55 protein-coding genes, 1 tRNA gene and 1 pseudogene (1 of these 57 only partly in view) are annotated in these 56,064 nt (G+C 71.9%); 37 read left to right on the top strand and 20 right to left on the bottom strand.

Annotation, left to right across the window (positions count from 1 at the left end; genetic code table 11):
* Positions 1 to 343: the beginning of a DUF8426 domain-containing protein gene (locus PV410_RS17020; protein ID WP_500325569.1), read on the bottom strand. 1,226 nt of this gene lie to the left of the window's left edge; 343 of the gene's 1,569 nt are visible here — the first part of the coding sequence; it begins with the start codon at positions 341 to 343; its stop codon lies beyond the left edge, outside the window.
* Positions 344 to 682: 339 nt separating this feature from the next.
* Positions 683 to 754, bottom strand: a tRNA-Arg gene (locus PV410_RS17015).
* A 237-nt stretch (positions 755 to 991) separates the two neighbouring features.
* Here PV410_RS17015 and PV410_RS17010 point away from each other — a divergent pair.
* The 25 genes from PV410_RS17010 (at position 992) to PV410_RS16890 (ending at position 26,506) form a co-directional block, all read left to right on the top strand.
* Positions 992 to 1,423, top strand: a complete 432-nt coding sequence (locus tag PV410_RS17010; RefSeq protein ID WP_500325568.1) for a response regulator — start codon at positions 992 to 994, stop codon at positions 1,421 to 1,423.
* Between the two features lie 76 nt (positions 1,424 to 1,499).
* Positions 1,500 to 2,477, top strand: a complete 978-nt coding sequence (gene nrtL / locus PV410_RS17005) for an ArgS-related anticodon-binding protein NrtL (protein ID WP_500325370.1) — start codon at positions 1,500 to 1,502, stop codon at positions 2,475 to 2,477.
* Positions 2,478 to 2,496: 19 nt separating this feature from the next.
* Positions 2,497 to 3,888 (top strand): diaminopimelate decarboxylase, encoded by a 1,392-nt coding sequence (lysA, locus tag PV410_RS17000; protein WP_500325368.1) that lies wholly within the window; start codon positions 2,497 to 2,499, stop codon positions 3,886 to 3,888.
* Between the two features lie 126 nt (positions 3,889 to 4,014).
* Positions 4,015 to 5,364: a homoserine dehydrogenase gene (locus PV410_RS16995; RefSeq protein WP_500325366.1), complete on the top strand. Its 1,350-nt coding sequence runs from the start codon at positions 4,015 to 4,017 to the stop codon at positions 5,362 to 5,364.
* A 7-nt stretch (positions 5,365 to 5,371) separates the two neighbouring features.
* Complete coding sequence (gene thrC / locus PV410_RS16990) at positions 5,372 to 6,460, top strand: threonine synthase (protein WP_500325364.1); 1,089 nt, start codon at positions 5,372 to 5,374, stop codon at positions 6,458 to 6,460.
* Positions 6,461 to 6,720: 260 nt separating this feature from the next.
* The gene (gene thrB, locus PV410_RS16985; RefSeq protein WP_500325362.1) at positions 6,721 to 7,644 is read left to right on the top strand and encodes a homoserine kinase; all 924 of its coding nucleotides are present in this window, start codon (positions 6,721 to 6,723) and stop codon (positions 7,642 to 7,644) included.
* Positions 7,645 to 8,042: 398 nt separating this feature from the next.
* The gene (gene rho / locus PV410_RS16980) at positions 8,043 to 9,974 is read left to right on the top strand and encodes a transcription termination factor Rho (protein ID WP_500325360.1); all 1,932 of its coding nucleotides are present in this window, start codon (positions 8,043 to 8,045) and stop codon (positions 9,972 to 9,974) included.
* Between the two features lie 270 nt (positions 9,975 to 10,244).
* Complete coding sequence (locus tag PV410_RS16975; protein ID WP_500325359.1) at positions 10,245 to 11,369, top strand: LCP family protein; 1,125 nt, start codon at positions 10,245 to 10,247, stop codon at positions 11,367 to 11,369.
* 123 nt (positions 11,370 to 11,492) lie between these two features.
* The gene (rpmE, locus tag PV410_RS16970) at positions 11,493 to 11,717 is read left to right on the top strand and encodes a 50S ribosomal protein L31 (RefSeq protein WP_431965655.1); all 225 of its coding nucleotides are present in this window, start codon (positions 11,493 to 11,495) and stop codon (positions 11,715 to 11,717) included.
* Between the two features lie 114 nt (positions 11,718 to 11,831).
* Positions 11,832 to 12,920 (top strand): peptide chain release factor 1, encoded by a 1,089-nt coding sequence (gene prfA / locus PV410_RS16965; RefSeq protein WP_499514030.1) that lies wholly within the window; start codon positions 11,832 to 11,834, stop codon positions 12,918 to 12,920.
* A gap of 16 nt (positions 12,921 to 12,936) precedes the next feature.
* Positions 12,937 to 13,782, top strand: a complete 846-nt coding sequence (prmC, locus tag PV410_RS16960; RefSeq protein ID WP_499514031.1) for a N5-glutamine methyltransferase family protein — start codon at positions 12,937 to 12,939, stop codon at positions 13,780 to 13,782.
* Between the two features lie 31 nt (positions 13,783 to 13,813).
* Complete coding sequence (locus PV410_RS16955; RefSeq protein ID WP_500325356.1) at positions 13,814 to 14,461, top strand: L-threonylcarbamoyladenylate synthase; 648 nt, start codon at positions 13,814 to 13,816, stop codon at positions 14,459 to 14,461.
* Complete coding sequence (locus PV410_RS16950; protein WP_499514033.1) at positions 14,458 to 15,090, top strand: arsenate reductase/protein-tyrosine-phosphatase family protein; 633 nt, start codon at positions 14,458 to 14,460, stop codon at positions 15,088 to 15,090. The genes PV410_RS16955 and PV410_RS16950 overlap by 4 nt, the downstream gene beginning before the upstream one ends.
* A 180-nt stretch (positions 15,091 to 15,270) precedes the next feature.
* The gene (glyA, locus tag PV410_RS16945; protein WP_500325354.1) at positions 15,271 to 16,572 is read left to right on the top strand and encodes a serine hydroxymethyltransferase; all 1,302 of its coding nucleotides are present in this window, start codon (positions 15,271 to 15,273) and stop codon (positions 16,570 to 16,572) included.
* Positions 16,573 to 16,690: 118 nt separating this feature from the next.
* Positions 16,691 to 17,998: an MraY family glycosyltransferase gene (locus PV410_RS16940; protein WP_500325352.1), complete on the top strand. Its 1,308-nt coding sequence runs from the start codon at positions 16,691 to 16,693 to the stop codon at positions 17,996 to 17,998.
* A gap of 254 nt (positions 17,999 to 18,252) precedes the next feature.
* Positions 18,253 to 18,666, top strand: a complete 414-nt coding sequence (locus tag PV410_RS16935) for a Cg1360 family ATP-synthase-associated protein (protein WP_499514036.1) — start codon at positions 18,253 to 18,255, stop codon at positions 18,664 to 18,666.
* A gap of 210 nt (positions 18,667 to 18,876) precedes the next feature.
* Positions 18,877 to 19,707, top strand: coding sequence for a F0F1 ATP synthase subunit A (atpB, locus tag PV410_RS16930; protein WP_431965728.1), 831 nt, complete (start codon positions 18,877 to 18,879; stop codon positions 19,705 to 19,707).
* A gap of 78 nt (positions 19,708 to 19,785) precedes the next feature.
* Positions 19,786 to 20,028, top strand: a complete 243-nt coding sequence (gene atpE / locus PV410_RS16925; protein ID WP_018563527.1) for an ATP synthase F0 subunit C — start codon at positions 19,786 to 19,788, stop codon at positions 20,026 to 20,028.
* A gap of 44 nt (positions 20,029 to 20,072) precedes the next feature.
* The gene (locus tag PV410_RS16920) at positions 20,073 to 20,618 is read left to right on the top strand and encodes a F0F1 ATP synthase subunit B (RefSeq protein WP_018563526.1); all 546 of its coding nucleotides are present in this window, start codon (positions 20,073 to 20,075) and stop codon (positions 20,616 to 20,618) included.
* Entirely contained in the window at positions 20,615 to 21,430 is an 816-nt protein-coding gene (locus tag PV410_RS16915; protein WP_500325350.1) for a F0F1 ATP synthase subunit delta, read from the top strand. Before PV410_RS16920 ends, PV410_RS16915 begins: the two co-directional genes overlap by 4 nt.
* A gap of 89 nt (positions 21,431 to 21,519) precedes the next feature.
* Complete coding sequence (atpA, locus tag PV410_RS16910) at positions 21,520 to 23,091, top strand: F0F1 ATP synthase subunit alpha (RefSeq protein WP_500325348.1); 1,572 nt, start codon at positions 21,520 to 21,522, stop codon at positions 23,089 to 23,091.
* Between the two features lie 2 nt (positions 23,092 to 23,093).
* Complete coding sequence (locus tag PV410_RS16905; protein WP_500325346.1) at positions 23,094 to 24,011, top strand: F0F1 ATP synthase subunit gamma; 918 nt, start codon at positions 23,094 to 23,096, stop codon at positions 24,009 to 24,011.
* A 2-nt stretch (positions 24,012 to 24,013) separates the two neighbouring features.
* Positions 24,014 to 25,456, top strand: a complete 1,443-nt coding sequence (gene atpD, locus PV410_RS16900) for a F0F1 ATP synthase subunit beta (RefSeq protein ID WP_499514040.1) — start codon at positions 24,014 to 24,016, stop codon at positions 25,454 to 25,456.
* 123 nt (positions 25,457 to 25,579) lie between these two features.
* Positions 25,580 to 25,960 (top strand): F0F1 ATP synthase subunit epsilon, encoded by a 381-nt coding sequence (locus PV410_RS16895; protein ID WP_499516949.1) that lies wholly within the window; start codon positions 25,580 to 25,582, stop codon positions 25,958 to 25,960.
* A 99-nt stretch (positions 25,961 to 26,059) separates the two neighbouring features.
* Positions 26,060 to 26,506 (top strand): DUF2550 domain-containing protein, encoded by a 447-nt coding sequence (locus PV410_RS16890; RefSeq protein WP_499514041.1) that lies wholly within the window; start codon positions 26,060 to 26,062, stop codon positions 26,504 to 26,506.
* 97 nt (positions 26,507 to 26,603) lie between these two features.
* On the opposite strand, the gene PV410_RS16885 is transcribed toward PV410_RS16890, so the two are convergent.
* A complete protein-coding gene (locus tag PV410_RS16885; RefSeq protein WP_500325344.1) occupies positions 26,604 to 27,254 on the bottom strand; it encodes a response regulator in 651 nt (216 codons plus the stop codon).
* A complete protein-coding gene (locus PV410_RS16880; RefSeq protein ID WP_500325342.1) occupies positions 27,251 to 28,453 on the bottom strand; it encodes a sensor histidine kinase in 1,203 nt (400 codons plus the stop codon). Before PV410_RS16880 ends, PV410_RS16885 begins: the two co-directional genes overlap by 4 nt.
* 135 nt (positions 28,454 to 28,588) lie before the next feature.
* On the opposite strand from PV410_RS16880, the gene PV410_RS16875 reads away from it, so the two are divergent.
* Entirely contained in the window at positions 28,589 to 29,140 is a 552-nt protein-coding gene (locus PV410_RS16875) for a hypothetical protein (protein ID WP_500325340.1), read from the top strand.
* 10 nt (positions 29,141 to 29,150) lie between these two features.
* On the opposite strand, the gene PV410_RS16870 is transcribed toward PV410_RS16875, so the two are convergent.
* On the bottom strand, positions 29,151 to 29,723 hold the full coding sequence (locus PV410_RS16870; protein ID WP_500325338.1) for a cob(I)yrinic acid a,c-diamide adenosyltransferase: 573 nt from the start codon (positions 29,721 to 29,723) through the stop codon (positions 29,151 to 29,153).
* 241 nt (positions 29,724 to 29,964) lie between these two features.
* Here PV410_RS16870 and PV410_RS16865 point away from each other — a divergent pair, with 241 nt between their 5' ends.
* The 3 genes from PV410_RS16865 to PV410_RS16855 all read left to right on the top strand — a co-directional run bounded on the left by PV410_RS16865 (position 29,965) and on the right by PV410_RS16855 (position 34,060).
* Positions 29,965 to 30,813, top strand: a complete 849-nt coding sequence (locus tag PV410_RS16865) for a 3-hydroxyacyl-CoA dehydrogenase family protein (RefSeq protein ID WP_500325336.1) — start codon at positions 29,965 to 29,967, stop codon at positions 30,811 to 30,813.
* Positions 30,814 to 31,002: 189 nt separating this feature from the next.
* Positions 31,003 to 31,326, top strand: coding sequence for an STAS domain-containing protein (locus PV410_RS16860; RefSeq protein WP_018563514.1), 324 nt, complete (start codon positions 31,003 to 31,005; stop codon positions 31,324 to 31,326).
* Between the two features lie 223 nt (positions 31,327 to 31,549).
* Positions 31,550 to 34,060 (top strand): ATP-binding protein, encoded by a 2,511-nt coding sequence (locus PV410_RS16855; protein ID WP_500325334.1) that lies wholly within the window; start codon positions 31,550 to 31,552, stop codon positions 34,058 to 34,060.
* A gap of 88 nt (positions 34,061 to 34,148) precedes the next feature.
* Here the strand turns inward: PV410_RS16855 and nucS are convergent, their stop codons facing one another.
* The gene (gene nucS, locus PV410_RS16850; RefSeq protein ID WP_500325332.1) at positions 34,149 to 34,811 is read right to left on the bottom strand and encodes an endonuclease NucS; all 663 of its coding nucleotides are present in this window, start codon (positions 34,809 to 34,811) and stop codon (positions 34,149 to 34,151) included.
* A gap of 186 nt (positions 34,812 to 34,997) precedes the next feature.
* On the opposite strand from nucS, the gene PV410_RS16845 reads away from it, so the two are divergent.
* Complete coding sequence (locus PV410_RS16845; RefSeq protein ID WP_018563511.1) at positions 34,998 to 35,390, top strand: SCO5389 family protein; 393 nt, start codon at positions 34,998 to 35,000, stop codon at positions 35,388 to 35,390.
* 53 nt (positions 35,391 to 35,443) lie between these two features.
* Here the strand turns inward: PV410_RS16845 and PV410_RS16840 are convergent, their stop codons facing one another.
* A complete protein-coding gene (locus PV410_RS16840; protein WP_500325330.1) occupies positions 35,444 to 36,469 on the bottom strand; it encodes an LLM class flavin-dependent oxidoreductase in 1,026 nt (341 codons plus the stop codon).
* A gap of 214 nt (positions 36,470 to 36,683) precedes the next feature.
* Between PV410_RS16840 and PV410_RS16835 the strand changes: the two genes are divergently transcribed.
* Positions 36,684 to 37,007 carry an Rv1322 family protein gene (locus PV410_RS16835; protein ID WP_500325329.1) on the top strand — a complete coding sequence of 108 codons (324 nt, stop codon included), beginning with the start codon at positions 36,684 to 36,686 and terminating at the stop codon, positions 37,005 to 37,007.
* 28 nt (positions 37,008 to 37,035) lie between these two features.
* Here PV410_RS16835 and PV410_RS16830 read toward each other — a convergent pair whose 3' ends face one another.
* The 7 genes from PV410_RS16830 to mce all read right to left on the bottom strand — a co-directional run bounded on the left by PV410_RS16830 (position 37,036) and on the right by mce (position 46,686).
* Positions 37,036 to 37,902, bottom strand: coding sequence for an ABC transporter permease (locus PV410_RS16830; RefSeq protein WP_500325328.1), 867 nt, complete (start codon positions 37,900 to 37,902; stop codon positions 37,036 to 37,038).
* The gene (locus PV410_RS16825) at positions 37,899 to 39,137 is read right to left on the bottom strand and encodes an ABC transporter ATP-binding protein (protein ID WP_500325327.1); all 1,239 of its coding nucleotides are present in this window, start codon (positions 39,135 to 39,137) and stop codon (positions 37,899 to 37,901) included. The genes PV410_RS16830 and PV410_RS16825 overlap by 4 nt, the downstream gene beginning before the upstream one ends.
* 113 nt (positions 39,138 to 39,250) lie before the next feature.
* The gene (locus PV410_RS16820; protein WP_500325325.1) at positions 39,251 to 40,027 is read right to left on the bottom strand and encodes an ABC transporter permease; all 777 of its coding nucleotides are present in this window, start codon (positions 40,025 to 40,027) and stop codon (positions 39,251 to 39,253) included.
* A 1-nt stretch (position 40,028) separates the two neighbouring features.
* A complete protein-coding gene (locus PV410_RS16815; protein WP_500325323.1) occupies positions 40,029 to 41,015 on the bottom strand; it encodes an ABC transporter ATP-binding protein in 987 nt (328 codons plus the stop codon).
* 131 nt (positions 41,016 to 41,146) lie between these two features.
* Positions 41,147 to 42,079: a coiled-coil domain-containing protein gene (locus tag PV410_RS16810; protein ID WP_018563504.1), complete on the bottom strand. Its 933-nt coding sequence runs from the start codon at positions 42,077 to 42,079 to the stop codon at positions 41,147 to 41,149.
* A 103-nt stretch (positions 42,080 to 42,182) separates the two neighbouring features.
* Positions 42,183 to 46,079: a polarized growth protein Scy gene (gene scy, locus PV410_RS16805; RefSeq protein WP_500325321.1), complete on the bottom strand. Its 3,897-nt coding sequence runs from the start codon at positions 46,077 to 46,079 to the stop codon at positions 42,183 to 42,185.
* A 178-nt stretch (positions 46,080 to 46,257) separates the two neighbouring features.
* Positions 46,258 to 46,686, bottom strand: a complete 429-nt coding sequence (mce, locus tag PV410_RS16800; RefSeq protein ID WP_361800906.1) for a methylmalonyl-CoA epimerase — start codon at positions 46,684 to 46,686, stop codon at positions 46,258 to 46,260.
* A gap of 172 nt (positions 46,687 to 46,858) precedes the next feature.
* On the opposite strand from mce, the gene PV410_RS16795 reads away from it, so the two are divergent.
* Positions 46,859 to 48,034 carry an acetyl-CoA C-acetyltransferase gene (locus tag PV410_RS16795; protein ID WP_500325565.1) on the top strand — a complete coding sequence of 392 codons (1,176 nt, stop codon included), beginning with the start codon at positions 46,859 to 46,861 and terminating at the stop codon, positions 48,032 to 48,034.
* Positions 48,035 to 48,191: 157 nt separating this feature from the next.
* Positions 48,192 to 49,148 carry a methylmalonyl Co-A mutase-associated GTPase MeaB gene (gene meaB / locus PV410_RS16790; RefSeq protein WP_499514056.1) on the top strand — a complete coding sequence of 319 codons (957 nt, stop codon included), beginning with the start codon at positions 48,192 to 48,194 and terminating at the stop codon, positions 49,146 to 49,148.
* 42 nt (positions 49,149 to 49,190) lie between these two features.
* Here meaB and PV410_RS16785 read toward each other — a convergent pair whose 3' ends face one another.
* From PV410_RS16785 to PV410_RS16765, 5 genes are all read right to left on the bottom strand, one after another.
* Positions 49,191 to 49,667: a MarR family winged helix-turn-helix transcriptional regulator gene (locus PV410_RS16785; protein WP_500325319.1), complete on the bottom strand. Its 477-nt coding sequence runs from the start codon at positions 49,665 to 49,667 to the stop codon at positions 49,191 to 49,193.
* Between the two features lie 64 nt (positions 49,668 to 49,731).
* Complete coding sequence (locus tag PV410_RS16780; protein ID WP_500325318.1) at positions 49,732 to 50,508, bottom strand: AIM24 family protein; 777 nt, start codon at positions 50,506 to 50,508, stop codon at positions 49,732 to 49,734.
* Positions 50,505 to 51,155, bottom strand: coding sequence for an AIM24 family protein (locus PV410_RS16775; protein ID WP_500325316.1), 651 nt, complete (start codon positions 51,153 to 51,155; stop codon positions 50,505 to 50,507). The genes PV410_RS16780 and PV410_RS16775 overlap by 4 nt, the downstream gene beginning before the upstream one ends.
* A complete protein-coding gene (locus PV410_RS16770; protein WP_500325314.1) occupies positions 51,155 to 51,793 on the bottom strand; it encodes an AIM24 family protein in 639 nt (212 codons plus the stop codon). The genes PV410_RS16775 and PV410_RS16770 overlap by 1 nt, the downstream gene beginning before the upstream one ends.
* Before the next feature lie 3 nt (positions 51,794 to 51,796).
* Positions 51,797 to 52,624, bottom strand: a complete 828-nt coding sequence (locus PV410_RS16765) for a DUF2127 domain-containing protein (RefSeq protein ID WP_500325313.1) — start codon at positions 52,622 to 52,624, stop codon at positions 51,797 to 51,799.
* A 210-nt stretch (positions 52,625 to 52,834) separates the two neighbouring features.
* On the opposite strand from PV410_RS16765, the gene PV410_RS16760 reads away from it, so the two are divergent.
* Positions 52,835 to 53,188, top strand: a complete 354-nt coding sequence (locus tag PV410_RS16760) for a DUF3817 domain-containing protein (protein WP_500325311.1) — start codon at positions 52,835 to 52,837, stop codon at positions 53,186 to 53,188.
* Complete coding sequence (locus tag PV410_RS16755; protein ID WP_500325309.1) at positions 53,185 to 53,478, top strand: MTH1187 family thiamine-binding protein; 294 nt, start codon at positions 53,185 to 53,187, stop codon at positions 53,476 to 53,478. The genes PV410_RS16760 and PV410_RS16755 overlap by 4 nt, the downstream gene beginning before the upstream one ends.
* 36 nt (positions 53,479 to 53,514) lie before the next feature.
* On the opposite strand, the gene PV410_RS16750 is transcribed toward PV410_RS16755, so the two are convergent.
* Positions 53,515 to 54,489 (bottom strand): ArsR/SmtB family transcription factor, encoded by a 975-nt coding sequence (locus PV410_RS16750; RefSeq protein WP_500325307.1) that lies wholly within the window; start codon positions 54,487 to 54,489, stop codon positions 53,515 to 53,517.
* Between the two features lie 78 nt (positions 54,490 to 54,567).
* Here PV410_RS16750 and PV410_RS16745 point away from each other — a divergent pair, with 78 nt between their 5' ends.
* Both PV410_RS16745 and PV410_RS16740 read left to right on the top strand, forming a co-directional pair.
* Positions 54,568 to 55,791: an MFS transporter gene (locus tag PV410_RS16745; RefSeq protein WP_500325305.1), complete on the top strand. Its 1,224-nt coding sequence runs from the start codon at positions 54,568 to 54,570 to the stop codon at positions 55,789 to 55,791.
* A gap of 72 nt (positions 55,792 to 55,863) precedes the next feature.
* Positions 55,864 to 56,064: pseudogene (locus tag PV410_RS16740) on the top strand (MFS transporter); the annotation flags it as partial.

Raw genomic sequence — 56,064 nt, 5'->3', positions numbered from 1 at the left:
GGATCCGCCGAACGTGCCGCAAGGCTGGGTTTGCATCCGGGCGGTACTGATAGGGACTCGCCACTCGACCCGCGGCGAGCCGGCGGCCTCCCACAGGGGTGATGACGAGGTCGCCAAGGGCTATCTCCTCGCGAAACCTCCAGAGTTGCCCCGTCCAGTTACCGATGACCTGGGCGCTGAGTTCCGGGTAAGTCTCCGCGACCACCCTGCGCATCTGGTCCCGGTTCGGCACTTGGCTAAGGTCACCGACTTCGCTCCAGCCGGCGATGGCGAGTCCTTCGCGAAGCGCTGCGTCTGCCCGCTCGCCGCCCCGTCCTGCTCGAACTACCCAAGCCTGCACCATGTTCACTCCCCCAGAGATTCGGCGGGGGCTACCGTACTGGCAGAGCGCCCGGCGATGTCGGAGTGGTTCGGCTATTCCCCGGGTTTGTATAGGTGCCAGCTGGCGCCGAGGGCCTTCCCACGGGTTGCGCTCCACTGATCTGCGAGAGCCTCATGTGATCCAACTCGCTGGGGCCTCCTCGGCAGGGGTGTCACCTAATGACGCCCCAAGATCCCGTCCACGGATAGTCCACAGACCCTGTCTTACAGCCACCTTCGGCGGCACACGCCTGCGCCTACGCAAAGACCCCGCACTCAGCGTCTTGGCTGGTGGCGGGGTCTTTTGGCACCTCGTGCGAGGTGCCCCCGGCAGGATTCGAACCTGCGCACACGGCTCCGGAGGCCGTTGCTCTATCCCCTGAGCTACGGGGGCGTGTCGGCCGCTGTGGCGGCGACGGGTGAAACCTTACCAGCCTGGAAGGGGTGTCCGTGTACAGGGTTTCCGGGGAGGCGGGTTGCTGGTGGGGAGGGGGTGGCGGGCGTGCCCCGCGCCGCGTGCCGGTGGCATAGCCCATGGCGGCGGCGCGTGTCCGGCGCACCGGTGCGGGGTCCCCCGGTCGGGGAAGGAATGGGGAAAACGCGGACGCATCCGATCCGGCGCGCCTAGGCTCTGAATGTGCCGGGCGAGTCCGGCCGGGTGCTTGTCGTCGACGACAACAAGGTCATCCGGCAGCTGATCAGGGTCAACCTCGAGCTGGAGGGCTTCGAGGTCGTGACCGCGGCCGATGGTGCCGAATGCCTGGACGTGGTGCAGCAGGTGCGCCCCGATGTGGTGACCCTGGACGTCGTCATGCCGCGGCTGGACGGGATACGGACGGCGGCCCGCCTCCGCTCGGACCCCCGCACCCGTGACGTGCGGATCGTCGTGGTCAGCGCCTGCACCCAGGCCGAGGTGGAGCGCGGCGTCGCCGCCGGGGTGGACGCCTTCCTCAGCAAGCCCTTCGAGCCCGGCGAGCTGCTCAGCGTGGTGCGCGGGCTCGTCGACAAGGACGTCGACGCACCCCAGCAAGGCGCGTCGGCGGGCACCCCGGGCACTGCCTGACGGCGGGTGACCAGGGATGACCAAAGGGTGAAACCCGTTCGCGTCGGTACCCCCCTCCTCGCCTACGCTTGCGTCTGTGACCCCCGCTGAGCTCTCCCGCACCGTGCTCGCCACGGTCCGTCGTGCCGTGGAGGCCGACGAGCTCAGCCTCGCGGGCCCGGTGCCCGAGCGGGTCGTCGTGCGCAGGCCGCCGCGGCCCGGGTGCGGGGACTACGCCACGAACGTGGCCCTGCAGCTGGCCCCCCTGACCGGCGTCGCGCCGCTCGCCGTCGCGGACGTCATCGGCCGCCGGCTCGCCGCCGCCCCCGGCATCGCCCGGGTGGACGTCGCCGCACCGGGGTTCCTCAACATCACCCTCCAGGGGGAGTCCCACGAGGCCCTCGTCGATCTCGTACGCGAGCAGGGCCACCGCTACGGGGTGGGGGAGCACGAGGCCGCGGCCCTCCCCGCACCCAGCGGCGAGGGCCGTGCCGACGCCTACGCCGCCGCCCTCCGCCGGCTCCACGCGGCCACCGGCATCGAGCCGCCCGCGCGGCGGCCGTACCCCGTACGGGAGACGCCGGACGAGCTGGCCGGCAGCCTCGGCGCCGACGCCACCGCCTGGGCGCTGCTGCGCCCGCCCGCCGAGGACGCCCCCCGCACCGACCCCGCGGCGCACCTGGCGCAGCGCGAGGACAACCCCCTGTTCCGGGTCCGGTACGCTCACGCCCGAAGCCGGGCCCTGTTGCGCAATGCCCACGACCTGGGCCTGGAACCCGGCGCCGAATCCGGCCGCCGGGATCCCGCGGAGACCGAACTGCTCGGCCTGATCGCCGACTTCCCCCGCACCGTGGAGGCCGCTGCCCGGCACGGCGCACCCGACCGGGTGGCGCGGTTGCTGGAGCGCACGGCCGATGCCTTCCTCCGTTTCCACGACGAGTGCCCGGCGCTGCCGAAGGGCGAGGAGAAACCCTCGGCCGTTCACGGGGCCCGCCTGGCGCTCGCCGACGCCGCCGGGACCGTGCTCGCCAACGGCCTGACCCTGCTCGGCATCAGCGCCCCCCGACACCTGTGAGAGCAGAGAGCACGAGACGATGAGCCGTTCCGCACACCCCGCCGGGCCCCGTTACGCCGACGTCCTCCCCGAGGGTCACTACGCGGCGCCGCCCGCCGACCTGAACACCCTGGACCCCCGGGTCTGGGCCCGTACCGTCACCCGCGACGCCGAGGGCGTCGCCACCGTCGGCGGACTGGACGTCCGCGGCCTCGCGGAGGAGTTCGGCACCCCCGCCTACATCCTGGACGAGGCCGACTTCCGGGCCCGCTGCCGTGCCTGGCGCGAGGCCTTCGGCGCGGACGCCGACGTCTTCTACGCGGGCAAGGCGTTCCTGTCCCGCGCCGTGGTGCGCTGGCTGAACGAGGAGGGGCTCAACCTCGACGTGTGCTCCGGCGGGGAACTGGCCGTGGCGCTGTCCGCGGGGATGCCGGCCGACCGGATCGCGCTGCACGGCAACAACAAGACCACCGAGGAGATCCGCCAGGCCGTCGAGGCCGGGGTGGGGCGGATCGTGGTGGACTCGTTCCAGGAGATCGTCCGGGTGGCGGACGCCGCGCAGAAGCTGGGCAGGCGGCAGCGGGTGCAGGTCCGCGTCACGGTCGGCGTCGAGGCGCACACCCACGAGTTCATCGCCACCGCGCACGAGGACCAGAAGTTCGGTTTCTCCCTGGGCGGCGGGGACGCGGCCGAGGCGGTGCGCCGGGTGCTGCGCCTGGACTCGCTCGAACTGGTCGGCATCCACTCGCACATCGGCTCGCAGATCTTCGACACCTCCGGCTTCGAGGTGGCGGCGCACCGGGTGATCGGCCTGCTGCGGCAGATCCGCGACGAGCACGGGGTGGAGCTGCCCGAGATCGACCTCGGCGGCGGCCTCGGCATCGCGTACACCCCGGACGACGACCCGCGCGAGCCGCACGAGATCGCCAAGTCGCTGGGGGAGATCGTCTCCCGCGAGTGCCGGGGCGCGGAGCTCGCCGTCCCGCGGCTGTCGGTCGAGCCGGGCCGGGCGATCGTGGGCCCGACGGCGTTCACCCTGTACGAGGTGGGGACGATCAAGCCGCTGGAGGGCCTGCGGACGTACGTGAGCGTGGACGGCGGCATGTCGGACAACATCCGCACCGCGCTGTACGACGCCGAGTACAGCGTCGCGCTGGTGTCGCGGTCGAGCGACGCCGAGCCGATGCTGAGCCGGGTCGTCGGCAAGCACTGCGAGTCGGGCGACATCGTGGTGCGCGACGCCTTCCTCCCCGCCGACCTGGCGCCCGGCGACCTGCTGGCGGTGCCGGCGACGGGTGCGTACTGCCGCTCGATGGCCAGCAACTACAACCACGCCCTGCGCCCCCCGGTGGTCGCCGTCAAGGACGGCGAGGCCCGGGTGATCGTCCGGCGCGAGACGGAAGAAGATCTCCTGCGTCTCGACGTCGGCTGACGTGAAATCTCACATAGAAGGAGACCGGTCTCGCGATCCGGACAGCACGTGGAAACTTCCGTCCGGTGCGTGAGACTGGGACCGTCCAAGAGGCTTGAAAAGCCGTAAACCGCGAAGCGAGGTCGGATGATGCGTACGCGTCCGCTGAAGGTGGCGCTGCTGGGCTGTGGTGTTGTCGGCTCAGAGGTGGCGCGCATCATGACGACGCACGCGGACGACCTCGCCGCGCGGATCGGCGCACCGGTGGAGCTCGCCGGCATCGCGGTACGGCGGCCCAACCGGGTGCGCGCGGGCGTGCCCGCCGAGCTGCTCACCACCGACGCGACCGCCCTGGTCAAACGCGGGGACATCGACGTGGTCGTCGAGGTGATCGGCGGCATCGAGCCCGCCCGCTCCCTGATCACCACCTCCTTCGAGCACGGCGCCAGCGTGGTGTCCGCCAACAAGGCGCTGCTGGCCGCCGACGGCGCCGCGCTGCACGCCGCGGCCGTCGAGCACGGGGTGGACCTCTACTACGAGGCCGCGGTCGCCGGCGCCATCCCGCTGATCCGCCCGCTGCGCGAGTCGCTGGCCGGCGACAAGGTCAACCGGGTGCTGGGCATCGTCAACGGCACGACCAACTTCATCCTCGACAAGATGGACACCACCGGCGCCGGCTACTCCGAGGCGCTGGACGAGGCCACCGCGCTGGGCTACGCCGAGGCCGACCCGACCGCCGACGTGGAGGGCTTCGACGCCGCCGCCAAGGCCGCGATCCTAGCGGGCATCGCCTTCCACACCCGGGTGACCATCGACGACGTGCACCGCGAGGGGATCACCGAGGTCACCGCGTCCGACATCGCCTCGGCCAAGAAGATGGGCTGCACGGTGAAGCTGCTGGCGATCTGCGAGCGCAGCGCCGACGGCCGTTCGGTCACCGCCCGCGTCCACCCGGCGATGATCCCGCTGACGCACCCGCTGGCCAGCGTGCGCGAGGCGTACAACGCGGTCTTCGTGGAGGCCGCGGCCGCCGGCCAGCTGATGTTCTACGGCCCCGGGGCGGGCGGCTCGCCGACGGCCTCCGCGGTGCTGGGCGACCTGGTGGCGACCTGCCGCAACAAGCTGGCCGCCACCACCGGGCCGGGGGAGTCGGCGTACGCGCAGCTCACCGTCAGCCCGATGGGTGACGTGGTGACGCGGTACCACATCAGCCTGGACGTGGCGGACAAACCGGGTGTCCTGGCCCAGGTGGCCACGGTCTTCGCCGAGCACCAGGTGTCGATCGACACCGTTCGTCAGCAGGGAAGGAATCCGGGCGGCGGCGACGGAGTCGTCGTCGAGCAGGGTGGTGGCGGGCGACGGGAGGGCGGGGAGGCGTCGCTCGTCGTCGTCACCCACCGGGCGCCGGACGCGGCGCTCGCGGCGACCGTCGAGGCGCTGCGCAAGCTCGACACCGTCCGGGGCGTCGCCAGCATCATGCGTGTGGAAGGGGAGTAATCCAGCGATGAACGCAGTGTCTGCCGGCCGCGTGCCGGCCACCCACCAGTGGCGCGGCCTCATCGAGGAGTACCGGGAGCGGCTCCCGGTCGGCGCGGCGACCCCCGTGGTCACGTTGCTGGAGGGCGGGACCCCGCTGGTCCCCGCCCAGGTGCTGTCCGAGCGCACGGGCTGCGACGTGTACCTGAAGGTGGAGGGCGCCAACCCCACCGGCTCCTTCAAGGACCGCGGCATGACCATGGCGATCTCCAAGGCGAAGGAGGAGGGCGCGCAGGCGGTCATCTGCGCCTCCACCGGCAACACCTCCGCCTCGGCCGCCGCGTACGCGGTGCGGGCCGGGATGGTGTGCGCCGTCCTGGTGCCGCAGGGCAAGATCGCGCTGGGCAAGATGGGCCAGGCGCTGGTGCACGGGGCGCGCATCCTTCAGGTGGACGGCAACTTCGACGACTGCCTGGACCTGGCCCGCGGCCTGTCCGACAAGTACCCGGTGGCGCTGGTCAATTCGGTGAACCCGGCCCGTATCGAGGGCCAGAAGACCGCCGCCTTCGAGATCGTGGACGCGCTCGGCGACGCGCCGGACATCCATGTGCTGCCGGTCGGCAACGCCGGGAACATCACCGCCTACTGGAAGGGCTACCGCGAATACCGCGCGGACGGCGTGTCGACGCGCAATCCGCGCATGTGGGGCTTCCAGGCCGCCGGCGCCGCGCCGATCGTGCTGGGCCACCCGGTGCGCCAGCCGCAGACGATCGCCACCGCGATCCGGATCGGCAACCCGGCGTCGTGGCAGTTCGCCGAGGAGGCGCGGGACGAATCCGGGGGCCTGATCGACTCGGTGACGGATCGTCAGATCCTGTCGGCGTACCGGCTGCTCGCCGCGCAGGAGGGCGTCTTCGTCGAGCCGGCCTCCGCCGCGAGCGTCGCCGGGCTGCTGAAGGCCGCCGAGCAGGGCGCGGTCGACCCTGGCCAGCGGATCGTCTGCACCGTCACCGGCAACGGCCTGAAGGACCCCGACTGGGCGGTCGCCGGCGCGCCGCAGCCCATCACGGTCCCGGTGGACGCCGACACCGCCGCGGACCGGCTCGGGCTGCTCTGACCCCACGGGACGACAGGGGCGCACGGAACCGCACGCGACACGCATCACGCGCTGTCCGTGCGCCCTATGTCGCAGGAGAACCTTCCTTCGATAGGCTTGCCCCACACCGGCGCCGCCGCACGCCGTTCTGGCCCATGCCATTGGCATCCTCCTCGCGGGATCCCCTTGGTACGGTCCCCCAAGTCCTCGCCGCCGTACGGCAACGATGCCGCGGCATCGCGAGGCAGAAACGCCCTGGAAACAAGGAGAGTCATCGAACGATGGCCGGACCAGCCTTCCGCGCCGCCGCCGTCCGAGTGCGGGTCCCCGCGACCAGCGCCAACCTCGGACCGGGCTTCGACGCCTTCGGCCTGGCGCTCGGACTCTACGACGACGTCGTGGTCCGGGTGGCCGACTCCGGTCTGCACGTCGACATTGCCGGCGAAGGCGCCGACTCGCTCTCCCGCGACGAGAACCACCTGGTCGTACGGTCCCTGCGCACCGCCTTCGACCTGCTCGGCGGTCAGCCGCGCGGCCTGGAGGTCGTGTGCGCCAACCGCATCCCGCACGGCCGCGGCCTCGGTTCCTCCTCCGCCGCCATCTGCGCGGGCATCATGGCCGCCCGCGCGGTGACGATAGGCGGGCAGGAGAAGCTCGACGACGCCGCGCTGCTGGAACTGGCCAACGAGATCGAGGGCCACCCGGACAACGTCGCCGCCTGTCTGCTCGGCGGCTTCACACTGGCCTGGACCGAGGGCGGGGCCGCCCACGCGGTCCGTATGGACCCCTGCGAGTCGGTCGTTCCGGTGGTCTTCGTGCCGGGCAGGCCGGTGCTGACCGAGACCGCCCGGGGGTTGCTGCCGCGCACCGTCCCGCACGTGGACGCCGCGGTCAACGCGGGACGCGCCGCACTCCTGGTCGAGGCCCTCACCCGGCGCCCCGACCTGCTGCTCCCCGCCACCGAGGACCGGCTGCACCAGGAGTACCGGGCGCCCGCGATGCCGGAGAGCACGGCACTGGTGAACCGGCTGCGCGCCGAGGGCGTCCCCGCTGTCATCTCGGGTGCGGGACCCACGGTGCTGGCGCTGGCGGACGAGGACACCGCCGACAAGGTCTCCCGGCTGGCGGCCGAGGGGTGGGCGGCGAACCGCCTGGCCCTCGACGCGGCGGGGGCGAGTGTGCTGCCGCTCGCTGTGGGGCAGTGACACGATTGCCGGTCGTAGAGAGGGGGAATGTTTGTTGGATCCGGTAGTGTTAATCTCATTGCTGCACCCGTGGACTCAGGCGCCCGCCTGCTGGACCTGTTGTCCCGGTGCCTTGTGTCCCGCATCGGGACCGCCCATTCTTCCGGGAGCCTCCCACACCGCATAGGCAGCCTGCCTGGGCAGTGCCGAGCACGCTCCGGAGACGGCGCGGGTGACGTTTCACCCGAGAGTGGACTCTCACCTCGCCGGTAACTGTGTTTTTTTGTTCCACATCATTTCCTCCGCCATCAGGCGGACCACCGCCCCGGGTCCGGCGTAAGTGATAAGGACCGGATCCGGACAGCACGACCGGTCGCCGAGCCAGACAGGCCGACGTCCGCTCCAGGGAAGGACCCTTCGTGAGCGACACCACCGATCTGATGGGCGTACGCGCAGACAGCCCTGTCGCCGCGTCCGATGCTGCCGCGCCTGCCACCGGTGCTGCCACTGCCCCCGCCGCGCGGCGCCGCCGCGCCGGTACCGGTCTTGACGGCATGGTCCTGGCCGAGCTGCAGCAGCTCGCCTCCGGTCTCGGCATCAAGGGCACCGCGCGGATGCGCAAGAGCCAGCTCATCGAGACCATCAAGGCCGCGCAGTCCGGCAGCGGCGCCAAGGCCACCGCCTCCGAGGGCGCGCCCGCCGCCGAGAAGCCGAAGCGCCGGGCGACCTCGCGCACCCGTACGGGTGAATCCGCCGAGGCCGGGAACCAGGGCGCCGAGCAGCAGCCGAAGCAGATCGAGATCCCCGGCCAGCCGGCCGGCGAGAAGACCGCACCCGCGGCCAAGGCCAAGGCGGAGTCCGCCAAGGCCGAGCAGTCCGCCGAGGGCCGTGCCGAGGCCGCCGTGGACAGCGCCGAGGGCAGGTCCGGCGACGCCAAGGGCGGCGACGAGCGCCGCGAGAGCCGCCGCGACCGTCAGCGGGACCGTCAGCGCGACCGCCGCAAGGGCGGCGAGGACGGCGGCCAGCAGCGTCAGCAGCAGGGCGGCGGCCCCCAGGGCCAGCAGCAGGGCGGCGGTCCGCAGGGCGGCGGCCACCAGGACGACGACGAGTTCGACGGCAGCGGCCGCCGGCGCCGGGGCCGTTACCGCGACCGCCGCGGGCGGGGCGGCAACCGCCGCGACGACTTCGCGGGTGAGCCGCAGGTCGCCGACGACGACGTCCTGATCCCGGTCGCGGGCATCCTCGACATCCTCGACAACTACGCGTTCATCCGGACCTCGGGCTACCTGCCCGGCCCGAACGACGTGTACGTCTCGCTCGCCCAGGTCCGCAAGAACGGCCTGCGCAAGGGTGACCACGTCACCGGTGCCGTCCGGCAGCCGAAGGACGGCGAGCGCCGCGAGAAGTTCAACGCCCTGGTGCGCCTGGACTCCGTCAACGGCATGGCGCCGGAGAGCGGCCGCGGCCGTCCGGAGTTCGGCAAGCTCACCCCGCTGTACCCGCAGGAGCGGCTGCGGCTGGAGAACGAGCCCGGCCAGCTGATCACCCGGATCATCGACCTGGTCGCCCCGATCGGAAAGGGCCAGCGCGGCCTGATCGTGGCCCCGCCGAAGACCGGTAAGACGATCATCATGCAGGCCATCGCCAACGCGATCACCCGCAACAACCCCGAGTGCCACCTGATGGTCGTCCTCGTCGACGAGCGTCCGGAAGAGGTCACCGACATGCAGCGGTCGGTGAAGGGCGAGGTCATCTCCTCGACCTTCGACCGTCCCGCCGAGGACCACACCACCGTCGCCGAGCTCGCCATCGAGCGCGCCAAGCGGCTGGTGGAGCTGGGCCACGACGTCGTCGTCCTGCTGGACTCCATCACCCGTCTGGGCCGCGCGTACAACCTCGCGGCGCCCGCCTCCGGCCGCATCCTGTCCGGTGGTGTCGACTCGACCGCGCTGTACCCGCCGAAGCGCTTCTTCGGTGCCGCGCGCAACATCGAGGACGGCGGCTCGCTGACCATCCTGGCCACCGCGCTGGTCGAGACCGGCTCGCGCATGGACGAGGTGATCTTCGAGGAGTTCAAGGGCACCGGCAACATGGAGCTCAAGCTCGACCGGAAGCTCGCCGACAAGCGGATCTTCCCCGCGGTGGACGTCGACCCGTCCGGCACCCGCAAGGAGGAGATCCTGCTGGCTCCGGACGAGCTGAACATCGTCTGGAAGCTGCGCCGGGTGCTGCATGCGCTCGACTCGCAGCAGGCGATCGAGCTGCTGCTGGACAAGATGAAGCAGACCAAGTCCAACGCCGAGTTCCTGATGCAGATCGCCAAGACCACCCCGGGCGGCAACAACGACTGACGCCCCGGCGTCGGCACGGCCCAGGAGGCCGGTCCCGTCACTTCGGTGACGGGACCGGCCTTCCGTCGTCCCCGGCCGCTCGTGCGCGGCCGCTCGTGCCCGCCCGCGGCACCGACCGGATGGCTCTCACCTGCGGCGGATCCGGCGCGTCCCGAGGCGGGGCGCTCCCGGACCCGCTGTCATTGCCCTGTGCGGGCACCTCTCCCGTGCCTGATCGGGCACGGGAACGGGTACCCCAACCATGAGGAGCCGATCAGGACAGAGGAGCCGATGGCCGATCACGCGGACGACGGACGAGCCGCCCGGCGACGCCGGCGCAGCCCCCGCCGACGGGCCCTGCGGATCACCGCCTGGGTCGTGGCGACGTTCCTCCTGCTGGCCACCACCGCCGTCGGCTGCCTCTACCTCAAGCTCAACGGCAACATCAGGGGCATCGACATCAACGCCCTCCTCGGACGCGACCGGCCGGCCGACGTCGACAACGGCTCGATGGACATCCTCGTCCTCGGCTCCGACTCCCGCTCCGGCAGCAACCAGAAGGCCGGCGGCGGCCAGGACGACGGCACCGCCCGCTCCGACACCGCGATGATCGTCCACGTCTACCAGGGGCACCACCGGGCGAGCGTGGTGAGCATCCCCCGCGACACCCTCGTCGACCGCCCGGCGTGTGCCGAGCCCGGCGGCGGCACGGCCCCGCCCCGCCGGGGCGAGATGTTCAACGAGGCGTACTCGATCGGCGGCCCGGCCTGCGCGGTCAAGACGGCCGAGACGATGACCGGCATCCGCATGGACCACTACATCGAGGTCGACTTCTCCGGCTTCCAGCACCTCATCGACGCCCTCGGCGGCGTCACCGTCACCACCAGCCAGGCCATCAGCGACAACCGGAGCCATCTGCACCTGCCGGCCGGCACGCACCACCTCGACGGCAAGCAGGCCCTCGGCCTGGTCCGCACCCGTCACGGGGTGGGGGACGGCAGCGACCTGGGCCGGATAAGGCTGCAGCAGGCCTTCCTCAGCGCCCTGGTGGACCGGGTGAACAGCATCGGGCTGCTGAGCTCGCCGACCCGGCTCTACGAGATCGCCGACACCGCCACCGGCGCCATCACCACCGACTCGGAGCTGGCGTCGGTGAAGAAGCTGGTCGGCCTCGGGGAGAGCCTGAAGGACCTGGGCTCCAAGGACATCAACATGGTCACCATGCCGGTGCGCTACGACCCCGCCGACCCCAACCGCGTCCTGCCGATCCCCGACCAGGCCGAGCAGGTCTGGGCCGCGCTACGGGCCGACAAGCCGATCCCCAGGTCCGCCACGAAGGGCTCGGCGGGTGATGACGTCGACACGAACGGTGTGGTCAGGAGCTCCTCGCAGCCGTCCGCGACGGGATCGGAATAGATCGCCGCGGACCCCGGTTTGGGCAGATGCGGCCAGTGCTGGCAGACTGGTACGTCGGCCCCGGTTCACGTGACGCAAGCCCGCAGCACGACCCGGGACCCTCCCGAACACTAGGAGAATCCCTTGAAGCGCGACATCCACCCGGAGTACGTGGAGACGCAGGTCAGCTGCACCTGCGGCAACTCGTTCACCACCCGCAGCACCGTCACCGAGGGCGTCATCCGCGCCGACGTGTGCTCCGCGTGCCACCCGTTCTACACGGGCAAGCAGAAGATCCTCGACACCGGTGGCCGCGTGGCCCGCTTCGAGGCCCGCTTCGGCAAGGCGGCCGGGTCCGCCAAGAAGTAGCGACCCGAAAGCGCCGGTCCACGGCTGCCCGGATATCCTCCGGCGGCCGGACCGGCGCTTTGTCGTCCCAGGCTGGTACACCGGCGTTCACCCCTTCCAGAAGCAGGGATCCTGATGTTCGAGGCGGTCGAGGAACTGATCGGCGAGTACGCCGACCTCGAGAAGAAGCTTGCCGACCCGGCGGTCTTCGCCGACCAGGCCAACGCGCGCAAGCTCAACAAGCGCTACGCGGAGCTGACCCCCATCATCGGCACCTACCGCGGCTGGAAGCAGACCGGCGAGGACATCGGCACCGCGCGCGAACTGGCCGCGGACGACCCCGACTTCGCCGCCGAGGTGAAGGAGCTGGAGAAGCAGCGCGAGGAGCTCACCGAGCGCCTGCGGCTGCTGCTCGTCCCGCGTGACCCCAGCGACGACAAGGACGTGATCCTGGAGGTCAAGGCGGGCGAGGGCGGCGAGGAGTCCGCGCTGTTCGCCGGCGACCTCCTGCGCATGTACCTGCGCTACGCCGAGCGCCAGGGCTGGAAGACCGAGATCATCGACGCCAACGCCTCCGACCTCGGCGGCTACAAGGACGTCCAGGTCGCGGTGAAGACCAAGGGCGGCAACGGTGCCACCGAGCCCGGCCAGGGCGTCTGGGCCCGGCTGAAGTACGAGGGGGGCGTGCACCGCGTCCAGCGCGTGCCGGCCACCGAGTCGCAGGGCCGGATCCACACCTCCGCCGCCGGTGTGCTGGTGACCCCCGAGGCCGACGAGGTCGAGGTCGAGGTCAACGCCAACGACCTGCGGATCGACGTCTACCGCTCCTCGGGCCCCGGCGGCCAGTCGGTCAACACCACCGACTCCGCGGTGCGCATCACCCACCTGCCCTCCGGGCTGGTCGTCTCCTGCCAGAACGAGAAGAGCCAGCTGCAGAACAAGGAGTCGGCGATGCGCATCCTGCGCTCCCGGTTGCTGGCCGCCGCGCAGGAGGAGGCCGAGCGCGAGGCCTCCGACGCCCGCCGCAGCCAGGTGCGGACGGTGGACCGCAGCGAGCGCATCCGCACCTACAACTTCCCGGAGAACCGCATCTCCGACCACCGCGTCGGCTTCAAGGCGTACAACTTGGACCAGGTCCTCGACGGGGAACTGGACGCGGTGATCCAGGCCTGCGTCGACGCCGACTCGGCCGCCAAGCTGGCTGCCGCGGGCGACGGAAGCTGAACCGGAGGCGGAGAACGTGAACCTGCTGCTCGCCGAGGTCGCCCAGGCGACCCAGCGGCTGGCCGACGCCGGCGTTCCCTCGCCGCGGTTCGACGCCGAGGAGCTCGCGGCGTACGTGCACGGGGTGAAGCGCGGCGCGCTGCACACCGTCGCGGACGCCGACTTCGACGCGCGCTACTGGGAGGCCGTGGCCCGCCGTGAGGCCCGCGAGCCGCTGCAGCACATCACGGGCCGCGCGTTCTTCCGGTACCTGGAGCTCCAGGTGGGCCCCGGGGTCTTCGTGCCCCGCCCGGAGACCGAGTCGGTCGTCGGGTGGGCCATAGACGCCGTGCGCGCCATGGACGTCGCCGAGCCGCTCATCGTCGACCTGTGCACCGGTTCGGGCGCCATCGCGCTCGCCCTGGCGCAGGAGGTGCCGCGCAGCCGGGTGCACGCGGTGGAGCTGTCCGACGAGGCGCTGGTGTGGGCCCGCAAGAACGTCGAGGGCAGCAAGGTCGACCTGCGGCAGGGCAACGCCCTGGAGGCCTTCCAGGACCTCAACGGCCAGGTGGACCTGGTGATCTCCAACCCGCCGTACATCCCGCTCACCGAGTGGGAGCACGTGGCGCCGGAGGCCCGCGACCACGACCCCGAGATGGCGTTGTTCTCCGGTGAGGACGGCCTGGACACCATCCGCGGCATCGAGCGCACCGCGCACCGGCTGCTGCGGCCGGGCGGGGTCGTCGTCATCGAGCACGCCGACACCCAGGGCGGCCAGGTGCCCTGGATCTTCACCGAGGAGGCCGGCTGGGCGGACGCCGCCGACCACCCCGACCTCAACAACCGTCCCCGGTTCACCACTGCCCGCAAGGCGACGCCGTGACCACGGCGCCACACGTCATGGAGGTCTGCTGATGGCACGGCGTTACGACTGCTCGGACGCGACGGACCGGGTTGCCGGACTGCGCGAGGCCGCGTCCGCCGTACGCCGCGGCGAGCTCGTGGTGCTGCCCACCGACACCGTCTACGGGATCGGCGCGGACGCGTTCAACACCGAGGCCGTCGGCGACCTGCTGGAGGCCAAGGGCCGGGGCCGCAACATGCCCTCGCCCGTCCTGGTCGGCTCCCCGAACACCCTGCACGGCCTGGTCACCGACTTCAGCGAGCAGGCCTGGGAGCTGGTCGACGCCTTCTGGCCGGGCGCCCTCACCCTCGTCGCCCGTCACCAGCCGTCGCTCCAGTGGGACCTGGGGGACACCCGCGGCACCGTGGCCGTCCGCATGCCGCTGCACCCGGTCGCCATCGAACTGCTGACCGAGACCGGCCCGATGGCCGTCTCCAGCGCCAACCTGACCGGTCACCCCTCCCCGCAGGACTGCGACGCGGCGCAGGAGATGCTCGGCGACTCCGTCGCGATCTACCTCGACGGCGGCCCGACGCCCGCGGCCGTACCGTCCTCGATCGTGGACGTCACCGGCAAGGTGCCCGTCCTGCTGCGGGCGGGCGCGATCAGCGCGGAGCAGCTCCGTGAGGTCGTCCCCGACCTGGAGGTCGGCAATTGACACCGCCCATACCCGGGCAGTGGGATCACGGCGAGCGCCCGTTCCGCATCCTCCACGTCTGCACCGGCAACGTCTGCCGCTCGCCCATGGCCGAGCGGCTGACCCGGCACGAGCTGACGCTGCGGCTCGGTGACGGCGCCGCGGGGATCGTCGTGGAGAGCGCCGGCACCTGGGGGCACGAGGGCTCGCCGATGGAGGCGCACGCCGCCACGGTGCTCGCGGAGTACGCCGCCGACCCCACGGGGTTCCTCGGCCGCGAACTCCTCGACGACCACGTGATCGACGCCGACCTCGTTCTGACCGCGACCCGCGACCACCGCGCCCAGGTGATCTCCATGGGGCACGCGGCGGGGCTGCGCACCTTCACGCTCAAGGAGTTCACCCGGCTGGTGAAGGCGATAGACCCGGCGACGCTGCCGGAGGGCAGCGTGACCGAGCGCGCGCGGTCCCTGGTGCGCGCCGCGGCGGCCCTGCGCGGGTGGCTGCTGGCGCCCACCCCCGACGCGGACGAGGTGTACGACCCGTACGGCGCCCCGCTGACGTTCTTCCGCAGCATCGGCGAGGAGATCCACGACGCGCTGGACCCCGTCCTGACCGCGCTCACCGGGATGCCGGCGCCCACCGCCTGACCGCCCCGGGCGGAAGGTTTCAGCACGACGCACGTGGCCCTCGGGGCGGCTGCCGCGGCACGGCGGCGCGGCCCCTGGCGGAAACCCGGCCCCCGGTGGAGCACAACGCGGCGCGAAATGTCCGGAAGGGTGCAACAGTGGCAGGTGAGAACCTTCCCAGCCGCCCCCGGGAGCGCCGCCATGCCCACCGCGGAAGCGTCTTCACCCCACATAGTCACCCCCACGCTCCCGGCCTGGGGCCGCGGCTTCGACGAGCTGCGCGCCCATGACCCCGAGCTGGCCGACATCCTCCTCGGGGAGGCCCAGCGGCAGGCCTCGTGCCTGCAGTTGATCGCCGGCGAGAACTTCACCTCCCCGGCCGTCCTGACGGCGCTCGGCTCGCCGCTCGCCAACAAGTACGCCGAGGGCTACCCCGGTCACCGCCACCACGCCGGGTGCGAGCTGGTGGACCTGGCCGAGCGGCTGGCCGTCGAAAGGGCCACACGGTTGTTCGGAGCCGCGCACGCGAACGTGCAGCCCTACTCCGGCTCCTCGGCCGTGCTGGCCGCCTACGCGGCCCTCCTGGTCCCCGGTGACACCGTCCTGGCGATGTCGCTGGCCCACGGCGGCCACCTCACCCACGGATCCGAGTCGAACTTCTCCGGCCGCTGGTTCCGCTTCGCCGGCTACGGGGTGACGCGGGGCGAAACCTTCGAGGAGGGCGGCCTGATCGACTACGAGCAGTTGCGGGTCCTGGCCCACCGCCACCGCCCGAAGGCGATCGTCTGCGGCGGCATCGCCTACCCCCGGCACATCGACTACGCCGTCTTCCGGGAGATCGCGGACGACGTCGGCGCGTACCTGATAGTGGACGCCGCGCACACGCTCGGCCTGGTCGCCGGCGGGGCCGCCCCCAACCCGGTGCCGTACGCGGACGTGGTGTGCGCCACCACGCACAAGACGCTCCGCGGCCCGCGCGGCGGGCTGGTCCTGTGCGGCGCGGACCTGGCCCGGCGCATCGACCGGGCGGTCTTCCCGTTCTCGCAGGGCGGCCCCCACATGCACGCCGTCGCGGCGAAGGCGGTGGCCCTCGCGGAGGCGGCGCGGCCGGAGTTCGCGCTCTACGCGCACCAGGTCGTCGCCAACGCCCGCACGCTCGCCGGGGCGCTCGCCGCGCGCGGCCTGCGCATCGCCACCGGCGGCACGGACACGCACCTGATCGCCGCCGACGTCTCGGCCCTGGGGGTCACCGGGATGCGCGCCCGCGGGCTGTGCGCGGCCGCCGGGATCGTGCTGGACAAGTACACGCTGCCGTACGACACGGAGCCCTGCGCGGCCGGTTCCGGCATCCGTCTGGGCACCGCGTCGGTGACCACCCAGGGGATGGGCGAGGAGCAGATGCCGCAGGTCGCGGACCTGATCGTGCGGGCGCTGCGGGAGGAGCGGGGACTGGCGGGCGAGGTCGCGGAACTGGTCGAGGGCTTCCCTCCGTACCCCGGCTGAGACGCGCTTCACAGGGGGCGCGGGCCGACCCCGGGAGTGGTGTGTGCAACCCTGGGTACCCGCTGTGAGTCTTCGTCTGTGTTTACAGTCGCCACCCGGACGCGAATAGGGTGTGGCCGTGCGCGAGTACCTCTTGACCCTCTGCGTGGCAGCCGCCGTGACCTACCTCCTCACGGGGCCGGTGCGGAAGTTCGCCATCGCGGCGGGCGCCATGCCCGAGATCCGTGATCGTGACGTCCACCGCGAACCCACGCCACGCCTCGGCGGCATCGCCATGTTCGGCGGTCTGTGCGCGGGCCTGCTGGTGGCGGCCCACCTGACCAACCTCAAGAGCGTCTTCGAGCTCTCCAACGAGCCACGGGCACTGCTCTCCGGCGCCGGGCTGATCTGGCTGCTGGGCGTGCTGGACGACAAGTGGGGCGTGGACGCGCTGATCAAGCTGGGCGCGCAGATGATCGCGGCCGGCGTGATGGTGCTGCAGGGTCTGACCGTGCTGTGGCTGCCGATCCCGGGCAAGGGCATCGTCGCGCTCACACCGGTGCAGTCGACCCTGCTGACCGTGGCCCTGGTCGTGATCACGATCAACGCGGTGAACTTCGTCGACGGACTCGACGGACTCGCGTCCGGAATGGTGTGCATCGCCGCGATCGCGTTCTTCATGTACGCCTACCGCATCTGGTACGGATACGGCATCGAGGCCGCCGCCCCGGCGACGCTGTTCAGCGCGATCCTCATCGGGATGTGCCTGGGCTTCCTGCCGCACAACTTCCACCCCGCGCGGATCTTCATGGGTGACTCGGGCTCGATGCTGATCGGCCTGGTGCTGGCCTCCGGCGCGATCTCCATCACCGGCCAGACCGACCCCGACGCCATCACCAACCTCACCGGCTCGACCCGGGACACCACGCACTTCATGGTGCCGGTCTACATGCCGCTGCTGCTGCCGCTGACGCTCATCGCGATCCCGGCGGCCGACCTGGTGCTGGCCATCGTGCGCCGCACCTGGAACGGGCAGTCGCCGTTCGCCGCCGACCGCGGCCACCTCCACCACCGGCTGCTGGACATCGGCCACTCGCACAGCCGGGCCGTGTGGATCATGTACTTCTGGTCCGCGCTGATCTCCTTCGGCGCGGTCGCCTTCTCGGTCAACTCCTCCAGCCTGTGGATCGTCCTGGGCATCGTGATGCTGAGCGCCATGGGACTGATCGCCCTGCTCATGCCGCGCTTCCGGCCCCGGGCCCCGCGCTGGGCCGAGGCGTTCGTCCCGCCGCGCTACCGCCGTACCCGGGTGGAGGCGGCGCAGGCGGCGCACGCCGCCGCGGCGGCCACGATCGCCGCGGGGGAGGCCCCCGGCGTCAACGGCGCGACCGCGCTCAGCGCACGGTCCCTGGTGGACGCCGGACGGGGTGCGGGCACCCGTCCGTAGGCCGGCCGCGCGATAGCACAGCCGTGGTGCGGCGTCAGGTAGGCGCCACGACGGTTACTCCTTCCGTGTGACAGGTCACACACGAACCGGGTAAAGACCTCATCAAATAGTTTGTGATACCGTTCACGAGAACCCGGAATCAAGCCGAAAGACCCTAGTGCGATGGTCTTCCGGCGTGAGGCATGTCCTCGCAGCCGGGCTACCCTCGTCCTCGACGACCCCTGTACCCCAACCTCGCCGGAGGAGCTGCCGCCATGCAGTCCAACGACGTCCGAACGCTCCTGAACTGCGCCGTGCCCGCCGCTGCCGCGGGGGTGATCGCGGTGGCTGTGTCAGGCATGCTCGCGGGCGGCAAGGGCGCGATCGGCGCGGGCTTCGGCGCGGTGGTGGTGATCGTGTTCATGGGAATCGGTCTGACGGTGCTTCAGCGCACCGCCCGTTCCTACCCCACGCTGTTCCAGGCGATGGGCCTGATGCTCTACACCGTGCAGCTGCTGCTCCTGGCCATCGTGCTGGCCGTGTTCAAGCACACGACGCTGTTCGACACCCAGGTGTTCGCCTTCACCCTGCTCGGTACGACCCTGGTGTGGATCGCCGCCCAGGCCCGTGCTCATATGAAGACCAAGATGCTGTACGTGGAGCCCGGATCCGCCGGAACTCCGTCGTGAACAGCAGGGCCGGTGCGGGCGAACTTCCGCTCGTTTGCTATCGTCCGGTCTCAACTGCGGCAGAGCTGGCGCGGGTGGCAGTCATGCCTTCGCAACAGCCCTTCGGCTCAGCGCCCACCCGCCGCCCCCACATCCGTAAGACCAGTCCAGTGCCGTTCCGTGGCCACGTGCCGCGCCGACACGTAGAGGTTGCCGTACCTATGCGTCACGCTGAAGGAGCTCTCGGTGAGTGATGTAACGACGCTCGCCTTCGAGACGAACTGCCACATCTTCGACGGGTGCGGCTTCCCGGCCCCCGGCCTGCACTCCTTCCTCTTCAAGCCGTTGATCGGCGACGCGGACAGCAGCGCCTACTTCAACAAGACGATGCTGCTGGCGCTGCTGGGCAGCATCGTGATCGTCGGCTTCTTCTGGGCTGCCTTCGCCAAGCCGAAGATCGTCCCCGGCAAGCTGCAGATGGTCGCCGAGGCCGGCTACGACTTCGTGCGCCGCGGGATCGTCTACGAGACGATCGGCAAGCGTGACGGCGAGAAGTACGTGCCCTTCATGGTGGCGCTGTTCTTCTTCGTCTGGATCATGAACCTGTGGTCGATCGTGCCGATCGCCCAGTTCCCCGTCACGGCGATCATCAGCTACCCGGCCGCGCTGGCCGCGATCGTCTACGTCACGTGGATGTCGCTGACCTTCAAGAAGCACGGCTTCGTCGGCGGCTGGAAGAACATCACCGGCTACGACAAGAACCTCGGCGCGGTGCTGCCGATGGTCGTCGGCCTGGAGTTCCTCTCCAACGTGATCGTCCGGCCGTTCACGCACGCGGTGCGACTGTTCGCCAACATGTTCGCGGGTCACGTCCTGCTGCTGCTGTTCACCATCGCCAGCTGGTACCTGCTCAACGGGATCGGCATCGCCTACGCCGGTGTCTCGTTCGTGATGGTCATCGTGATGACCGCCTTCGAGCTCTTCATCCAGGCCGTCCAGGCGTACGTCTTCGTGCTGCTGGCCTGCTCCTACGTCCAGGGCGCGCTCGCCGAGCACCACTGAGCACCCGCGCGACGCACAGCCCCCCGATTGTCCGGTGGCCAACCCCCACCGGTCCGTGAAAGAGAAGGAAGAAACAGCATGTCCGCTGTGAACCTCGCCGCCACCCAGATCCTCGGCAACCTGGGCTCCATCGGCTACGGCCTCGCGGCCATCGGCCCCGGCGTCGGCATCGGCATCATCTTCGGCAACGGTACGCAGGCCCTCGCCCGCCAGCCCGAGGCCGCCGGCCTGATCCGCGCCAACCAGATCCTCGGCTTCGCCTTCTGTGAGGCGCTCGCGCTGATCGGTCTGGTCATGCCGTTCGTCTACCCGACCTCCTGAGTCCGGGCTGACGAGACCAACCCCTTTCGACGGAAGGCACTGATGTGAACGCCCTGGCACAGCTGGCGGCCGAGGAGGCGGAGAACCCCCTCATCCCGCCGATCCCAGAGCTCGTCATCGGTCTCATCGCCTTCGCCATCGTCTTCTTCTTCCTCGCCAAGAAGCTCCTCCCGAACATCAACAAGGTTCTGGACGAGCGGCGCGAGGCCATCGAGGGCGGCATGGAGAAGGCCGAGGCCGCACAGGCCGAGGCTCAGCGGACCCTCGAGGAGTACAAGCAGTCGCTCTCCGAGGCCCGCCACGAGGCCGCGCGTCTGCGCCAGGAGGCGCAGGAGCAGGGCGCCGCGCTCATCGCCGAGATGCGCGCGGAAGGCCAGCGGCAGCGTGAGGAGATCATCGCCGCCGGTCACGCCCAGATCGAGGCCGACCGCCGGTCCGCCGCGCACGCCCTGCGCCAGGACGTCGGCAAGCTCGCCACCGACCTGGCCGGCAAGATCGTCGGTGAGTCCCTCGAGGACACCGCCCGCCAGAGCCGCGTGATCGACCGCTTCCTCGACGAGCTCGAGGAGAAGGCCGAGGCCGCGCGATGAACGGAGCGAGCCGCGAGGCACTGGCCACCGCGCGCGAGCGCCTCGACGCGCTGGCGGACAACACGTCCGTCGACGCGGCGAAGCTCGCCGAGGAGCTGGCCGCCGTCACGGGGCTGCTCGACCGCGAGGGTTCGCTGCGCCGCGCCTTGACCGACCCCGCGCAGCCGGGAGAGGCCAAGGCGGGCCTGGCGCAGGCGGTCCTCGGCGGGCAGATCGGCGGCGAGACGTCCGATTTGGTCGCGGGCATGGTCCGCAGCCGCTGGTCGCAGTCGCGTGATCTGACCGACGCGCTGGAGGAGCTGTCCTACGGCGCCGACCTGATCGCCGCGGAGCGTGCGGGCGTCCTCGACGACGTCGAGGACGAGCTGTTCCGCTTCGGCCGCATCGTCTCCGGCAGCAGCGAGCTGCGGGCGGCGCTGACCGACCGTGCCGCGGGGACCCAGGCGAAGGCGGCCCTGCTGCACTCGCTGCTGGGCGGCCGCGCCAACCCGGTCACCGAGCGGATCGTGGTCCGTCTCGTGACCCACCCGCGAGGCCGTAGCCTGGAGGCAGGGATCGACGCCCTGTCCAAGCTGGCGGCGGCGCGCCGTAACCGCACGGTTGCGGTCGTGGTCTCGGCGGTTCCGCTGAGCGACCGGCAGAAGCAGCGCCTCGGCGCCGCGCTGGCCACGATCTACGGCCGGCAGGTGCACCTGAACCTCGACGTGGACCCCGCGGTCCGCGGCGGCATCTCGGTTCGGGTCGGCGACGAGGTCATCGACGGGACCATCGCGGACCGCCTCGAAGAGGCGAGTCGGCGGATGGCCGGCTGAACCAGCCACCAACTCAAAGAGCAGTACCAGCGGCCCGAGTTGGGCCGTAGCGAATACTTCGGGCCCAACAAGGAGAGCAGGGAACCCAGATGGCGGAGCTCACGATCCGGCCGGAGGAGATCCGGGACGCGCTGGAGAACTTCGTCCAGTCGTACAAGCCGGACGCGGCCTCGCGCGAGGAGGTCGGAACGGTCAGCCTGGCCGGCGACGGTATCGCCAAGGTCGAGGGTCTGCCCTCGGTCATGGCGAACGAGCTGCTGAAGTTCGAGGACGGCACCCTCGGTCTCGCCCTCAACCTCGAGGAGCGCGAGATCGGTGCGATCGTCCTCGGCGAGTTCAGCGGCATCGAGGAGGGCCAGCCGGTGCAGCGCACCGGTGAGGTGCTCTCCGTCGCGGTCGGCGAGGGATACCTGGGTCGCGTCGTCGACCCGCTCGGCAACCCGATCGACGGCCTCGGCGAGATCGAGACCGACGGCCGCCGCGCCCTGGAGCTCCAGGCTCCCGGCGTCATGGCCCGTAAGTCCGTGCACGAGCCGATGCAGACCGGCCTCAAGGCCGTCGACGCGATGACCCCGATCGGCCGCGGTCAGCGTCAGCTGATCATCGGCGACCGCCAGACCGGCAAGACCGCCCTGGCGATCGACACGATCATCAACCAGCGTGACAACTGGCGTTCCGGCGACCCCAAGAAGCAGGTCCGCTGCATCTACGTCGCCATCGGCCAGAAGGGCTCCACCATCGCCGGCGTGCGCGCCGCGCTGGAGGAGGCCGGCGCCCTGGAGTACACCACGATCGTGGCGGCCCCGGCGTCCGACCCGGCCGGCTTCAAGTACCTCGCCCCGTACACCGGCTCGGCCATCGGCCAGCACTGGATGTACGACGGCAAGCACGTCCTGATCGTCTTCGACGACCTGTCCAAGCAGGCCGACGCCTACCGCGCCGTCTCCCTGCTGCTGCGCCGCCCGCCGGGCCGTGAGGCCTACCCGGGTGACGTCTTCTACCTGCACTCCCGCCTGCTGGAGCGCTGCGCCAAGCTCTCCGACGAGCTGGGCGCCGGCTCGATGACCGGTCTGCCGGTCGTCGAGACCAAGGCCAACGACGTCTCGGCGTTCATCCCGACCAACGTCATCTCGATCACCGACGGCCAGTGCTTCCTGGAGTCCGACCTGTTCAACGCGGGCCAGCGCCCGGCGCTGAACGTCGGTATCTCGGTCTCCCGAGTCGGTGGCTCGGCGCAGATCAAGGCCATGAAGTCGGTCGCCGGCCGACTGCGCGTGGACCTCGCCCAGTACCGCGAGCTGGAGGCGTTCGCCGCCTTCGGTTCCGACCTGGACGCGGCCTCCAAGGCGCAGCTGGAGCGCGGCAAGCGCATGGTCGAGCTGCTGAAGCAGGGCCAGTACGCCCCGTTCCCGATCGAGGACCAGGTCGTCTCCATCTGGGCCGGCACCACCGGCAAGCTGGACGACGTGCCCGTCGAGGACATCCGCCGCTTCGAGCGCGAGCTGCTGGACCACCTCCGCCGCGAGAAGAAGGACCTCCTGCTGAGCATCGCCGAGACCGGCAAGCTCGGCGACGACACGGTCGAGGCCCTGACCGACGCGGTCGCGGAGTTCAAGAAGCAGTTCGAGACCTCGGACGGCAAGCTGCTGGGTGAGGGCTGAGCATGGGCGCCCAGCTTCGGGTATACAAGCGCCGCATCAAGTCCGTCACCGCGACCAAGAAGATCACGAAGGCGATGGAGATGATCTCCGCGTCCCGGATCGTCAAGGCCCAGCGCCAGGTCCACGCCTCGTCCCCGTACGCCGACGAACTCACCCGCGCGGTGGCCGCGGTCGCGACCGGTTCGAACACGAACCACCCGCTGACCACGGAGACCGAGAACCCGACGCGCGCCGCGGTGCTGCTCATCACGAGCGACCGCGGTCTGGCCGGCGGCTACTCGTCCAACGCGATCAAGGCCGCCGACCGGCTCACCGAGCAGCTGCGCTCGGAGGGCAAGGAGGTCGTCCACTACATCGTCGGCCGCAAGGGCGTGGCGTACTACGGCTTCCGTGAGCGCGCGATCGAGGACTCGTGGACCGGGTTCACCGACAAGCCGACGTACGCGGACGCCAAGTCGGTCGCCGACCCGCTGATCGAGGTGGTCCTCAAGGACACCGCCGAGGGCGGCGTGGACGAGCTGCACATTATCTTCACGGAGTTCGTGTCGATGCTGACGCAGGCGCCGGTGGAGAAGCGGCTGCTGCCGCTCTCGCTCGCCGACGCCACCGGTGGCGAGGCCCGCAAGGAGGGGGAGATCCTCCCCCTGTACGACTTCGAGCCGTCGGCTGAGGGCGTCCTGGACGCACTGCTGCCGCGGTACGTCGAGAGCCGGATCTACAACGCGCTGCTGCAGGGTGCCGCTTCCGAGCACGCCGCCCGCCGCCGCGCGATGAAGTCGGCGACCGACAACGCCGAGGAGCTCATCAAGACGCTCACGCGGCTTGCCAACCAGGCCCGCCAGGCCGAAATCACCCAGGAAATCAGCGAGATCGTCGGTGGCTCCAGCGCCCTGGCCGACGCGTCTGCGGGGAGTGACTAATCATGACCACCACTGTTGAGACGGCCGCTGCCACGGGCCGCGTCGCCCGGGTCATCGGCCCGGTCGTCGACGTGGAGTTCCCCGTCGACGCCATGCCGGAGATCTACAACGCCCTCACCGTCGAGGTCGCCGACCCGGCCGAGGCCGGCAAGAAGAAGACGCTGACCCTCGAGGTCGCCCAGCACCTGGGCGACGGCGTGGTCCGCGCGATCTCGATGCAGCCCACCGACGGTCTGGTCCGCCAGGCCTCGGTGACCGACACGGGCACGGGCATCACCGTCCCCGTCGGCGACTTCACCAAGGGCAAGGTGTTCAACACCCTCGGTGAGGTGCTGAACGTCCCCGAGGAGAACGCCAACGTCGGCGAGCGCTGGACGATCCACCGCAAGGCGCCCAAGTTCGAGGACCTCGAGTCCAAGACCGAGATGTTCGAGACCGGCCTGAAGGTCGTCGACCTGCTGACCCCGTACGTCAAGGGCGGCAAGATCGGTCTGTTCGGCGGCGCCGGTGTCGGCAAGACCGTCCTCATCCAGGAAATGATCATGCGTGTGGCGAAGCTGCACGAGGGCGTTTCCGTGTTCGCCGGCGTCGGCGAGCGCACCCGTGAGGGCAACGACCTGATCCAGGAGATGGAGGAGTCCGGCGTCCTGGACAAGACCGCCCTGGTCTTCGGCCAGATGGACGAGCCCCCGGGCACCCGTCTGCGCGTGGCGCTGGCCGGTCTGACCATGGCGGAGTACTTCCGCGATGTGCAGAAGCAGGACGTGCTGTTCTTCATCGACAACATCTTCCGCTTCACCCAGGCCGGTTCCGAGGTCTCCACGCTGCTCGGCCGCATGCCCTCCGCGGTGGGTTACCAGCCGAACCTCGCGGACGAGATGGGCCTCCTCCAGGAGCGCATCACCTCGACCCGTGGTCACTCGATCACCTCGATGCAGGCGATCTACGTCCCCGCGGACGACCTGACCGACCCGGCGCCGGCGACCACCTTCGCCCACCTGGACGCGACGACCGTTCTGTCCCGTCCGATCTCGGAGAAGGGCATCTACCCGGCGGTGGACCCGCTGGACTCGACGTCCCGCATCCTGGACCCCCGCTACATCGCGGCGGACCACTACGAGTGCGCCATGCGCGTCAAGGGGATCCTGCAGAAGTACAAGGACCTCCAGGACATCATCGCGATCCTCGGTATCGACGAGCTGGGCGAGGAGGACAAGCTCACCGTCCACCGCGCCCGCCGCATCGAGCGCTTCCTGTCGCAGAACACCCACGCGGCGAAGCAGTTCACCGGCATCGACGGCTCCGACGTCCCGCTGGACGAGTCGATCTCCGCGTTCAACGCCATCGCCGACGGAAAGTACGACCACTTCCCTGAGCAGGCGTTCTTCATGTGCGGTGGCATCGAGGACCTCGAGCGCAACGCCCGCGAGCTCGGCGTCAGCTGACGCCCGTCGCCTGACGGCTCACCGTGGCAGGGGGCGGACCCTGTGTCCGCCCCCTTGCCGCACCCCCGTTATCCTTTGTTTTATGCACCCGCCGGACGGCGGTGGGTGCCGACCCGAGGAGCCATCTTGGCTGAGCTGCACGTCGAGCTGGTCGCAGCGGACCGCAGTGTCTGGTCCGGCGAGGCCACACTTGTCGTCGCACGCACCGAGTCCGGCGACATCGGCGTCATGCCGAACCACGAGCCGCTGCTGGGCGTGCTCCAGTCCGGTCCGGTGACGATCCGCACCAGCGAGGGCGGCACCGTCGTCGCCGCGGTGCACGGCGGTTTCATCTCCTTCGCGGACAACAAGCTGTCGGTGCTCGCGGAGATCGCCGAGCTCGCCGACGAGATCGACGTCCAGCGTGCGGAGCGGGCTCTGGAGCGTGCGAAGGCCGACGCCGACGCCGCCAGTGAGCGCCGCGCCGAGGTCCGGCTGATCGCCGCGACCAGCGGGTCGCGCTGAGCACCCGGCCCACCGGGCCATGAGCCGCGGGAGGCCCGTGAGGGTGTCCCGCGGCTGCAGTATCCCTATTCGTGACACGGAGCGAGGAGGTCGGTGGGCGTGATCCTCGCTTTTCAGGTGTGCGGGGCCCTGGTGGCGGTGGCGCTGCTGGGGCTGTTCGTCTTCGGGCTGCGGCGCCGGCTGATCCAGCGGCCCGGCGGCACGTTCGACTGCAGCCTGCGGATGCCGCCCACCGGGGCCGGCGAACCCTCCGGCAAGGGCTGGGCGTACGGCGTGGCCCGCTACAGCGGTGACCGGATCGAGTGGTTCCGGGTCTTCTCGTACGCGCCCCGGCCGCGCCGGGTGCTGGAACGCTCCGCCATCGAGGTGCTGCACCGCCGCGTCCCGGAGGGGCAGGAGGAACTGGCGCTCCTCTCCGACTCCGTGATCCTGGTCTGCGAGCACCGCGGCACCCGTCTGGAACTCGCCATGAGCGACGACGCCCTCACCGGCTTCCTCGCCTGGCTCGAGGCCGCCCCTCCCGGCCAGCGGGTCAACGTGGCCTGAGGTCTGGTTCCGCCTCCCCGCTGGTTGGGGGTCCCCCCGGACGAAGTCTGGGGGAGGGTCAACGTGGCCTGACAAGCGCTGTCCGGTCCCGCCGGCCCTACGGCCGTACCGACAGCCCCCATTCCTGCGCCAGCACCGCGGCCTGCACGCGGCTGCGCAGCTCCAGCTTGGCCAGCATGCGGCTGACGTGCGTCTTCGCCGTCGCCTCCGCCATCTCCAGCCGCACCGCGATCTCCGCGTTGGACAGGCCCTCGCCCACGCAGACCAGCACCTCCCGCTCCCGTGGCGTCAGCGCGCCGAGCACGGCGTGGTCGGCCGCCGGACGCGGCCGGGGGCGGGCGAACTCGCCGATCAGCCGGCGGGTCACCGCGGGCGCGATCATCCCCTCGCCGCGGGCCACCAGCCGTACGCCCTCGATCAGCCGGTCCGCCTCGGTGTCCTTCAGCAGGAATCCCGCGGCGCCCGCCCGCAGCGCCCCGAAGACGTACTCGTCCAGGTCGAAGGTGGTGAGGACGAGCACCTCCGCCAGTCGCTCCGCGACGATCTCCCGGGTCGCGGCGACCCCGTCCAGCCGGGGCATCTGGAGGTCCATGAGGATCACGTCCGGGTGCAGCTCGCGGGCGACGCGGACCGCGGCCTCCCCATCGGCCGCCTCGCCGACCACCTCGATGTCCGGCACCGAGCCCAGGATCAGCACCAGCCCCGCGCGTACCGCGGCCTGGTCCTCGGCGACGACCACCCGGATCATGCGTTCCCCTTCATGGGCAGTACCGCCCGTACCCGCCATGTCGTGCCCTCCCGGCCCGCCTCGAAGGTGCCGCCCAGCAGCTCGGCGCGTTCCCGCATCCCGATCAGGCCGCTGCCGGAGCCGGGGGCCCGGGGGTCCGGCCGGTGCCCCGGGCCGCCGATCCGGCAGGGGCTCGCCACGGTCACCGTCAGCGCCTCGCCCTCCTGCTCCAGCAGGACGGGCACCTCACCGGGCGCCGCGTGCTTCAGGACGTTGGTCAAGGACTCCTGCACGATCCGGTAGGCCGCCAGCTCCACGGGCGCGGGCAGCGCGGCGGCGCCGTCGGGGCGCCCGTCGCGCAGTACGAAGGCCGAGTGCGGGGCCGCCGCGCGCATCTGCTCCAGGAGCGCGTCCAGGCCGGCCAGCCGCGGGACGGGGGCCGGTTCCCCGTCCTCGCCCGCCGAGTCGCGCAGCAGCCCGATCAGCCGGCGCATCTCGGACAGGCCCTCGACGCTGTTCTCGCGGATCACTGCCAGCGCCTCGCGGGCCGGGCCCTCGTGGCGGTCCAGGGACAGTGCGGCGGTGGAGTGGATGGCGATCGCGGAGAGGTGGCCCGCCACCATGTCGTGCAGTTCGCGGGCCATTCGGGCCCGTTCGCGGCCCACCGCCTCCCGGCGGTCCAGCTCCGCGAGGAGCGCGGTCTGCTCGGCGCGCAGCCGTTCGTGGGCGGCCTCGTCGCGGTGCCGCCGCACGACCACGCCGGTCCAGGCGGGGGCGACCGAGACCAGGGCACCGACCACACCGATCAGCAGGGACTCGGCGACCGGGTGCACCGCCACGGCGGTGGCGGTGAGCGCGGCCGTGCAGAGCACGCTGACGACGGGCACGACCCGGGTCAGCCGCTTCGGCCCGTACAGGACGGCGGCGTACACGAGGTCGGTGAACATCAGCACGGTCACCAGCAGCGAGCCGATCACGAAATCCGCGCAGAAGGTGAGCACGCCGAGGACGATCGCGACGCGGGGCGCGGTCCGCCGCAGCAGTTCGCACCCGGCCATGACCACCAGCGGGAGCAGCGGCAGCCAGCGGTGGTCGCCCGCCGGATGGTTCCCGGAGTGGGTGTACAGCCCGAACGCCCACATCGCGAGGCCGCCCGTGAGTCCCGACACGGCGATCAGCACGTCGTCCCGCGGCGGGCGCCGGGCGGCGTTGGTCGTCATGGGCCCATCCCAGCACGCGGCGCGGACGGTGCGCGTCGGCCGGTGGTCGGACCCGGTGCGTACACCGAAGGATGCAGCCGGGTCTCATCAGCGCCGACGACGCGCCCCACCGCGGCCGCGGGGGAGCCTTGCGGCATGTTGGTGACCCTGATCGCCGGGTGCGAGATCGCCTTCTGGGTGCTGCTCGGCGCCGGGCTCGCGGTGCGCTACCTGCTGCGCCGGCCCCGGGCCGGCGCGGCGCTGCTGGTGTGCGTGCCCCTGGTGGACCTGGTGCTGCTGGCCGCGGCGGTGGCCGACCTGCGCGACGGTGGCACGGCCGCCGCCCGGCACGGCCTGGCCGCCGCGTACGTCGGCTTCTCCGCCGGCTACGGCCACGGCGTCGTCCGCTGGGCCGACGCACGCTTCGCGCACCGCTTCGCGGGGGGCCCCGAGCCGCCGCCGGCACCGAGGTACGGCAGGGCCCGGGCCCTGCACGAGTGGCGGCTCCTCGGCCGTACCGCGGTGTCCGCCGCGGTCGCGGCCGCCCTGCTGCAACTGGTCGTCTGGCTCGTCGCGGACGCCGGACGCACGGCCGCCCTGCGGGAGTGGCAGGTGCGGATGGCGGCGACGACCGGGATCCACGCGGTCGTCGCGGCGAGCTACACGCTCCGGCCCAAGCGGGGGCCGGCCGCCTCGCCGCGCACCTGAGCGGGCGCGGTCAGCGGTTCTCGCCGGGCACCCACAACACGTCGCCGACCTCCTTGTTGGCCGTACGGGCCAGGATGAACAGCAGGTCGGACAGCCGGTTGAGGTAGGTGGCGGTGAGCGGGTTCATCGTCTCGCCGTGCTCCTCCAGCGCGGTCCACGTGGACCGCTCGGCGCGGCGGACGACCGTGCACGCCTGGTGGAGCAGCGCGGCGCCCGGGGTGCCGCCCGGCAGGATGAAGCTGCGCAGCTTCTCCAGTTCCTCCAGGAAGCGGTCGCAGTCCGCCTCCAGCCGGTCCACGTAGGTCTGCTCGACGCGCAGCGGCGGGTACTTGGGGTCGGGGACGACGGGCGTCGCGAGGTCGGCGCCGACGTCGAAGAGGTCGTTCTGGACCCGTACGAGGACGGTCACGACCTCTTGCGGGAGCGCGCCGAGGGCGATCGCCACGCCGATCGCCGCGTTCGCCTCATTGGCGTCCGCGTAGGCCGAGATGCGGCTGTCGGTCTTGGCCGTACGGCTCATGTCGCCGAGGGCGGTGGTGCCGTCGTCCCCGGTCCGCGTGTAGATGCGCGTCAGATTGACCATGTGTCGAGCGTAGTCAGGCAGCGCCCGGGGCGCGCCCCGCGACGGGCCCGAGGCGCGGGAGGCGGATGCGGACTCCGGGGGCGGTCCCGGTCAAACTGGACGCGGTTCGCCTGCAACTGGGCGCCGGGGCCCTCAACTGTGCGACGAAGGACACAGGGTGACCCGCCTCTCTTCCTGCTGCGCTCCGCTGTGAAGCGACGTTAAGGTCCCGGCAACAGCATCGAGAAGATAGGTGTGTGCCGTGGCGAAGAAGCTCGCCGTCATCGGAGCCGGCCTGATGGGCTCCGGCATCGCGCAGGTGTCCGCACAGGCGGGTTACGAGGTCGTCCTGCGTGACATCACGGTCGAGGCGCTGGCCAGGGGCAAGGGCGGGATCGAGGCGTCCTACGAGAAGTTCGTCGCCAAGGGGAAGCTCACCGCGCAGGACGCGGCCGCCGCGCTCGCGCGCATCACCACCACCACCGACCTGGACGCGGCCGCCGACGCCGACATCGTCGTCGAGGCCGTCTTCGAGAAGATCGAGGTCAAGCAGGAGATCTTCCGCGCGCTGGACAAGATCGCCAAGGCGGACGCGGTGCTGGCCTCCAACACCTCCGCCATCCCGATCACCAAGATCGCGGCGGTGACGGAGCGCCCGGAGAGCGTGGTCGGCACCCACTTCTTCTCGCCGGTCCCGCTCATGCAGCTGTGCGAGCTGGTCCGCGGCTACAAGACCGGCGACGCGACCCTGGCGCGCGCCAAGACCTTCGCCGAGGAGATCGGCAAGACGACCATCGTCGTCAACCGGGACGTGGCCGGCTTCGTCACCACCCGGCTGATCGCGGCGCTCGTCGTCGAGGCCACCAAGCTCTACGAGTCGGGCGTCGCCACGGCCGAGGACATCGACATCGCCTGCAAGCTCGGTTTCGGCCACGCGATGGGTCCGCTGGCGACCGCCGACCTCACCGGCGTCGACATCCTGCTGCACGCCGCCGACAACATCTACACCGAGTCCCAGGACGAGAAGTTCGCCCCGCCGGAGCTCATGCGGCGCATGGTCGACGCGGGCGCGCTCGGCCGCAAGAGCGGCGAGGGCTTCTACCGCTACTGACGGAGCGTCAACCGGAAGGGCCCGGTCCGGTGCGGATGGCCGGAGGACTGGGCCCCTCGGACCCCTCCTGTCACTCGCAAGGGTGAATTCGGTATCGGTTCGCTCACAGACGGCAACCTCTTCGTACGACGGACCGTCAGTTACGTAGAACCACGGCAGTTCCACCCATTCACTCCACGGGGAGGCGTAATGCACATCAGGGGCGATCACGCCGAGCTGGTCGTCGGGGGCCGCCTCGACGTCCGCACCGCGGCGGACGCCCGCAAGGTCCTGCACAGCGCCGTGGACGGCGGCCACGGCGACCTCGTGCTCGACCTGACCGAACTCGACTCGTGGGACGCGACGGGTCTGGGGGTCATCATGGGGGCGCACCGCCGCTGCGGCCGGGCCGACCGGCGCCTGGTCCTGCGGGGCGTGCCCGCGCAGATGCAGCGCCTGCTGGTCGCCACGCGGCTGCACCGCATCCTGGTCATCGAGGGGGGAATCGCGGCAGAAGCACTGCCGCGGACCTAGCGCACCCACCGGGCGCGCCGAGACGCAAGCGGCAACCCCGGACAGATTCGGACGCAAGGGCGGCATCGCCGCCCTGGGCTTCGCACACGCTGCGGGAAGGTTTAGGGTTCGGTTCCGGCGTGCCTCAACCCCGTACGCCGAGGAGGGGAGCCGGACCGGTCCCACGGCGCGACCACGGGCCCGGTGAGGCCCTGCTGCGACGCAAATGGGGGGGCGGAGACTAATGGACCCACACGGACCCGACATGACCGGTGACGAGTACGGCGCACGACAGGACTCCACGGGCTTTGCCGACGTGACATCGGCCGGCGGCGCGGAGGACGGCACCGCGCCGACGCCGCGCGTCGGCCGGCCGCCGCGCGACCCGCTCGCCCTGGAGGTCGGGGCGGGCACGGGGGACGGCGACGCGCCACGCGTCGTCGAACTCCTCGTGGGCGACTGCAGGCTGACCCTCAACCCCGTCGACGGCAGCGAGGTCAGCTCCCTCGCCCCCGGCGACCTGCCCGCACCCGTTCGGCGCACGGCGGAGGAACGCGCCGCGCTGACCGCCGCCGCCCGGCCGACGGTGCCGCCGGGGCCACGCGCCCCCGAGCTCCCGCTGCTGGAGCGCGAGGAGGAGCGCAAGCGCCTGGTGCGGCTGCTCTCCCGGGGCCGTTCGGTGCGCGTCACCGGGCCCTCCGGCGCCGGCCGCAGCGTGCTGCTCGACGCGGTGGCCCGGGCCTGCGAGGACCTCGCCCCCGACGGCGTGATCCGGCTCTCGGGCTACCGGCGGACCCCCAGCGACCTGCTGCAGGAGCTCTTCGCCACCGTCTACGACACCGAGGACTACCGCCCCGAGCGCAGCCGCCTGCTGGAGCTGCTGCGCGACATCGGCGGGGTCGTCGTCCTGGACGACCTGGAGTTCGGCGGCGCCTCCCTGGAGGAACTGCTCGCGGCGGCGCCCGAGTGCGCCTTCCTGGTGTCCGCGACGCCCGACGTGCCGGCCCCCGCCGGCGACTCCCTGGTCGAAGAGGTCTTCCTTCCCGGACTGCCCCGGGTCGCCTGCCTGGAACTGCTGGAGCTCTCCGCGGGCCGCCCCCTGGTGGAGGAGGAGACCGCCTGGGCGGCCGACCTGTGGTTCGAGTCCGAGGGCCTGCCGCTGCGCTTCGTCCAGGCCGGTGCGCTGCTGCGGCAGCGCGACGCGCTCGGGGCGGAGATCCTCGCGGCCGACGAGTCCGTGTGGGGCGACGTGGACGCGACGGACGAACTTTCCGTCGACGCGCCCTTCGGCACCGAGCCGGGCGCGTCGGCCTCGCACGTGCCGCTGCCCTCGCTCGCCGAGAGCGCCGCGCCCGCCGCCCTGCTCGCCTCCCGCCTCGGCGCCTCGGCGCAGGAGGCGCTGCGCTTCGCGGTGGCCCTGGGCGGCGAGTGCCCGCACCAGGCCCACCTGCCGGCGCTCGTCGGCGACACCCACGGCGATGCGGCGCTCGGCGAGATCGTGGCCGTCGGGCTCGCCGTCCCCGTCGCGGCGCACCACCGCCTGGCGGCCGGTGTGAGCAGCCAACTGGCCCTGGTGGACGGACTGGCCGCGGAGGCCGCCGCCGAGGGCTCACCGCAGGCGCTGGCTGCCGCCCAGCACTACGCCTGGTGGGCCGGGCACCCCTCCGTCACCCCGAAGCGCGTCGCCGCCGAGGCGGAGGCCATCCTCGGCGCCCTGAGTGCCGCCCGCGACGGCGGGCACACCAGCGCGGCCGTGCTCCTGGCCCGTGCGGTGGCGCCCGTCCTGGCGGCCGCCATGCACTGGAGCGCGTGGGAGCGTGCGCTGCGCGTCGGCCAGGAGGCCGCCCGGCTCGCCGGGGAGGTGGCCGAGGAGGCGTACTTCCTCCACGAACTCGGCGTCCTGGCGCTGTGCCTCGGCAACCTGGACCGGGCCCGCAGCGAACTGGAGGCCTCGATAGCCCTGCGCGGCGCCCTCGCGGACCGTCAGGGCACCACGGTGGGGCGCCGCACCCTCGCGCTCGTCGTGGACCGCGCGGGCGGCCCTGTGCCCGGTACGGGCCTCGCGGGCGTCGAGACCCCGGCGGCGGGCACCGACATGTCCGATGCGCCCGCGACGATCATCAGCAAGCGCCTTGCCGCGGCGGCCGCCGCCCCGCGCCGGATCGCCCTCACCGGTTCCCGCCGCAACCTCGTCGCCGCCGGCGCGGGCGCCCTGCTGGCCGCCGTCCTCGGCACCGTCGTCACCCTCGGCACGACGGCCTCCGGCGGTGACCAGAACACACCCATGAACGTCAAGCCGGTCGAGTCCGCCCAGGAGGACAACGCGGACGACGGCTTCCCGGCCGAGGACGCCCCGAGCCCCGGCTCCAGCCGGCGGCCCAGCCCCTCCGCGAGCGGCACCACGCCGGGGTCCACCGGCGCGCCGGGCGCGCCGGGCGGTGCGGTCGACCCGGGTACGGGCGACGGGGGGACCGAGCAGCCGGGCGGCGGGGAGACGTCGACCAAGGGCAGCGGCGGATCGAACACGGGCCGGCCGAAGCCGTCGCACAGCACGTCCCGTCCGCCGACCTCGACGACGAAGCCGCCGAGCTCGACTCCATCGACGCCGCCGGCCAGCGAGTCGCCGACGACCACGCCGACCGAGACGACTCCCAGCGACACCACCAGCGCCGGCGGGCCCTCCGAGACCGCGGTCGCCACCACGGATCCCGGTACCCCGGTGGACGAGTCCTCCACGTCCGGAACGATCGCCTGACCGGCGCCCGTCACGGCGCGGCCGCGGTGGTCTGCCGACCGCCGGGCCGCGCCGTGGTGCGTGCCCGCGGCCGCTCCGGGACCTGGGGTCAGAAGAGGCGGAGCTTGTCGTCCTCGATGCCGCGCAGCGCGTCGTAGTCGAGGACGACGCAGTCGATGCCGCGGTCCGTGGCGAGGACGCGCGCCTGCGGCTTGATCTCCTGGGCCGCGAAGACGCCCTTCACGGGCGCCAGCAGGGGGTCCCGGTTGAGGAGTTCGAGGTAGCGGGTGAGCTGCTCGACGCCGTCGATCTCTCCGCGGCGCTTGATCTCGACGGCGACGGTCGTGCCGGACGCGTCCCGGCCCAGGATGTCCACCGGGCCGATGGCCGTCGGGTACTCGCGGCGGACGAGGCTCCAGCCCTCGCCGAGCACCTCCATGCGGTCGGCCAGCAGCTCCTGGAGGTGGGCCTCGACGCCGTCCTTGATCAGGCCGGGGTCGACCCCGAGTTCGTGCGTGGAGTCGTGCAGCACGTCCTCGATGGTGATGATCAGCTGCTCGCCGGCCTTGTTGGTGACCGTCCAGACCCCGTCCCCACCCTCCTTGAGCGTGCAGGGCGGCGACATCCAGTTCAGCGGCTTGTAGGCACGGTCGTCGGCGTGGACGGAGACGCTGCCGTCGGCCTTGACCAGGAGCAGCCTGGTGGCCGACGGCAGATGGGCGGAGAGCCGGCCCGCGTAGTCCACGGAGCAACGGGCGATGACGAGACGCATGGTCGGCAACGTTACTCGCTACCGGGCGCGGTCGGAAAATGGCCTGTTGTGAGCGCTCGCGCCTAGTGTCATGGGACCTCTCCGCCTACGGTTGTGGGTGGAAGCCGTCGCGCGGGAGAACTCTGGGCGGCTTCTCTCCGTAGTCCGTCTGACTCCTCGGACAGGGGGGTCACGAGAGGAGTACTCATGTCGCTCGACGTCTCACCGGCCCTCCTCGAACAGGCCGAGCGAGGCGAGGTCGACGAACGGGAATTCGTCGACTGCGTCCGGACTTCCCTGCCTTACGCATGGGACATGATCAGCTCTCTGGCGGCACAACTCAAGGTGGACGGCGGCGAGTTCGCCGACAACCAGGTACCTCCGCCGGACGAGCACGCGCGCGGGCAGCTGCTCCGCGCCCTGGCGAGTGACGCGATACGGGGGGCCCTGCAGCGGCACTTCGGGGTCCGGCTGGCGTTCCAGAACTGCCACCGGGTCGCGGTGTTCCCGCTGGACCCGGCGGTCGACGGGCGTTACGCCACCTTCACCTCCGTACGCGCACAGCTGCTGAACCAGTCCCCGGAGCTGCGGGACTGCTGAACCGGGCAGGGTGCTCCCGCCGTTGGTCGCACCACTGCTCTTTGATGTTTCAATCAGGCCAATTGCGGGAGCACTTCGCTGCCGAGCCGCGCCACGTTCTCCTCGGTGGCCGCGAGATCGCCGGAGCCCTCGACGAGCAGGGCGAAGCGGCTGATGCCGGTCCGCTCGGCGGTGGCGGCCAGCCGGTCGGCGCACAGCGCGGGCGGGCCCACGGGGTGGAGGTCGCAGAGGAGTTCGGTGTAGGCGAGCGGATCGCGCATCGTCCGGGGCCGGCCGTCGACCGTGCGGTGCGCGGCGAGACCCCGCTGGAGCCAGCCGGGCATCGCCTTGGTGAGGGTCTCCACGGCGTCCGCACGGCGGTCCGCGATCTGTACGACGCCCGCGGAGACATGTTCCGCCGTGGCCACCATTTCGGGTGAAAGCCCCGCATCGCGCGCCTCGGCCTGCCACATTGCGACCATGGCAGCTTTGTCCTCGTCGCCGCAGTGCATGCCGAGCAGCATCGGCAGACCCCTGCGTGCCGCGAGCCGGACGCTGCCCGGCGAGGTGCAGGCGACGACGACCGGCGGCCCGCTGGGCTCCTCGAACTCGTCCGCCCGCGGCACGACGTCGACCTCGCGGAAGGCGAATCGTTCACCCGAGGCCCCCACGCGCGGCTCACGGAGCCAGCGCAGCAGCAGGTCCAGCGACTCGGGGAAACCCTTCTCGAAGGCGGCGAGTCCGGCGCCGAAGACCTCCAGGTCCACCCAGGGGCCGCCGCGGCCCACGCCCAGCGTGAAGCGGCCGCCCGAGGCGATGTGCAGCAGCGCCGCCTGCTCGCCGAGCGCCACGGGGTGCGCGGTCGGCAGGACGCTCACGGCCGTACCGATCCCGATCCGGCGCGTCCTGCCCAGCAGCAGCGCGGCGAGCGTCACAGCCGACGGGCACACGCCGTACGGCACGAAGTGGTGCTCCGCCAGCCATACGGAGTCCAGCCCGGCCCGCTCCGCCGCCTCTGCGGACCGCACCGCGCGGTGCAGCGCCTCCCCCGGTCCCTGCCCCGGGAACTGGGCGGCGAGGACGAAAGTACCGACACGCATCGTGCTTCACACCTTCCTCGGTGGCCGACACGGCTCCCCTACTGGCACTAACGCCTGACACGTGCCAAAGGCACGGTCCGCGCACCGCGATTTCATGATTTTCGCGGCGATGGCCGGAATGGGGGGTTCCCCGACCGGGTACCCGGCACGGTCCGCGCTACGCGTACGCTGGTTGGCGGCCCCGAGTCCCCCGAACCGCATGAGGTGTGTGCCCGTGTCCCCGCGCCGAAACCGCCCCCGAGGCGCCGCCGGCAGAGTCGAGGAGCGTCCCGAGGCCGGACCGGCCAGGGGCCCGGAGCGTGTGGAGAGCTGGCAGGGCGAGCAGTGGACCGTCCGCCAGCTGAGCGGGAGTCCGGCTGGCAAGCACTACCGCTGCCCCGGTTGCGACCAGGAGATCCCGCCGGGCGTCGGGCACCTGGTGGCCTGGCCGGAGCACGGCGGCGTGGAGGACCGGCGCCACTGGCACACCGCCTGCTGGAACGCCAGGGACCGCCGGAGCGCACGGCTCCAGCGGTCCCGGAACGCCCCCCGGTACTGACCGTGGAGCGGAAGCCCGGTGTCCCGGGTCAGACGTCGCGCTTGGCGAGCGCCGCGTAGGCCGCGCCCAGGGCGACGGCCGTGATGATCGCGAGCCCGATCAACTGGCGCACGCCGTCGGCGTCGCCGTTCTCCAGCATCGGCATCTGGTAGAGCGACGCGATGGCGTTGGGGGAGGAGTACTCGATCAGCTTCTCCTGCACCTTGCGGAGGCTGTCCGACTGCATGAAGATCGCGATGATCAGCGGCAGCAGGACCACGCCCATCATCGTGGTGATCGCGCCCGCGGAGTGCCGCAGCAGCGCGCCCACGGCCAGCGAGAGCAGCCCGAGCAGCGCCACGTACAGGCCGACGCCGACGGTGGCGCCCAGCCACTGGGTGCCGCTCGCGGTGGTGAGGCCGTCCTCGATGACGAGCCGAGCGCCCACGTAGGTGTCGTCGCCCACGGACCTGCCGCCGAAGGTGGCGTAGTTCATCAGCGCGGTGAGCGCGCAGGCCACGGTGGTGACGGTGAAGGTCAGCGCGAAGAAGACGATCGCCTTCGCGGTGAGCACCCGGCCGCGCTGCGGGCACGCGGTGAGGGTCGTGCGGATCATGCCCGTGCCGTACTCGGAACTGATCACCAGCACGCCGAGCGTCATGACGCAGAGCTGGCCGAGGAGCACCCCGAACAGGCCGAAGCCGAGCACCGGGTCGGAGACGTTCTCGGTCGAGCCCAGGCCGACGACGAGCAGGTTGATGCCGAGGATCAGCAGCAGCATGACGCCGAGCGTCCACAGCGTGGAGCGCACCGTACGGATCTTGGTCCACTCGGACTTCAGCGCGTGGCCGAGGTGGGTCCTCTGCACCGGGACGGTGGAGGAGAACTGCGGAGCCGGGTGGACGGGGGCGGTCATCGGGCGTCCTCGACGGGCTGGGTCGGCTGCGGGGCGGGCGGGGCGGCGGGAGCCGCGGGAGCGGCGGGCACCGCCGGCGGTACGGGGGCGCCGGGCGGCACGGGCGGCTGCGCGTACGGGTTCACGGGCGCGGCAGGCGCCGCGCCGGGGGCCGGCGGCACCGGCGCCGCGTACGGCGGCACCGGGGGCTGCGGGTGCCCGTAGCCGTACCCGTACGGCGGTTGCTGCGGGACGGGCTGCGGGTAGGGCGCCTGCGGCGGCATGCCCCAGCCGCCGGGGGCCGGCGCACCGCCGGGCTGCTGCAGGCCCTGCCGCGGGTCGGCGGTGGAGCGGTAGTCGACGGCGCTGTTGGTGAGGCGCATGTAGGCCTCCTCGAGCGAGGCCTGGTGGGGCGAGAGCTCCCACAGCCGCACCTCGGACTCGTGCGCGACGTCGCTGATCCGCGGCAGTTCAAGACCGGTCACGCGCAGCGCGCCGTCCTGTTCCTGCTGCACCTGCGCGCCCGCCTCGGTCAGCGCCTTCGTGAGCCTGTCCCGGTCCGCGGCCACGTCCGGGGTGCGGACCACGGCGAAGCCGGTGGAGTTGCGCGCGATGAAGTCCTTGACGCTCATGTCGGCCAGCAGCTGCCCGCGGCCGATCACGATCAGGTGGTCCGCGGTGAGCGCCATCTCGCTCATCAGGTGCGAGGAGACGAAGACCGTACGGCCCTCCGAGGCGAGCTTGCGCATCAGATGGCGTACCCAGTGGATGCCCTCCGGGTCCAGACCGTTGACCGGCTCGTCGAAGAGCAGCACCTCGGGGTCGCCCAGCAGCGCCGCCGCGATGCCGAGGCGCTGCCCCATGCCGAGCGAGAAGCCCTTGGAGCGCCTGCGCGCGACCTCCTGCAGGCCCACCACGCCCAGCACCTCGTCCACCCGGCGGGCCGGGATCCCGGACAACTGCGCCAGGCACAGCAGGTGCTGGCGCGCGCTGCGCCCGCCGTGCACGGCCTTGGCGTCCAGCAGCGCGCCCACCCGGCGCGGGGCGTTGGGCAGCTGCCGGAACGGCTGTCCGCCGACGGTCACGCGTCCGGCCGTGGGCGTGTCCAGGCCCAGGATCATCCGCATCGTGGTCGACTTCCCGGAGCCGTTGGGCCCCAGGAAGCCGGTCACCATGCCGGGCCGCACCTGGAAGGACAGGTTGTACACGGCCGTCTTGCTGCCGTAGGTCTTGGTGAGGCCGACTGCCTCGATCATGCTCCGCCCCTCGACGAACAGTCCGCGGGGCGGCGCTCGCCCCCATGAGGATTAGGAGGCTAGCGGGGCGGGATCGGTTCCCGCCCCGTGAGGCCGGAATTGCCCGGGAGCGGTCAGGCGTCCCGCTTCTTCAGCAGCGCGTAGCCGCCGATCAGCGCGACGACCACCCACAGCGCCATGATGCCGAGTCCGCCCCACGCGCTGTACGGGGCGGGGTCGTCCGGGGCGATCGTGGCCCGCATGATCTTGCTGCCGGCCTGGTCCGGGAAGTACCGGGCCACCTCCTTGGCGCCCGGCACGGCCGAGAGGATCCCGGAGATCAGGAAGAAGAAGGGGATGAGGATGCCCAGTGAGACCAGCGGGCTGCGCAGCATCGTCGCGACGCCGACCGCGAAGAGCACCATCAGCGTCATGTAGAGGCCGGCCCCGAAGACCGCGCGCAGCACCCCCGGATCGCTGATCGAGGTGTCGAGGTCACCGCCGAGGACGGCCTGCCCGATGAAGAAGGAGACGAAGCTGACGATCACCCCGAGGACGAAGGTGATGCCGGCGGCGACGGCGACCTTGGAGAGGTAGAAGGTCGCACGCTGCGGTACCGCCGAGAGCGAGGCCCTGATCATGCCCGTGCTGTACTCGCTGGAGATGATCAGCACGCCGAAGGTGATCAGCGCGAGTTGACCGAGGAAGAGACCGGACAGGCTCTGGGCGGTGGCGTCGAACTGGGCGCGGGCGCCCTCTTCGATGGTGTCCCACTGGGTGCGGAAGAGCAGGCAGAACAGACCGCTGATGACGATGGTCAGGACGGCGGCGGACGCCAGCGTCCACACGGTCGACCGGACGGTCCTGACCTTGGTCCACTCCGACTGCAGAACAGCGGTGGTCGCTGCCATGTCAGGCTTCCTTTCCGGTGTGCGTGTTCCAGGCGGCGCCCCACTGGGCCGCGGGGGCCGCGGCCTCGCCGGCCTCCGCCGCGGCCCCACCGGCGTGGTACTCCACCGACTCGGCGGTGAGTTGCATGAAGGCCTGCTCCAGGGAGGCCTGCTGGGGGCTGAGCTCGTGCAGCACCAGTTGGTGCCGGGCGGCGAGTTCACCGATCTTGGCGGACTCCGCGCCCTCGATCTCGAAGGCGCCCTCGTCGTCGACCACCGAGGTGATCGACGCGGCCGCCAGCGCGTCCCTGAACTTCTCCGGCTCGGGGGTGCGGACGCGCACGTAGGAGCGGGAGTTCTCGGCGATGAAGTCCGCCATCGTCGTGTCCGCCATCAGCTTGCCGCGGCCGATCACGATCAGGTGCTCGGCGGTGAGCGCCATCTCGCTCATGAGGTGGCTGGAGACGAAGACCGTGCGGCCCTGCGCGGCCAGCCCCTTCATCAGGTTGCGGATCCAGTGGATGCCCTCCGGGTCCAGTCCGTTGACCGGCTCGTCGAACATCAGGATCTCGGGGTCGCCCAGCAGCGCCGCGGCGATACCGAGACGCTGTCCCATGCCGAGGGAGAACCCCTTGGAACGCTTCTTGGCGACGGGCGCGAGACCGACGGTCTCCAGCACCTCGTCGACCCGGCGGGCCGGGATGCGGTTGGACTGGGCCAGGCACAGCAGGTGGTTGTACGCCGTGCGGCCGCCGTGGATGGCCTTGGCCTCGAGCAACGCCCCGATGTGCTTGAGCGGTTCGTGGAGTTCGCGGTAGTGCTTGCCGTCGATGCGGATGCTGCCGCTGGTCGGATTGTCCAGGTCCAGCATCATGCGCATCGTCGTCGACTTGCCCGCCCCGTTGGGGCCGAGGAAGCCGGTCACCACCCCCGGCCGCACCGTGAAGGTGAGGTCGTCCACCGCGGTCTTGTCGCCGTACCGCTTGGTCAGCCCCTGCAGCTCGATCATGCCGCATACACTATTTGGCCGCGGCGCGCGATGCACGCGGAATTCACGCCCCCGTTTGCGCTCCCGCACACGACCGAGCCCCCTGCCGAGGGGACAGGGGGCTCGATGTGCTCCGGAAGACCGGTGGGACGTCAGCGCTGGGCCGGGACGCCGCGCGAGACGGGCTCGTCGTCGGCGGGGGCGCCGGCCGCGGCGACCGCCGCACCGGTCAGCGTGGCCAGCATCTCGCGGACGTTGGTCAGCTGGGCGTTGATGCTGTCGCGGCGGTTGGTGAGCGCCGCCAGCTCGCGCTCGGATTCGCTGCGGATGCGGTCCGCCTTGGCGTTCGCGTCGGCCACGATGTCCTCGGCCTGGCGCTGCGCGGTCTCCACCGTCTGGCGGGCCCGGCGCTCGGCGTCGGTGCGCAGCTTCTCGGCCTCCAGGCGGAGCTGCTCGGCGCGGTGCTCGATCTCGGCGAGGCGCTTCTCGGCCTTGGCCTGACGGGACGCCAGGTCACGCTCGGACTGCTCGCGGCGCTTGGCCAGGTTGGTCTCGAAGTCGGCCGCGGCCTGGGCCGCCTTGGCACGGGTCTCCTCGAAGAGGGCGTCCGCCTCCTCGCGCTTGGCCTGCGCGTCCTTCTGCGCGTCGGCGCGCAGCTGGCCGGCCTCACCCTTGGCCTTCTCGACGATGCGCTCGCCCTCGTCCTCGGCCTTGGTCTTGCGCTCGGCGGCGTAGGACTCGGCGTCGTTGCGCACCTGGGTGGCGGCGGACTCGGCCAGCTCGCGGTGCTGCTCGGCGGCCCGGCGGGCCTCCTCGCGCAGGTCCTTCGCCTCCTCCTCGGCGAGGCGGAGGATCTTCTCCACCCGCGCGCCGAGACCGGCGTACGACGGCTCGGCGTCGTTGACCTGCGCCTGCGCGTTCTGGGTCTCGAGGTGGAGTTCCTCGATGCGCTTCTCCAGCGCATTGATCCGGGCCAGTGCACTGTCACGGTCGGCGACGAGCTTGGTGATGCGGTCGTCCACCTGCCCGCGGTCGTATCCGCGCCGCACGAGCTCGAAGCCGAAGGGGGAGGAAGTGTCGCTCATGGGGTTCCTGTCAATTCAGACCGGGTGGGGTGATAGGGGGAATCCTAGGGGCCCAAGCGGCGTGTCTTACAGTCACTGTCCAGTAACTGTGCACAATGACCGCTCAATCGAGTGGCGCATCGTCGGACCGCTTGCTCCCTGTCCGGGTCGTGCCGGCCGCTGCACCTGCAGTGACCGTGTTCTTACCGTTCTGCGTGGCGTTCTGACTGTTGCTCTTTCCCCCGTCGATCGGCTGCTGGAATGACTCCAGTGCCTCAAGGACATCCTGCACACGGGTGATCTCCGCGTTGATGTCCTGGCGGCGCCGGCTCAGCACCTCGAGCTCCTTCTTGCCTTCGGTCACGATGCGCTCGGCCTCGACGCGGGCCTCGCTCCGCACCCGCTCCGCCTCCCGCTCCGTGTCGTTCTTCTTCTGCTCGGCCCCCTTGAGCAGTTCCTCGGCCTTCTTCACCGCGGCGATGCGGACCTTGCTGGCCTCCGCGCTCGCGGTGGACCGGGTCTCCTCGGCCCTGGCCTCGGCTTCCGTGACCAGCTCGCGGGCCTTGGCCTCGGCCTTCTCCAGCTGCTCGGTGGCGGCCTCGACCAGCTTGTCGACCCGCTCGCCCGCCGACTTCATCGTGGCGGCCGACTCGCTACGGGCCCGCTCGTGCAGTTCCTCGACCTCGGCCTCGACGCGCTGCCGCAGCTCCTCCGCGCGCTCGCGGATGGCGGTGGCGTCCCTGCGGGCCTCCTCCAGCAGCGTGTCGGCGTCCGTACGGGCCCGCTCCACCATGCCGTTGCTCTCGGAGGTGGCCTCGCCGACGATCCGGTCGGCCTCCTTGCGGGCGGCGCCGACCATCGTGTCGGCCTGCTCCTCCGCGGTGGTGCCGATCTTGAGCGCCTCGCCCTGCGCCTGGGAGATCAGCTCGTCCGCCTGCCCTGCGGCCTCGGCGCGGCGCTTGTTGGCGTCCTCGCGCGCCTCGTCCCGGATCCGGTCGGACTCCGAGCGGGCCGCCTCGGCGTCGCGCTCGGCGGAGTCGAGTGCGTCCTTGGCGAGGATGCCCAGCCGCTCCGCTTCGGCGCGGGCCCTGGTGATCAGCTGGTCGGCCTGCTGGGCCGCTTCCGTGCGGCGCTTGTTGGCCTCGTCGCGCGCCTCGTCGAGGATGCGGCGGGCCTCCGCCTCGGCGGTGCCCAGCGCCTCCTCGGCCGCACGGCGGCGCTCCTCGGCGTCGCGCTCGGCGGAGTCGAGTGCGTCCTTGGCCAGGATGGCCAGCCGCTCGGCGTCGCGCTGCGCCTTGCCCACGGTCTCCTCGGCCCGGGCGGCGGCGTCGGCGCGGAGCCGGTCGGCCTCCTCGATCGCCTCGGTGAGCAGCCGGTCGGCCTGTTCCGCGGCCTCCACCCGCTGCCGGTTGGACTCGTCGCGGGTCTCCACCCGCAGCCGGTCCGCCTCCTCGATCGCCTCGCCGACGGTGCGGTCGGCGAGCTGCCGGGCCTCCTCGGCCTCCTCCTGCGACTCGCGCCGCAGCCGCTGGGCGTCCTCGGTGGCGCGCTCGCGCTCGGCGTTGGCGTCCGCGTGCAGCCGGTCCGCGGCCTCCTGGGCCTCGGACCGCAGGCGTTCCGCGGCGTGCTCGGCCGCCGAGCGCAGCCCGGCGATCTCCTCCTCGGCCTGCTCGTGCAGCCCGTTGACCGAGTCCCGCACCTGCTGGGCGGTCTGCTCGGCCGCGCCGACCAGCTCGGCGGCGTGCCGCTCGGCCTCGGCGACCAGCCGTTCCGCCTCGGCGCCGGCCTCCTCCACCCGCTTGCGGGCGGCCGCCAGCAGCTCCTCGCCCTCGCGACCGGCCTGGGCGCGCTCCTGCTCCGCCTCGCCGCGGGCCGCGGCCAGCAACTCCTCGGCCTCGCGGCGGCGGCGTGCGGCCTCCTCCTGGGCGGCGGACAGCGCCTCGGCCGCCTCGGCCCGCAACCGTCCCGCGGTCTCCTGCGCCTCCGAGCGGAGGCGGTCGGCGGTCTCCTGGGCGTCGGTGCGCAACTGCTCGGCCTCGGCGGCGGCGTCGCCCCGCAGCCGGACGGCGAGCTGCTCGGCCTCGGCCCGGGTCTGCGACGCGTCGGCCGCGGCCTCGTCCCGCAGCCGCACCGTCTCCTGCTCGGCCTGCTCCTGCAGCGCCCTGACGCGCTCGGCGACCTCCGTGCGCAGCGTGGCCGCCTCCTCGGCGGTCTCGCGGCGCAGCCGCTCCGCCTCTGTGCGGGCCTCGCGCAGCGCCTCCTCGGCCGCGGTGATGCGGCGCTCGGCCTCCTCGCGCAGCCGGACCAGATCGGCCTCGGCGTCGTCGCGCAGCCGCTGGGCGGCCCGTTCGGCCTCCTCGCGCAGCACCTGGCCGGCGCCCTCGGCGTCCTCTCGTACCTGCTCGGCCTGCTGCTCGGCCTCGGTGCGCACCTGCTCGGCCTCGCCCCGGGCGCGCTCCAGCAGCTCGTCGGCCTGCCTGCGCAGCGCCGCGGCGCGCTCGATCGCCTCGGTACGGGCCTTCTCGGAGTCGACGGTCGCCTTCTGCCGGTGCTCCGCGGCCTCGGCCTTCGCCTTGGTCAGCAGCTCCTCGGCGGACCGGGCCGCCTCCTCGATCTGCTGCACGGCCTCGCGCCGCGCCTCGCCGCGGATGCGCTCGCCCTCGGCGACCGCCTCGGCGCGCAGCTGCTCGGCCTCGCCGCGCAGCCTGCGGGCCTCCTCCTGCAGCTCGACCGTCTTGGCGCGGTACTCCTTGGTGTCGTCCTTGGCGGTGCCGAGCAGCTCCTCGGCCGACTCCTCGGCCTGGCCGCGCAGCCGGTCCGCCTCGGTCTCCGCCTCGCGGCGGATGCGCTCGGCCTCCTCGCTCGCCGCGCGGGTGGTGGCACGGGCGTCCTCGGTGGCCTTGTTGAGGACCTCCTCGGCGGTGCGGGCCGCCTTGGCGAGGGCCGCCGCCGCGTCCTCGGCCGCCTCGGACTTGGCGGTCTCCTGGGCCTGGCTGTGCAGCCGTTCGGCCTCGGTCCTGGCGTCGGCGAGGATCTGCTCGGCCTCGGCCTTGGCGGCCTCCGCCTCCTTGGTGGCCTCGGCGACCAGCCGGGCCACCTCGGCCTTGGCCGTACGGGTGCGCTGCTCGTTGTCGGCGTCGACGGTGGCCAGCCGCTTGGCGGCGTTGGCCGCGGCCTCCTCGCGCAGCCGGTCGGACTCGCTCTGCGCCTCGCGCAGCTTCTCCTGGGCCTCGCGCAGCTTCTCCTCGGCGGAGCGGGAGAGCTCGCCGGCCTGGGTGCGGGCGTGTTCGGTGTCGCTCTGGGTGGAGGCGCGCAGCTGCTCGGCCTGGGTGGTGGCCTCCTGGGCCTGGCTGGCCGCGGCGTTCAGCAGCCGCTCGGCGTCCGCGCGGGCGCGGCGCAGCAACTGGTCGGCCTCGGCGCGGGCGGTCGTGGACTCCGACTCCAGCCGGTCGCGGGCGCCCTCGGCGATCCGCTGGGCCTCGGCGCGGGCGGCGGCCAGCGCGGCCTCCGACTCCGCTCGGGTCTCCTCCATGAGCCGGCGCGCCTGCGCCTCGGCACGGGCGCGGAGCTGCTCGGCCCAGGCCACGTTCTCGTTGACGTGGCTCTCGACGTTGGTGCGGCGATCCGCCAGTTCCTCGTCCAGCCGCCGGCGCCGGGCGACGGCCTCGGCGTGCCACTCGGCCTCCACCCGGGCCTGGTGCTCGGCCTGCTCCTGGAGCAGCCGCTGGGTGGCCGCGCGCGCCTCGCGCAGCTCCCGCTCGGCGTCGGCGCGCAGCTGGTCGGCCTGGATCTGGGCGTTGCGCAGCAACTGGTCGGCCTGGTGGCCGAGGTTGTCGTAGGCAGGACGCGTCGCGAGGTTACGGCGCGCCTCGTGCAGCTTGGCGCGCAGCACCTCGACCTGGTAGCCGAGGTCGTCAGCATGCTGGACGACCTTGTCCCGCTCCTTACGAAGCCGCTCCATCTCGGCCTCGAACTGCGAGAGGTGGTCGTCCTCAACCTCGTAGCGGTCGTAGCCCCGCACTCCGCGGTCCCATCCGTCTCCTGGTGTACCCACCCGCCAACCGAGTGAGATTCCCCGGGGCCCCGTTTACCGCGGGGCCTTGCGGAGAATTGTGTCCGATCCCACGCCGAAGCGCGGGCAGGTACCCCAGCCCACCCCGGGGTCGCCAGGCCACTCTACCGGGGCGAGTCGTCTCCGGTCAGTGGTCCTTGGCCGAGGTGACGAGCTCGGTGAGCACACCGTGGCAGTCCTTGGGGTGCAGGAAGGTGATCCGCGACCCCATGGAACCCGTGCGCGGGCTGTCGTAGAGCACCCGCACGCCCTTGTCGCGGACGGCCGCCGCGTCCCCGTCGACGTCCTCGGTCCCGAAGGCGATGTGGTGCACCCCCTCTCCGTTCTTGGCCAGCCACTTGGCGACGGTGGAGTCCTCGCGGGTGGGCTCCAGCAGCTGGAGGTAGGAGGCCCCGCCGTCGGAGGTCTCGTTGATCTTGAGCATGGCCTCGCGCACGCCCTGTTCCTCGTTCACCTCGGTGTGGAACACCTCGAAGCCGTAGGTGGCACGGTAGAACTCGACGGTCTTGTCGAGGTCGAAGCAGGCGATGCCGATGTGGTCGATTCGCGTCAGCATGACTCCAGTGGACCGCCGGTCCGCATGGTCACGCAACGTGCGCGCGATCACACCGTCTGCCGGGTGACCGCCGGCTCCACCCCTCAGTACATTGACAGCACCCTCGAAAACCATCGTTAACCTTCCCTCCGTGCAAAGGGGCCGCGTCATGACCAGCCAGGCACGAACGTCCGTGATCGTCGCGGGTGCGCGCACTCCCATGGGCCGGCTGCTCGGCTCGCTGCGCACCTTCTCCGGCGCCGAACTCGGCGCCGTCGCCATCAAGGCCGCCCTGGACCGGGCCGGCATCGGCGGTGACCAGGTGCAGTACGTGATCATGGGCCAGGTGCTCCAGGCGGGTGCCGGGCAGATCCCGGCCCGTCAGGCCGCGGTCAAGGCCGGCATCCCGATGAGCGTGCCGGCGCTGACGATCAACAAGGTCTGCCTGTCCGGTCTGGACGCCATCGCCCTCGCCGACCAGTTGATCCGGGCGGGTGAGTTCGACGTCGTCGTGGCCGGCGGCCAGGAGTCGATGACCAACGCCCCGCACCTGCTGCCGAAGTCCCGCGAGGGCTTCAAGTACGGCGCCGTCCAGATGCTGGACGCCATGGCGTACGACGGTCTCACCGACGCCTTCGAGGACATCGCCATGGGCGAGTCCACCGAGAAGCACAACACACGCCTGGGCATCGGCCGCGCCGAGCAGGACGAGATCGCCGCGCTCTCCCACCAGCGGGCGGCCGCCGCGCAGAAGAACGGCCTGTTCGAGGCCGAGATCACCCCGGTGGAGATCCCGCAGCGCAAGGGCGAGCCGGTGGTCTTCGCCAAGGACGAGGGCATCCGCGCGGAGACCACGGCCGAGTCGCTGGCCAAGCTGCGCCCCGCCTTCAGCAAGGAGGGCACGATCACCGCGGGCACCTCCTCGCAGATCTCCGACGGCGCCGCCGCGGTGGTCGTGATGAGCAAGGCCAAGGCCGAGGAGCTGGGCCTGGAGTGGATCGCCGAGATCGGCGCCCACGGCAACGTGGCCGGCCCGGACAACTCGCTGCAGTCGCAGCCGTCCAACGCCATCGCGCACGCCCTGAAGAAGGAGGGGCTGTCCGTCGGCGACCTGGACCTGATCGAGATCAACGAGGCCTTCGCGGCGGTGTCCGTGCAGTCCATGAAGGACCTGGGCGTGACACCTGAAAAGGTGAACGTCAACGGCGGCGCCATCGCCCTCGGTCACCCGATCGGCATGTCCGGTGCCCGTATCGTCCTGCACCTCGCCCTGGAGCTGAAGCGCCGCGGCGGCGGCGTGGGCGCGGCGGCCCTGTGCGGCGGCGGCGGCCAGGGCGACGCCCTGATCATCCGCGTGCCGGGCAAGTAGCAGTACGAACGGCGGGTGAGCCGAAGGGGAGCGGCCGTTGCCGAAAGGGAGAGCGCGCGGAGCCCGCGAGGAACGAGCGGGCGAGCACGGTCGACCGTCGGCGACGGCTGAGCGAACCGGAGGCGAACCGAGCCCTGAAAAAAAGAGGAGCACAGCGATGGACGTCCCCACCCTGGTGGAGCAGGCACGGCAGGGCCGCCCGCGGGCGGTCGCCCGGCTGATCTCACTGGTGGAGGGGGCGTCCCCGCAGCTGCGGGAGGTGATGGCCGCGCTCGCGCCGCTGACCGGTGGCGCGTACGTGGTCGGCCTGACCGGCTCACCGGGCGTCGGCAAGTCCACGTCGACGTCCGCGCTGGTCTCGGCGTACCGGCGGGCCGGGAAGCGGGTCGGGGTGCTGGCCGTGGACCCCTCCTCGCCGTTCAGCGGGGGAGCCCTGCTCGGCGACCGGGTCCGGATGAGCGACCACGCCTCCGACCCCGGCGTCTACATCCGCTCCATGGCCACCCGCGGCCACCTGGGTGGTCTGGCCTGGGCGGCGCCGCAGGCGATCCGCGTGCTCGACGCGGCCGGCTGCGACGTGATCCTGGTGGAGACCGTCGGCGTCGGCCAGTCCGAGGTGGAGATCGCCGCCCAGGCCGACACCTGCGTGGTGCTGCTGGCGCCGGGCATGGGCGACGGCATCCAGGCGGCGAAGGCCGGCATCCTCGAGATCGGCGACGTGTACGTCGTCAACAAGGCCGACCGGGACGGTGCCGAGGCGACCGCCCGCGAGCTCAACCACATGCTGGGCCTGGGCGAGGCCCGCGGGCCGGGCGACTGGCGCCCCCCGATCGTCAAGACGGTCGCCGCCCGCGGGGAGGGCATCGACGAGGTGGTCGAGGCCCTGGAGAAGCACCGGGCCTGGATGGAGGAGCACGGCGTGCTCGCGGAGCGCCGGCTGCGCCGCGCGGCCCTGGAGGTCGAGCACATCGCCGTCACCACGCTGCGCGAGCGCATCGGCGACCTCCACGGCGACCGCCGCCTCGGCGCGCTCGCCGAGCGCATCGTCGCGGGCGAGCTGGACCCGTACGCCGCCGCCGACGAACTGGTCGCCGGCCTCACCGAGCAGGCCTGACGCCCGCGCCCGGGGGCGCGGGCGAACGGGCCGCCGGGTGGGTCAGGCCTTGCCGCGCACCGCGCGCAGGTGGTCCGCGACGGGGTGGAGGGCCCTGCGCAGTGCTGCCAGGTCCTCGGCCGGGAGCAGGTCGATGAAGTGCTCCCGGACGGCGACGACGTGGTGCGGGGCGACCTTGCGCATGGTCTCCCAGCCGTCCTCGGTGAGGACGGCGAACAGTCCGCGCCGGTCGGACTCGCAGTTCTCGCGGCGGACCAGGCCCGCGGTCTCCATCCGGCTGATCTGGTGGGACAGCCGGCTCTTGGACTGCAGGGTGGCACGGGCCAGGTCGCTCATCCGCATGCGGTGCTCGGGCGACTCCGAGAGGTTCACCAGGATCTCGTAGTCGTTGTACGTCAGACCGAACGGCTGCAGGTCCCGTTCGAGCTGGTGGGTCAGCAACTTGCTGACCTCCAGGTGGATGCGCCAGGTGCGCTGCTCGTCGGCGGTCAGCCAAAGGGTGCCGGTCTCTGTCTCCATGATGGAATTATACCCAGAAAGTTGAAATCCGGATTATTCGGGGTCCCGATACGTGTCGGTAGCTTCACAGACCGAAGCGGCGCTGCAGGTCCCCGAGCTGTCCCGGGAGCCTCGGCACGCCCTGAGGCATGCCCGGGGCGCCCGCTCCGCCGCCCGGGACGCCGGCCTCGTGCGGGACCGCGCCCGTGGCCTGCTCGGGCATGAGGACCTCGCTCGACTGGAGCAGCACCTGCCCCGCGCCGACGAACTCGAACTGGTGCTCCTCGCCCGAGGTGCCGCCGACGCCGGTCAGCGCCCGCAGGCCGCCCAGTACGCCGCGCATGTACCCGTGGTCGTAATGGTGGCAGGGGGAGGGGCAGTCCGCCCATCCCACCAGCGCCTGCGGGTCGACACGGACCGGAGGCTCGACGAAGTGCACGGCTCCGTTGGAGGCCGCCACGAACTTCCCCGTGCCGATCAGGGTGAGGAAGCCCGGGATGATCGACTGCTTGAGCGACAGGCCCGGCTGGAAGGCCAGCAAGTTGCCCGACCGGATGGTCAGGTTGCCGTCCTCCAGGTCGAAGGAGTTCACGTCGAACGCCCGGTCGGCGAGGATCATCTTGCCCTGGCCCTCGGCGACCACCCAGTCCGAGGCGTGCAGCGGGGAGTGGAAGTTGCTGCGGATCAGGCCGTCGAGGGCGCCGTGGCCGATGCCGTGGAAGCTGATCTGCCCGTAGTAGGCGATCATCTTCCCCTTCTGCAGGAACCACTGGCCCTTCAGGTCGACGCTGAAGGCGTAGGGGTTGACGTTGTCGTCGACCGGCAGGGTGTACGGGTCGTGGACGACGGGTCCGGTGCTCACAGCTTCTCCTCACTCGCCTGCACGTAGACCGTGCCCTGCCCCGACAGCTCCAGCTGGAACGCCTCACCGGAACCGCGGCCCACCATGTCGCGCCAGCCGAGCGCGGTGGACAGCTTGTTGCGTACGTCGCCGCGGTGGGCGACGTACGCCTGGGGGTCGACGTGCACCGGGCGCTGCGGGGTGATCGGCAGCTCGATGACGCCGCCGTGGGCCATCACCGCGACCGCGCCGTGCCCCTGCAGGGTCGTGGTGAACAGGCCCTGACCGGTGACCTGACCGCGGATGACGCCCATGACGCCGCCCTGGGACCCCATGAACATCGTGCCCTGCCGCAGCGAGCCGTCGAAGGCCAGCAGCCGGTCCGCCTCGACGTACAGGGTGTCGGCGGTCAGGTCGACGCAGTGCACGTGGTGGCCACCGTGGCCGAACATCACCGAGCCGTGGCCCTCGACGGTCATCAGCGGCGTCGCCTCGTTGGCGAGCCGGCGGCCGATCATCGAGCCGATGCCGCCCTGGCCGCCCTGCACGTTGGGGGTGAAGCTCACGTTCCCCCGGTAGGCCAGCATCGCGCCGCGCTGGCTGAACAGCCGCTGGCCCGGCAGCACCTGGGCCTCGACCATCTTGGAGTTGACGCGGGTGAACGGCATCAGACCTGCCCCCCGATGGTGTTGCGCTCGCTGGGCTGGACGTACACCAGGCCGTCGCCCTCGAAGCGGATCTGGAAGGACTCGCCGCCCGACTCGCCGATCACCGACCGCCAGCTGATGCCCGCCTGGAAGTGCTGCTGGAGGTTGCCGGTGTGCGCCACGTACGCGCCCGGGTCCACCTGCAGCGGCAGGCCGGGGGCGACGCGCAGCACCACGGCCGGGCCGTCGGAGGTGATCGCCGCCTGGCCGACGCCCTCCACCGTGGTGGTGAACAGGCCGTTGCCCTGCGAGGCACCGCGCAGGCCGGTGAAGGTGGTGCCGGTGCGCAGCGCCGCCTCGGTGGCGAGCAGGTTGCTGGCCTCGACGTACAGCTTCTCCCCGTTCAGGCGGACGAGGTTGATCTCGCTCGCGCGGTCGGCGAAGTAGCAGGTGCCCTGCCCGCGCACCTCCATGACCTCCATCGACTCCCCGGTCAGCCGCCGGGTGACCATGCCGCGCAGGCCCTCACCGCCCCCGGACATCTTCTTGAAGCTCATCTGGCCGTCGTACGCGACCATCGAGCCGTTCTTCGCCTTGACGGCGTCGCCGGCCATGTCCACGGCGAGCACCTTGCTGCCCTGCAATCGAAACTGAGCCACGGGTCAGACCGTATCCGTCCGGGAGGAACCCGTCACCAGGGTCCGCGTCACATGGGGTGCAGTGGTTCCGTGCGGCGCTCCCGCCGCCTCCTCGACCTCCAGCAGCGAGGCGCCGCGGCGCTCGGCCTCGAAGGCCGTGTGACCGCCGCGCAGCCCGAACAGCCGCTTGGAGAGCAGGATGTAGAGGACGGCGAGGACGTTGAGGACCAGCGTGCCGATCTTGAGGTAGCTCACCTTCTCGGTGAGCTCCCAGACCTCCAGCGGCAGGAAGGCCGCGGTCGCCACCACCGTCAGGTACTCCGCCCACCGCTTGGCCGCCCACAGGCCGACGGCCTCGACGATCTCGATCACCGCGTACGCGAGCAGCGCGCCCGCCACGATCAGCAGCGTCGAGTGCCGGTACTCGAAGGTGCGGCGGATGGTGTCCACGACGGGGGAGTGGTCGAGGTCGTAGTGGAAGTGCCGGAAGACCGGGCGGAAGACGGTGAGGTTCTCCTCGAAGAACCGGCGCACCGAGTCCTGCGAGTTGCTGAACCGCCACACGGCCCAGGCCGCGACGACGATGAACGCCCCCCGCAGCAGCCGCTCGACCGCCAGGAAGCGCAGGATGAACAGGTCGCGCAGCGCCCGGCCGCGCGGCACCTCGGGCGCCCGGTCGGCCGGGCCCGAGCCGTGCGGCGCGCCCAGGGCGAAGTCGCCGCAGCGCAGGCAGCGCCACACTTCTCCCAGCGCGGTGTCGGCGCGCAGCCGCTCCCGCAGGTGCGCCTCGTCGGGCGCGTACGTGATGTGCCCGCGCCGGGCGCAGTGCCGGCGGTCCCAGTCCAGCTTCATCCCGCTTCTTCCTCGAGAGGGCGGTTCGTCTTCCGTCGTGGAGGGGGACGCGTCCCGCGCGCCGATGGTTCACCTGTTCCCCCGGGGGCCCCGGGGGCGGGGCGGCCGGAGGGCCGGGTGATAATGGGCGGAACACTTGTGATCGCATTCACAAACACTCGATCGCAGTGCCCACGCCCGCCGCAGTCCCTGTCCCGATAGTGAGGTCCCGTGGACATCAAGACCGCCTCCGCCCTGAACCGGCTCCGCCTGGTCTCCGCCCCAGAGGCGGTCTCCTTCCTGCTCCTGCTGGTCTGCTCGGTGCTCAAGCGCACCACGGACTTCAACGCGGTCCCCGTCATGGGCATGATCCACGGCGTCCTCTTCGTGCTCTACGTCGTGTTCTGGCTGGACGCCTGGAACCGTGCCAAGTGGCCGCTCGGCCGCGCCGCGCTGTACTTCGTGCTGTCCGTCCTCCCCACTGGCGGCTTCTTCGCCGAGCGCAGGCTCCGCCGCGAGGCCGAGGCCGGTGTCATCGCCGCCCGCGCGCGCAAGGAGCTCAAGGAAGGCGTGGTCGAGGCATGATCGTCGCCTTCTCCGTCACCCCGCTCGGCGTCGGCGAGGACGTCGGCGCGTACGTGGCCGACGCGGTCCGTGTGGTGCGCGAGTCGGGGCTGCCCCACCGCACCGACGCGATGTTCACCTCCATCGAGGGCGAATGGGACGAGGTCATGGATGTCGTCAAGCGCGCCGTGGCAGCCGTCGAGGCCCGGGCACCGCGCGTCTCGGTGGTCCTCAAGGCCGACATCCGGCCCGGCGTCACCGACGGGCTCACCTCCAAGGTGGAGACCGTCGAGCGGCACCTCGCGCAGTAGCCGTTCCGCACCCCGCGGCGTTCCGCGTCCCGGCGGTCAGTCGTCGGCCAGCGCGCTGCCCAGCGGGGTGCGCTCGTACAGCACCTGGTGGCCGTAGCGGCGCGAGGTGAGCAACCCTGCGTCCCGCAGGACCGACAGGTGCGCCGACACCGATGACACGGCGAGGCCGTGCCGGTGGGCGAGCGCGGTCGTGGTCGCCGGCTCGCCCAGACCGCCGAGGATGGCCGCCCGGTTGGCGCCGAGCAGCCGCACCAGGGCCCCGGAGGCGGCCTGCGGGGTCTGCCACAGGCCGCCGATGCCGCGCGCCGGATAGACGACGGTGCCCTGCCAGGGCGGGTCGAAGCCCGCCGCGAGGTCCGGCCACACGAAGACGCTGGGCGCCAGGACCAGGCCGTCGCCGCCCAGGTCCCGGTCGTGCTCCGTCGGCTTGTGCAGCGTGAGGGTGTCGTCCGCCCAGCTTAGCGAGGGATGGAGGTCGGCGAAGAGGCCCGTCAGCCCGCCGTCGGCCAGCCGGCGCGCGCGGAAGGCGATGTCGGCCTCCAGCACGGCACGCAACCGGGGCCAGTACGGCGCCACCAGCGTCTCCCAGGCGCGCTCGTACAGATCCGCCAGTTCCCGTACCGCGCGCGCCGGGTCGGCCAGCATCGCCCGGCCGCGCGGGCTGTCGGCGGCGCCCGGGGTGTCCGCCAGCGAACGGGCCATGTCCTGCCGGGCGACCTCCGGATCGGTGGCCCGTACCCGGGCGAGCTCGTCCTCGATGGCCGCCGACGGGCCCAGCGGGGGCGGGCAGAGGAAGTCCGGGCTGTGGCCGGGGCGGGGCATCAGCAGCCACAGCGGGGTGAGGTCGAGGGCCCGGGCCGCCTCACGGGTCTGCCGCAACCACGGCACGTGGTACGTCTGCAGCCCGGGCTCCTTCAGGGTGCGGACGGCCCCCTCGGTCTCCCACAGCGGGGAGAGCGCGAACCGGCAGCGCAACAGGTCGTCCGGTCCGAAGCGCATACGGAACGGCACGGCGGACCCCTGCTCCTCGACTTTCGGCTGGAGCCGAAACACTACGGCGTGCCCCGTCCCGGCCGCCAGGCTGCGCCCATGACGCTGAACACCGACACCACCGCGGCGGGCCCGGCCGCCGGGCGCGGCTACCGCGCGGTCTTCGCCGTACGGGAGTTCCGGGCGGTCTTCGCGGCACACGTACTGTCGCTCCAGGGCACCGTGGTCGCCGAGATCGCGCTGTCCGTGCTGGTCTTCCGGCTCACCGGGTCGCCGCTGCTGACCGCGCTCACCTTCGCGCTCGGCTTCGTGCCGTACGCGCTCAGCGGCACCCTGCTCGCCGGGATCTCCGACCGCTTCCCGCCGCGCCGGGTGCTGGTCGTGTGCGACCTGCTGTGCGCAGCGTGCGCGGCCGGGATGGTGCTGCCCGGGACGCCGATCGCGGTCCTGCTCGGCCTGCGGTGCGTGATGGCGATGATCGCCCCGGTGTTCACCGGCACCCGGGCCGCGAGCCTGGCCGACATCCTGCCCGGCGACACCTTCGTGCTGGGCCGGTCCCTGATCCGCATGGTCGCCCAGGGCGCGCAGATCGTGGGCTTCGGCGTCGGCGGGTTCCTGCTGGTCCTCCTGCCGCCCCGGGCCGCGCTGGCGATCACCGTGGCGGCCTTCCTGGGCTCCGCCCTGCTGCTGCGCCTCGGCACCGCGCGGCGCCCCGCGCGCGGCGGCGGCGCGGCGCGCTCCGCCGGCGGCAGCGGCCGCCTGCTGCGGGACCCCCGGGTGCGGTCCCTGCTGCTGCTCTGCTGGATCCAGCCGTTCTTCGTGGTGTTCCCGGAGGCGCTCGCGGCCCCGTACACCGACTCCATCGGCGCCGGCACCCCGGGCCTCGGCCTCTTCATGGCCGCGATGCCCGTCGGCACCGTCCTCGGCGAACTCCTCGCGGGCGCCTTCCTGCCCCCGGCCGCGCGCGCCCGCCTCACCGTCCCCCTCGCCGCGTGCTCCCTCCTCCCGTACGCCCTCTTCGCCCTGCGCCCCTCGCTGCCCCTGGCCGTCGCCGCGATGTTCACCACGGGGCTGACGGCCGCCTACACCCTCGGCCTCGATCAGTGGTTCGTGGCGGCGGTGCCGGAGGGGTTGCGGGGGCGGGCGATGACGTTGCAGTCGGCGGGGTTGATGACGATCCAGGGTCTGGGGATGGCGGTGGCGGGTGGGGCGGCGGAGTTCGTCCGGCCGCATGCGGTGACGGCGGTGGCGGGGGGTGCGGGGACGGTGTGCGTCCTGCTGGTGCTGGCGCGGGTGCGGGGGACTGCCGTCGGCGGGGTGTGAGGGGGCCGGGCGGAGCCCGGCGCAGGCGTCCGAAGCCGGTGAGGCCCCTTGGGGCCGAGCGGTGCGAGGGCGGCCGGGGGAGGTTCAGCTCAGTGGTTCGTGGCGGCGGTGCCGGAGGGGTTGCGGGGGCGGGCGATGACGTTGCAGTCGGCGGGGTTGATGACGATCCAGTGTCTGGGGATGGCGGTGGCGGGTGGGGCGGCGGAGTTCGTCCGGCCGCATGCGGTGACGGCGGTGGCGGGGGGTGCGGGGACGGTGTGCGTCCTGCTGGTG

Origin of the sequence: Streptomyces sp. PA03-5A, from assembly GCF_033792725.1 — a bacterium.
Taxonomy (GTDB): Bacteria; Actinomycetota; Actinomycetes; order Streptomycetales; family Streptomycetaceae; genus Actinacidiphila.
Note: the sequence above shows the minus strand (reverse complement) of the source record. Positions and strands in the feature narration are given on the sequence as shown.

Excerpts from the sequence above, each read along its gene's own strand:
- prfA (WP_499514030.1), top strand. The coding sequence starts at position 11,832 with ATGTTCGAGGCGGTCGAGGAACTGATCGGCGAGTACGCCGACCTCGAG.
- PV410_RS16810 (WP_018563504.1), bottom strand. The coding sequence starts at position 42,079 with ATGAGCGACACTTCCTCCCCCTTCGGCTTCGAGCTCGTGCGGCGCGGA.
- PV410_RS16745 (WP_500325305.1), top strand. The coding sequence starts at position 54,568 with ATGACGCTGAACACCGACACCACCGCGGCGGGCCCGGCCGCCGGGCGC.
- mce (WP_361800906.1), bottom strand. The coding sequence starts at position 46,686 with ATGCTGACGCGAATCGACCACATCGGCATCGCCTGCTTCGACCTCGAC.
- PV410_RS16775 (WP_500325316.1), bottom strand. The coding sequence starts at position 51,155 with ATGCCGTTCACCCGCGTCAACTCCAAGATGGTCGAGGCCCAGGTGCTG.
- PV410_RS16860 (WP_018563514.1), top strand. The coding sequence starts at position 31,003 with ATGCACATCAGGGGCGATCACGCCGAGCTGGTCGTCGGGGGCCGCCTC.
- PV410_RS16955 (WP_500325356.1), top strand. The coding sequence starts at position 13,814 with ATGGCACGGCGTTACGACTGCTCGGACGCGACGGACCGGGTTGCCGGA.
- thrC (WP_500325364.1), top strand. The coding sequence starts at position 5,372 with ATGAACGCAGTGTCTGCCGGCCGCGTGCCGGCCACCCACCAGTGGCGC.
- PV410_RS16880 (WP_500325342.1), bottom strand. The coding sequence starts at position 28,453 with ATGACGACCAACGCCGCCCGGCGCCCGCCGCGGGACGACGTGCTGATC.
- PV410_RS16855 (WP_500325334.1), top strand. The coding sequence starts at position 31,550 with ATGGACCCACACGGACCCGACATGACCGGTGACGAGTACGGCGCACGA.
- atpA (WP_500325348.1), top strand. The coding sequence starts at position 21,520 with ATGGCGGAGCTCACGATCCGGCCGGAGGAGATCCGGGACGCGCTGGAG.
- nucS (WP_500325332.1), bottom strand. The coding sequence starts at position 34,811 with ATGCGTCTCGTCATCGCCCGTTGCTCCGTGGACTACGCGGGCCGGCTC.
- PV410_RS16905 (WP_500325346.1), top strand. The coding sequence starts at position 23,094 with ATGGGCGCCCAGCTTCGGGTATACAAGCGCCGCATCAAGTCCGTCACC.
- lysA (WP_500325368.1), top strand. The coding sequence starts at position 2,497 with ATGAGCCGTTCCGCACACCCCGCCGGGCCCCGTTACGCCGACGTCCTC.
- PV410_RS16870 (WP_500325338.1), bottom strand. The coding sequence starts at position 29,723 with ATGGTCAATCTGACGCGCATCTACACGCGGACCGGGGACGACGGCACC.
- glyA (WP_500325354.1), top strand. The coding sequence starts at position 15,271 with ATGCCCACCGCGGAAGCGTCTTCACCCCACATAGTCACCCCCACGCTC.
- PV410_RS16995 (WP_500325366.1), top strand. The coding sequence starts at position 4,015 with ATGATGCGTACGCGTCCGCTGAAGGTGGCGCTGCTGGGCTGTGGTGTT.
- atpD (WP_499514040.1), top strand. The coding sequence starts at position 24,014 with ATGACCACCACTGTTGAGACGGCCGCTGCCACGGGCCGCGTCGCCCGG.
- PV410_RS16935 (WP_499514036.1), top strand. The coding sequence starts at position 18,253 with ATGCAGTCCAACGACGTCCGAACGCTCCTGAACTGCGCCGTGCCCGCC.
- PV410_RS16785 (WP_500325319.1), bottom strand. The coding sequence starts at position 49,667 with ATGGAGACAGAGACCGGCACCCTTTGGCTGACCGCCGACGAGCAGCGC.
- PV410_RS16840 (WP_500325330.1), bottom strand. The coding sequence starts at position 36,469 with ATGCGTGTCGGTACTTTCGTCCTCGCCGCCCAGTTCCCGGGGCAGGGA.
- PV410_RS16845 (WP_018563511.1), top strand. The coding sequence starts at position 34,998 with ATGTCGCTCGACGTCTCACCGGCCCTCCTCGAACAGGCCGAGCGAGGC.
- PV410_RS16765 (WP_500325313.1), bottom strand. The coding sequence starts at position 52,624 with ATGAAGCTGGACTGGGACCGCCGGCACTGCGCCCGGCGCGGGCACATC.
- PV410_RS16755 (WP_500325309.1), top strand. The coding sequence starts at position 53,185 with ATGATCGTCGCCTTCTCCGTCACCCCGCTCGGCGTCGGCGAGGACGTC.
- thrB (WP_500325362.1), top strand. The coding sequence starts at position 6,721 with ATGGCCGGACCAGCCTTCCGCGCCGCCGCCGTCCGAGTGCGGGTCCCC.
- atpE (WP_018563527.1), top strand. The coding sequence starts at position 19,786 with ATGTCCGCTGTGAACCTCGCCGCCACCCAGATCCTCGGCAACCTGGGC.
- PV410_RS16915 (WP_500325350.1), top strand. The coding sequence starts at position 20,615 with ATGAACGGAGCGAGCCGCGAGGCACTGGCCACCGCGCGCGAGCGCCTC.
- PV410_RS16815 (WP_500325323.1), bottom strand. The coding sequence starts at position 41,015 with ATGATCGAGCTGCAGGGGCTGACCAAGCGGTACGGCGACAAGACCGCG.
- PV410_RS16820 (WP_500325325.1), bottom strand. The coding sequence starts at position 40,027 with ATGGCAGCGACCACCGCTGTTCTGCAGTCGGAGTGGACCAAGGTCAGG.
- PV410_RS16885 (WP_500325344.1), bottom strand. The coding sequence starts at position 27,254 with ATGATCCGGGTGGTCGTCGCCGAGGACCAGGCCGCGGTACGCGCGGGG.
- PV410_RS16830 (WP_500325328.1), bottom strand. The coding sequence starts at position 37,902 with ATGACCGCCCCCGTCCACCCGGCTCCGCAGTTCTCCTCCACCGTCCCG.
- PV410_RS16825 (WP_500325327.1), bottom strand. The coding sequence starts at position 39,137 with ATGATCGAGGCAGTCGGCCTCACCAAGACCTACGGCAGCAAGACGGCC.
- PV410_RS16975 (WP_500325359.1), top strand. The coding sequence starts at position 10,245 with ATGGCCGATCACGCGGACGACGGACGAGCCGCCCGGCGACGCCGGCGC.
- PV410_RS16875 (WP_500325340.1), top strand. The coding sequence starts at position 28,589 with ATGTTGGTGACCCTGATCGCCGGGTGCGAGATCGCCTTCTGGGTGCTG.
- meaB (WP_499514056.1), top strand. The coding sequence starts at position 48,192 with ATGGACGTCCCCACCCTGGTGGAGCAGGCACGGCAGGGCCGCCCGCGG.